At 46.2% G+C, this 46,536-nt stretch carries 35 protein-coding genes, 2 pseudogenes and 1 riboswitch; of the genes and pseudogenes, 20 read left to right on the forward strand and 17 right to left on the reverse strand.

From position 1 onward, the window contains the following. Nucleotides 1-141 (forward strand): annotated as a pseudogene (locus QUA25_RS22470) (photosystem II q(b) protein); the annotation flags it as partial. 336 nt (nucleotides 142-477) lie between these two features. Here the strand turns inward: QUA25_RS22470 and QUA25_RS22475 are convergent. Continuing rightward, nucleotides 478-759 (reverse strand): XisI protein, encoded by a 282-nt coding sequence (locus QUA25_RS22475; RefSeq protein ID WP_333041350.1) that lies wholly within the window; start codon nucleotides 757-759, stop codon nucleotides 478-480. 489 nt (nucleotides 760-1,248) lie between these two features. Here QUA25_RS22475 and QUA25_RS22480 point away from each other — a divergent pair, with 489 nt between their 5' ends. Next, nucleotides 1,249-1,851 carry a hypothetical protein gene (locus QUA25_RS22480; protein ID WP_333041351.1) on the forward strand — a complete coding sequence of 201 codons (603 nt, stop codon included), beginning with the start codon at nucleotides 1,249-1,251 and terminating at the stop codon, nucleotides 1,849-1,851. Nucleotides 1,852-2,053: 202 nt separating this feature from the next. Here QUA25_RS22480 and gltB read toward each other — a convergent pair whose 3' ends face one another. Continuing rightward, the gene (gltB, locus tag QUA25_RS22485; protein WP_333041352.1) at nucleotides 2,054-6,640 is read right to left on the reverse strand and encodes a glutamate synthase large subunit; all 4,587 of its coding nucleotides are present in this window, start codon (nucleotides 6,638-6,640) and stop codon (nucleotides 2,054-2,056) included. A 1,006-nt stretch (nucleotides 6,641-7,646) separates the two neighbouring features. Here gltB and QUA25_RS22490 point away from each other — a divergent pair. Further along, nucleotides 7,647-8,066 (forward strand): phosphomannose isomerase type II C-terminal cupin domain, encoded by a 420-nt coding sequence (locus QUA25_RS22490; RefSeq protein WP_190693399.1) that lies wholly within the window; start codon nucleotides 7,647-7,649, stop codon nucleotides 8,064-8,066. 139 nt (nucleotides 8,067-8,205) lie between these two features. After that, nucleotides 8,206-8,535, forward strand: coding sequence for an iron-sulfur cluster assembly accessory protein (locus QUA25_RS22495; protein ID WP_333041353.1), 330 nt, complete (start codon nucleotides 8,206-8,208; stop codon nucleotides 8,533-8,535). Nucleotides 8,536-9,067: 532 nt separating this feature from the next. Here the strand turns inward: QUA25_RS22495 and QUA25_RS22500 are convergent. From QUA25_RS22500 to atzF, 7 genes are all read right to left on the reverse strand, one after another. Next, nucleotides 9,068-10,054, reverse strand: coding sequence for a glycosyltransferase (locus QUA25_RS22500; RefSeq protein ID WP_333041354.1), 987 nt, complete (start codon nucleotides 10,052-10,054; stop codon nucleotides 9,068-9,070). Nucleotides 10,055-10,394: 340 nt separating this feature from the next. Next, on the reverse strand, nucleotides 10,395-11,609 hold the full coding sequence (locus QUA25_RS22505; protein WP_333041355.1) for a response regulator: 1,215 nt from the start codon (nucleotides 11,607-11,609) through the stop codon (nucleotides 10,395-10,397). Between the two features lie 216 nt (nucleotides 11,610-11,825). Further along, nucleotides 11,826-12,056 (reverse strand): membrane protein insertion efficiency factor YidD, encoded by a 231-nt coding sequence (gene yidD / locus QUA25_RS22510; protein ID WP_333041356.1) that lies wholly within the window; start codon nucleotides 12,054-12,056, stop codon nucleotides 11,826-11,828. Nucleotides 12,057-12,061: 5 nt separating this feature from the next. Beyond that, a complete protein-coding gene (locus QUA25_RS22515; protein ID WP_333041357.1) occupies nucleotides 12,062-12,190 on the reverse strand; it encodes a hypothetical protein in 129 nt (42 codons plus the stop codon). Nucleotides 12,191-12,205: 15 nt separating this feature from the next. Beyond that, complete coding sequence (gene truB / locus QUA25_RS22520; RefSeq protein WP_333041358.1) at nucleotides 12,206-13,147, reverse strand: tRNA pseudouridine(55) synthase TruB; 942 nt, start codon at nucleotides 13,145-13,147, stop codon at nucleotides 12,206-12,208. Between the two features lie 234 nt (nucleotides 13,148-13,381). Then, a complete protein-coding gene (locus QUA25_RS22525; protein WP_333041359.1) occupies nucleotides 13,382-14,128 on the reverse strand; it encodes a calcium-binding protein in 747 nt (248 codons plus the stop codon). A gap of 40 nt (nucleotides 14,129-14,168) precedes the next feature. Beyond that, nucleotides 14,169-15,983, reverse strand: a complete 1,815-nt coding sequence (gene atzF / locus QUA25_RS22530) for an allophanate hydrolase (protein WP_333041360.1) — start codon at nucleotides 15,981-15,983, stop codon at nucleotides 14,169-14,171. Between the two features lie 742 nt (nucleotides 15,984-16,725). After that, a riboswitch (guanidine-I (ykkC/yxkD leader) is annotated at nucleotides 16,726-16,880 on the forward strand. 144 nt (nucleotides 16,881-17,024) lie between these two features. Here atzF and QUA25_RS22535 point away from each other — a divergent pair. The 7 genes and pseudogenes from QUA25_RS22535 to QUA25_RS29565 all read left to right on the forward strand — a co-directional run. After that, nucleotides 17,025-18,092 (forward strand): ABC transporter substrate-binding protein, encoded by a 1,068-nt coding sequence (locus QUA25_RS22535; protein ID WP_333041361.1) that lies wholly within the window; start codon nucleotides 17,025-17,027, stop codon nucleotides 18,090-18,092. Between the two features lie 108 nt (nucleotides 18,093-18,200). Beyond that, nucleotides 18,201-19,052 (forward strand): ABC transporter permease, encoded by an 852-nt coding sequence (locus QUA25_RS22540; RefSeq protein ID WP_333041362.1) that lies wholly within the window; start codon nucleotides 18,201-18,203, stop codon nucleotides 19,050-19,052. A gap of 59 nt (nucleotides 19,053-19,111) precedes the next feature. Next, nucleotides 19,112-19,888, forward strand: a complete 777-nt coding sequence (locus QUA25_RS22545; protein ID WP_333041363.1) for an ABC transporter ATP-binding protein — start codon at nucleotides 19,112-19,114, stop codon at nucleotides 19,886-19,888. A gap of 293 nt (nucleotides 19,889-20,181) precedes the next feature. Next, nucleotides 20,182-20,913 (forward strand): urea amidolyase associated protein UAAP1, encoded by a 732-nt coding sequence (locus tag QUA25_RS22550; RefSeq protein ID WP_333041364.1) that lies wholly within the window; start codon nucleotides 20,182-20,184, stop codon nucleotides 20,911-20,913. Nucleotides 20,914-20,992: 79 nt separating this feature from the next. Next, nucleotides 20,993-21,634, forward strand: coding sequence for an urea amidolyase associated protein UAAP2 (locus tag QUA25_RS22555; RefSeq protein WP_333041365.1), 642 nt, complete (start codon nucleotides 20,993-20,995; stop codon nucleotides 21,632-21,634). Nucleotides 21,635-22,016: 382 nt separating this feature from the next. Beyond that, nucleotides 22,017-25,634 (forward strand): urea carboxylase, encoded by a 3,618-nt coding sequence (gene uca, locus QUA25_RS22560; protein ID WP_333041366.1) that lies wholly within the window; start codon nucleotides 22,017-22,019, stop codon nucleotides 25,632-25,634. A gap of 366 nt (nucleotides 25,635-26,000) precedes the next feature. Continuing rightward, nucleotides 26,001-26,102: pseudogene (locus tag QUA25_RS29565) on the forward strand (WG repeat-containing protein); the annotation flags it as partial. Nucleotides 26,103-26,146: 44 nt separating this feature from the next. Here the strand turns inward: QUA25_RS29565 and QUA25_RS22565 are convergent. Continuing rightward, entirely contained in the window at nucleotides 26,147-26,935 is a 789-nt protein-coding gene (locus QUA25_RS22565; RefSeq protein ID WP_333041367.1) for a class II glutamine amidotransferase, read from the reverse strand. Nucleotides 26,936-27,036: 101 nt separating this feature from the next. Here QUA25_RS22565 and QUA25_RS22570 point away from each other — a divergent pair, with 101 nt between their 5' ends. From QUA25_RS22570 to QUA25_RS22580, 3 genes are all read left to right on the forward strand, one after another. Then, nucleotides 27,037-27,312, forward strand: a complete 276-nt coding sequence (locus tag QUA25_RS22570; RefSeq protein WP_333041368.1) for a hypothetical protein — start codon at nucleotides 27,037-27,039, stop codon at nucleotides 27,310-27,312. Between the two features lie 198 nt (nucleotides 27,313-27,510). Beyond that, a complete protein-coding gene (locus QUA25_RS22575; protein WP_333041369.1) occupies nucleotides 27,511-27,666 on the forward strand; it encodes a hypothetical protein in 156 nt (51 codons plus the stop codon). A 79-nt stretch (nucleotides 27,667-27,745) separates the two neighbouring features. Further along, nucleotides 27,746-29,665 carry an iron uptake porin gene (locus QUA25_RS22580; protein WP_333041370.1) on the forward strand — a complete coding sequence of 640 codons (1,920 nt, stop codon included), beginning with the start codon at nucleotides 27,746-27,748 and terminating at the stop codon, nucleotides 29,663-29,665. A gap of 868 nt (nucleotides 29,666-30,533) precedes the next feature. On the opposite strand, the gene QUA25_RS22585 is transcribed toward QUA25_RS22580, so the two are convergent. The 3 genes from QUA25_RS22585 to acs all read right to left on the reverse strand — a co-directional run bounded on the left by QUA25_RS22585 (nucleotide 30,534) and on the right by acs (nucleotide 34,171). Next, nucleotides 30,534-31,424: a thermonuclease family protein gene (locus QUA25_RS22585; protein ID WP_333041371.1), complete on the reverse strand. Its 891-nt coding sequence runs from the start codon at nucleotides 31,422-31,424 to the stop codon at nucleotides 30,534-30,536. Between the two features lie 96 nt (nucleotides 31,425-31,520). After that, nucleotides 31,521-32,123: an ACP phosphodiesterase gene (locus tag QUA25_RS22590; RefSeq protein ID WP_333041372.1), complete on the reverse strand. Its 603-nt coding sequence runs from the start codon at nucleotides 32,121-32,123 to the stop codon at nucleotides 31,521-31,523. A gap of 77 nt (nucleotides 32,124-32,200) precedes the next feature. Beyond that, a complete protein-coding gene (gene acs / locus QUA25_RS22595) occupies nucleotides 32,201-34,171 on the reverse strand; it encodes an acetate--CoA ligase (protein WP_333041373.1) in 1,971 nt (656 codons plus the stop codon). A gap of 285 nt (nucleotides 34,172-34,456) precedes the next feature. On the opposite strand from acs, the gene QUA25_RS22600 reads away from it, so the two are divergent. Continuing rightward, complete coding sequence (locus QUA25_RS22600; RefSeq protein WP_333041374.1) at nucleotides 34,457-35,116, forward strand: restriction endonuclease subunit R; 660 nt, start codon at nucleotides 34,457-34,459, stop codon at nucleotides 35,114-35,116. Nucleotides 35,117-35,137: 21 nt separating this feature from the next. Here QUA25_RS22600 and QUA25_RS22605 read toward each other — a convergent pair whose 3' ends face one another. Then, nucleotides 35,138-35,359 carry a hypothetical protein gene (locus QUA25_RS22605; protein ID WP_333041375.1) on the reverse strand — a complete coding sequence of 74 codons (222 nt, stop codon included), beginning with the start codon at nucleotides 35,357-35,359 and terminating at the stop codon, nucleotides 35,138-35,140. Between the two features lie 262 nt (nucleotides 35,360-35,621). Here QUA25_RS22605 and QUA25_RS22610 point away from each other — a divergent pair, with 262 nt between their 5' ends. From QUA25_RS22610 to galT, 3 genes are all read left to right on the forward strand, one after another. Further along, the gene (locus QUA25_RS22610; RefSeq protein ID WP_333041376.1) at nucleotides 35,622-36,914 is read left to right on the forward strand and encodes an AAA-like domain-containing protein; all 1,293 of its coding nucleotides are present in this window, start codon (nucleotides 35,622-35,624) and stop codon (nucleotides 36,912-36,914) included. Next, a complete protein-coding gene (locus QUA25_RS22615; RefSeq protein ID WP_333041377.1) occupies nucleotides 36,911-40,480 on the forward strand; it encodes an AAA-like domain-containing protein in 3,570 nt (1,189 codons plus the stop codon). The genes QUA25_RS22610 and QUA25_RS22615 overlap by 4 nt, the downstream gene beginning before the upstream one ends. Nucleotides 40,481-40,726: 246 nt before the next feature. Continuing rightward, nucleotides 40,727-41,749, forward strand: coding sequence for a galactose-1-phosphate uridylyltransferase (gene galT / locus QUA25_RS22620; RefSeq protein WP_333041378.1), 1,023 nt, complete (start codon nucleotides 40,727-40,729; stop codon nucleotides 41,747-41,749). Between the two features lie 253 nt (nucleotides 41,750-42,002). Here galT and QUA25_RS22625 read toward each other — a convergent pair whose 3' ends face one another. Beyond that, complete coding sequence (locus QUA25_RS22625) at nucleotides 42,003-42,287, reverse strand: hypothetical protein (RefSeq protein WP_333041379.1); 285 nt, start codon at nucleotides 42,285-42,287, stop codon at nucleotides 42,003-42,005. Between the two features lie 50 nt (nucleotides 42,288-42,337). Between QUA25_RS22625 and QUA25_RS22630 the strand changes: the two genes are divergently transcribed. Beyond that, nucleotides 42,338-42,463, forward strand: a complete 126-nt coding sequence (locus QUA25_RS22630; RefSeq protein WP_333041380.1) for a hypothetical protein — start codon at nucleotides 42,338-42,340, stop codon at nucleotides 42,461-42,463. Here QUA25_RS22630 and QUA25_RS22635 read toward each other — a convergent pair. Beyond that, nucleotides 42,444-43,421 (reverse strand): acetamidase/formamidase family protein, encoded by a 978-nt coding sequence (locus QUA25_RS22635; RefSeq protein WP_333041381.1) that lies wholly within the window; start codon nucleotides 43,419-43,421, stop codon nucleotides 42,444-42,446. The two genes, QUA25_RS22630 and QUA25_RS22635, sit on opposite strands and share 20 nt — an antisense overlap. Nucleotides 43,422-43,731: 310 nt before the next feature. Here QUA25_RS22635 and QUA25_RS22640 point away from each other — a divergent pair, with 310 nt between their 5' ends. Further along, the gene (locus QUA25_RS22640; RefSeq protein ID WP_333041382.1) at nucleotides 43,732-45,525 is read left to right on the forward strand and encodes a metallophosphoesterase family protein; all 1,794 of its coding nucleotides are present in this window, start codon (nucleotides 43,732-43,734) and stop codon (nucleotides 45,523-45,525) included. 507 nt (nucleotides 45,526-46,032) lie between these two features. On the opposite strand, the gene QUA25_RS22645 is transcribed toward QUA25_RS22640, so the two are convergent. Beyond that, nucleotides 46,033-46,536 (reverse strand): hypothetical protein (locus QUA25_RS22645; RefSeq protein WP_333041383.1); only part of this gene is annotated, 504 nt, incomplete at its 5' end.

Consider the following 46,536-nt stretch of genomic DNA (forward strand, 5'->3'; position numbering starts at 1 on the left):
AATACTTGGGCTGATGTGATCAACCGCGCTAACTTGGGTATGGAAGTAATGCACGAGCGCAATGCTCACAACTTCCCGCTTGACTTGGCTGCTAGTGAAGTCACTCCTGTAGCTTTGGTTGCTCCTTCTATCAATGGCTAAGTTTTAGTCCTCGATTACAAAAAGCGCTCCTAGAAATAGGGGCGCTTTTTGTTTTGGGAAAAAAGATTTTTACTGCGGGGATGGGAAGTATCGCAGCCGTTAAGGCAGTTAGGACGCTTGACCTAAGACATCTTCAATTGCCAGAATGTAAACAATCAAACTGTTCCAGTTGTTGGCGGCTTCGACTCTTTAATCAAGACTCTTCTTGGCTCAATCTTCTTTAGGTAGAGGAGAATATGGTGGTAAGTAAACTAATGTTTCAAAAAAAATTTTGTTCAATAAATAACCATCAATAGCTGTGCGATCGAGCTTTTTAATTTTCCCATCCCTGAAGTGCTACGAAGCTACTGCAAAATCTGTGTACTGCCGCATCCCAGGCTCGTGAAATGCCAAAACAATATCTTCCTTGGGAACTCCAGCGCGCACCAAATCCGTTGCAATCCCATCTTCAGTCCAGTCTTCCTCAATCCAGAATTTGCGATCGCGAATCCGAACGTAAACAGTGATACCGATAATGCGATCGCCCTTTGGCCAGCCCAGGTTGATCCACATATAATGACCGTTTTGCTCGTCGGTAATTAAGAATGTCTCGATGTCTGGTTGAGGATGGCGGTACAATTATAGATACTCGGTTAAAATCCGCTTGATTAGTTTGGAGACTCGATTAGTTTATCTATTGTACAATTCCCTATAGTTATGCAGCAAAACTATTAACAAATCTAACTGTAGGTCTGTCTAACCGAGTTGGCGCTCGAAAAGAACTTTCAGGTAGCGTAGTATATACTAGAAAATCCTCAATATTTTTTGAGTAGGTATTGACAGAAAATAAAATATGCGGTAATTTACGGTAAAATAGGTGTTTGTCACGCAAATGTAAATCAATATGTAGTTAGCTTGCTGATTTGTTAGTGAGGGCCTGGCTGAAAAAAAATTTGCGAGACAGAAGTTCATGGCTGTTGTTTTCCGCTAGAGAATTGCTAAAAGTTATCTATAACAGTATGGTTATGGTGAAGCTCAGTATTTATTGCTATGCGTGTAGTTGCTGAACTGGTAAGCCAGTCCACTCGGTCATACACTACAAAAAGATGGGTGCTAGGTGAAGTCAGAATGAAATTAGGAGACATAACAGAGCCAATGTTAAAGCTTCTTGAAGATGCTGGAGAAGCAGAGGCTTTGCTTAATAAGGAGCCGAATACGCAATTTTTTCGGCGTGCATACATCCGCAGCATTTTTGCTTCTATAGAAGGAATAATTTGGCTGATTAAGCAAACTTGCCTTAAAGCAAAATCACGTAATGGAGTTCTGCAAATGACTATTGCAGAATATGCCATGCTTGCCGATGAAAGTTATGGTCTAAAAGGTAATGGCGAAACATCTATTCAAACAAAATTTCTGAGGCTTTCCGATAATCTTATTTTTACAGTGAAGGTTGTTAACCGTCTGTTGAAAATGCAGCTTGAACTTGGAATTGGAACAACTACATGGAAAAAATTTCAAACAGCTATTGCAATTCGGAACAGAATTACTCATCCTAAGAAGGTATCTGACATTGACATCTCAGATGATGAGATAGAAATTTGTAAGGAGGTTAGTGGTTGGTTCAATAATATTGTGGCTATATTTATTCAAAATTTAGTTAATCTATCAACTTCAGAAACCGGGGAAGTCAGAAACCGGGTTTCTCACCAAAATCTCGGTGAGAATGCTTAAATTATCGCAGAAACCTGGTTTCTTGGATTGGGGGTGATCGCGCCGCAGTCAGAAACCGGGTTTCTTCCTAAATCTTGGTGGGGATTCCAAGATTGTCGCAGAAACCCGGTTTCTTGGACTAGGCGCGGGGGTTCAGAAACCGGGTTTCTTCCTAAATCTCGGTGGTGATGCCAAGATTATCGCAGAAACCCGGTTTCTTAGACTAGCTGCCGCCAATCCGAGCGACATCGCGAGCATTTTCTTCAAATGCAGCCGTCAGCGCATCATCACCGCTTAAACCCGATGCGATCGCCCTTTCAATAGCCTGCAACACCCGCTTATAATCCCTCGGCATCACCTTCACAAACACCGGCACCATCTCATCCCACGCAGCCAGAACCTTCGATGCTTTCGCACTTCCAGTCAAATCAAAGTGAGTCTGAATTAACTGCCGCAAATCGCTAATCTCCTCAACATCCTCCAATTTTTCCAAATCCACCATCGACATATTGCAGCGAGTAGCAAAATCCCCCGCTTCATCCAAAATGTAAGCCACACCGCCACTCATACCTGCGGCAAAATTGCGCCCGGTTTCACCCAAAACTACAACTTTGCCGCCCGTCATGTACTCGCAACCGTGATCGCCCACACCTTCAACTACCGCGTTAACGCCGGAGTTACGCACCCCAAAACGTTCGCCCGCCATCCCTCGGATGAAAACCTCGCCGGATGTCGCGCCGTAAAGCACTACGTTACCGACAATCACGTTTTCCTCCGCGACAAAGGTAGAATCTGGCGACGGATACAAGATAATCTTGCCGCCGCTGAGCCCTTTGCCCAAATAGTCGTTAGCTTCGCCTTCGAGCTCCAGGGTGACACCCTTGGGCACGAATGCGCCAAAGCTTTGCCCAGCGCTGCCTTGGAAGTGCAGGTGTACCGTGTCATCCGGCAAACCTTCCCAGTTGCGTTTGGTGATTTCGTTGCCGAGAATTGTGCCGACAACGCGGTTGACATTGGTAATCGGCAGTTTGGCGTGTACTTTTTCGCCATTTTCGATCGCACCTTTGCACAAATCCAACAACACCGTCATGTCGATCGACTTTTCTAAACCGTGCTCCTGCGCCATCTGACAATAGCGGCCGACATCCGCCCCAACCTCCGGCTGATAAAGGATTTTCGAGAAATCCAAACCCTTAGCCTTCCAGTGTTCCACCGCTTGTTTCGCTTCCAAAACATCAGTCCGCCCCACCATTTCATTCAGCGTGCGGAAGCCCAACTGCGCCATAATTTCCCGGACTTCCTGCGCGACGAAGGTCATAAAGTTTACCGTGTGCTCTGGGTCGCCGGTAAAGTTTTTCCGCAGTAGCGGGTCTTGCGTTGCCACACCCACCGGGCAAGTGTTCAGGTGGCAAACGCGCATCATAATGCAGCCCAATGTCACCAGCGGCGCGGTCGCAAAACCGAATTCCTCAGCGCCAAGCAAGGCAGCAATTACTACATCGCGGCCGGTTTTCATTTGACCGTCAGTTTCTACGACAATCCGGCTGCGGAGATTGTTGAGTACCAAAGTTTGGTGAGTTTCAGCCAGTCCCAATTCCCAAGGTAATCCCGCGTGTTTGATCGAAGTTTGCGGCGAAGCGCCGGTTCCGCCGTCGTAGCCGGAAATCAACACGACATCGGCGTGGGCCTTAGCAACACCCGCCGCGATCGTCCCGACTCCAACTTCCGACACGAGTTTCACGCTAATCCGCGCTTCCCGGTTGGCATTTTTCAAGTCGTGAATCAATTCTGCCAAATCTTCGATCGAATAAATGTCGTGGTGAGGAGGAGGCGAAATCAAACCCACACCCGGAGTCGAGTTCCGCACCTTCGCAATCCACGGGTATACTTTTTTACCGGGCAACTGTCCGCCTTCACCTGGTTTCGCGCCTTGCGCCATCTTGATTTGCAGTTCCCGCGCTTGGGAAAGGTACAAGCTGGTAACGCCGAAACGCCCGGAAGCAACTTGTTTGATCGCGCTGTTTTTCGAGTCGCCGCGATCGTTCGTCCAAGTGTAGCGTTCCGGATCTTCGCCGCCTTCACCGGTGTTCGATTTGCCACCAATGCGGTTCATCGCTACTGCTAGCGATTCGTGGGCTTCCTTAGAAATCGAACCGTAACTCATCGCCCCAGTTTTAAAGCGTTTGAGAATAGATTCGATCGGCTCAACTTCCTCAATGGGTATCGATTCCCGCTGCTTGAATTGCAGCAAACCGCGCAGGGTAAAATGCTGCTGGTTTTGTTCGTTTACCAGCCCCGAATACTGTTTGAAAAGCGTATAACTGCCATCGCGCACCGACTTTTGCAGGGCGTGAATTGTCTGCGGACTAAACAAATGCGCTTCGCCTTCTTTCCGCCACTGATATTCGCCGCCAACATCGAGAGTATGTCCGCTGGAAGGGCGATCGGGGAAAGCGTGATTGTGGCGCAAAATTGCTTCTTGGGCGATGACTTCGAGGTCTACGCCTTCAATCCGCGAGGCTGTCCAAGCAAAGTATTTATCGACTACGGATTTATTTAAGCCGATCGCCTCAAAAATCTGCGCGCCGCGATAACTTTGAATTGTGGAAATCCCAATTTTCGAGGCAACTTTCGTCACCCCTTTAGTGGCGGCTTTGATGTAGTTTTTGCAAGCAGCTTTGTACTCGACATTTAGCAGCAGTCCTTCGCGGATCGAATCGGCGATCGTCTCAAAAGCCAAATACGGATTAATCGCGCCGCAACCATATCCAATAAGTGTCGCAAAGTGATGCACTTCCCTCGGTTCGCCGGATTCGAGCACGAGTCCCGCCCGCGTGCGCGTACCTTTGCGGATCAAGTGGTGGTGCAGGCCCGCAACTGCCAGCAGCGCCGGAATTGGGGCTTTGTCTGGACTGATACCCCGATCGCTCAAAATGATGATATTCACCCCGGAGGCGATCGCGCTGTCTGCTGCTGCAAAAACCTCTTCTAAAGCCTGTTCTAGACCTTTCAGGCCGCTTTTGGGGTCAAACAAAATCGGCACGGTGATGGACTTGAAATTGCCCTCATTTACGTGTTGGAGCTTAGCTAATTCTTCATTGCTGAGAATTGGCGTTTTCAGTTCAATCAAATGACAGCTTTCCGGTTCCGGTTTGAGCAAATTGCGTTCAGCGCCGATCGTAGTTTCGGCAGAAGTTACAATTTCTTCGCGGATAGAATCGATCGGCGGATTGGTAACTTGAGCAAACAACTGCTGGAAGTATTCGTAAAGCAGTTTTGGGCGGTTGGAAAGCACCGCCAGCGGCGTATCCGCACCCATCGCGCCGACAGCTTCCACGCCATCTTTCGCCATCGGCGCTAACAGCAACCGCAGTTCTTCAAAGGTGTAGCCAAAGGCCATTTGCCGCTGCAATAATGTTTCGGGATGAGATTCTGCTACTGCCGGCGCATCTTTGAGTTTGGCGATTTCGACCATGTGCTGGTCGATCCACTCGCGGTACGGGTGTTCTGTGGCGATTTTGGTTTTAATTTCCTCATCAGAGACGATGCGGCCTTCCTCGGTATTTACCAGAAACATCCGCCCCGGTTGCAAGCGGCCGTTGGATGCAATTCGTTCTGGGGCGATCGGCAAAACTCCCGCTTCCGATGCCATAATTACCAAGTCGTCTTTGGTAACGCAGTAGCGGGAAGGGCGCAAACCGTTGCGATCGAGTACGGCCCCGATCGAAGTACCATCGGTAAAGGCGATCGAAGCCGGGCCGTCCCAAGGTTCCATCAAGCAAGAATGGTATTCGTAGAAAGCTTTTTTCTCGTCACTCATGGACTCGTGGGCTGTCCAAGGTTCGGGAATCATCATCATTACAGCGTGCGGCAAAGAACGCCCGGCCAAATTCAGCAATTCCAAAGCATTGTCAAAAATCGTCGAGTCGCTGCCTTCGATATTGATTAAATTGGGGATTTTCTTTAAGTCATCGCCGAATAGTTCCGACTCGAACAGCGATTGCCGCGCGTGCATCCAGTTAATGTTGCCGCGCATCGTGTTAATTTCGCCGTTGTGAGCGATGTAGCGGTAAGGGTGCGATCGTTCCCAACTCGGAAAAGTATTCGTGCTGAAGCGCGAGTGAACCAGGGCTAGAGCGCTTTCCATGTCGGGGTCGTGCAGTTCAGGATAGTAATCGCCGACTTGCACCGGCATTAACATACCCTTGTAGACGATCGTCCGGCAGGAGAGTGTGGAATTATACCAGTATGGGTCTGTGTTAGTCCTGCGGATGGCATTGTGAGCCCGTTTGCGGATGACGTACAGTTTCCGCTCGAAAGCCGCCTCGTCAATACCTGCCGCCCGCCGGAGGAACACTTGTTGCATGAAGGGTTCGCTAGATTTGGCGGTGTCGCCGAGGGACGAGTTGTCCGTGGGAACATCGCGCCAGCCCAGCACTTCCTGGCCTTCTTCTGCCGCGATTTCCTCAAAAATGCGCTGGCCGTTTTCGCGTTCAGTTCGATTTGGCGACGAGTAAATCGCGCCAACGCCGTATTCGCCGGCTTCGGGAAGTTCGATGTTTAGGGCCGCCGTTACTTTCTTGAGAAACTTGTGGGGTAGCTGCATCAAAATCCCCGCCCCGTCTCCGGTGTTGGGTTCGCAGCCGCACGCGCCCCGGTGGTCGAGGTTCAAGAGGATTGTCAGTGCCTGCTCGACAATTTCGTGGGATTTGTTACCCTTCATGTGTACGATGAATCCGACTCCGCAAGCGTCGTGCTCGAACTGCGGATCGTACAGACCTTGCTTTTGTGGCAGTCCGTTGCTGTTCATTTATTTTGATGCTCCTGTCAAAGTGACGAAAAGATGTTGATCTAGAGTAGAGGATGGGATGCCGATCGCTCTAGTATCATGTATTATATGTGGATCTACTCAATTGGGTAGAGCTACCAAAAAATCCAAACTTATTCGATCCGAGTAAAAAAATAGTTAAAGCCGATAACTTAACTATGGAACCCGGAGGTTAAAGATTTATGCTTAAAGACTCTTCAATTAGGTGAATTATTAAACCGCAGAGGCCGCAGAGAGCGCAGAGGAAGAGCAGAGAGATGAGTAATTCCGATACTAACTCACATCTTGCATTCTTGTTAATAAGCTTTTTAAGGGCGGGCTTTCCGACCCAGCGCACAATATTTACTCTCTGTGGAACAGGCCGGAAAGCCTGTTGTTGAGAAATGAGTTTATAGCATTGTTAATGCGACTGTATCCTCAGCGTCTGGGTGACATTCTCCAGCAGCATTTTGCCTTCTCAACAGTAATGAGTATTTCTGAATAATTGCAAAAAGTCGATCGACTCAAAGCCTGGTTAGATAGCTTTGGGCCGCTTTGTCCCACCCTGGTTGCAGAATTGAAAAAACTCTACGACGTTCGGTTCACTTATCACTGCTTCACAGAACTTAGCCAAACTTATTCAAGTCTAACTATTCAACCAGGTTTCATCCCAGAGGGTCTCTAACCAGATGCTAGAAGTTTTGCAACAGCAGTCTCAAGAGCTGGATTAGGATTCACCTTTAATCAATATTCAAGAACCAGCGCCCTTTCTATGAAGATTTGATGTAGATTGGGGCGATCGAGCAAATATCAGGTGACAACAGCTATGTTGGTTTTGCTATGGTTGTTAAGGCAAGTCGATCGGGCTGAGCACAACTCTTGCAAAACTCTACAGTCGGCTAACCAGTCCCCGCAGGTGGGCTTCGGTTTTAACTATAGATTAGTTAATCTCAAAAAACAACGTCGTTTACCAAAGGATTCCGCAAGCAATCCTCAAGGAGTGAAAATCATGGTTCAGATTCAAGAAATTTCTCAAGTATCTACCCTGCACGCACCTGCAGCACCCAACGGAATAGCCGCTACAGAATTGCGGCCTTGGGGCTCCTTTACGACTTTAGAAGAAGGCCCAGGATATAAAATTAAGCGGATCGAAGTTAAGTCGGGACACCGCCTCAGCCTGCAAATGCACCACCACCGCAGCGAACACTGGATTGTGGTTTCTGGTACTGCAAAAGTTACTTGTGGCGAAACTGAACAAGTTCTGTTTACAAATCAGTCTACCTACGTTCCTCAGTGCACTTCTCATCGGCTGGAAAATCCGGGAGTTATCCCCCTGGTTTTAATTGAGGTGCAGAATGGCGAATATCTCGGAGAAGATGATATTATCCGCTTTCAAGACGATTATGCTCGTAATGAAAAGGCTAAGTAACTCAAGTTGCTAAAAATATAGGGGTAAGGTGCGCGGTTCGGCGCACTTTACATTCTCCGGATAAGTTACACGCCTAGGCACATTCTACATTTTCAAAACTCAACATTACTTCCCAATTACCAATTACCAATTACTCATAATGATTCATCTGAGCAAAACAGCAGCAACAGAAGTAACGCGCCTCAAGTCGAAGCATCCGAACCCCCATGCTTTATTTCGTCTGGGCGTGGAATCGAGCGGCTGCTCCGGTTTGTCTTATACAATGGCATTTGACGATGCGCCAGCCCCAGAAGACGCTGTATGCGAGTCGGAGGGAGTTCAAGTAGCGATCGACCCCCAGCACTTAAAATATCTCAATGAGCTCACCTTGGATTATTCAGAAGACTTGATGGGCGGAGGTTTCCGATTTCACAATCCCAATGCCGCCCAAAGCTGTAGCTGCGGCAACTCCTTTTCGGCTAAGGAATAATCAATAGGATGACACTCAAAGACTTAGAAAAAGGTCAAAAAACCTTCAAATAAGCCTGTCAAGACTACCGATATCGACGCCTGTTCAGGATTAGGAATTGACGGTAATATCGAACTCAGAACTCCCGCTCCTTACGCCATTCGGACTAAAGCCAACTGTCACAAATAGGGGTTGAAATTTAGGTATGTAGTTGCGCTTCAGCGCTCTTAACTTAGAGAAGAGCGCTGAAGCGCAACTACATACCTTTGTTTAATGTGCCAGTTGCGTAAGTCCTATATACCTAGGTTCCTAGAAAACCAGTAGGGTAAGGTGCGTCGCCCGAAACAATCTGCAAGTGTCATCGAAAATTTAACAGTTTCCCACCTACAGATTAGCACCACATAATATACCCTTGATGAGGACAATTAGGTGTATCTCACCTCCGTGAGAAGCGCTATAGATGGTTAGTAAAATCTGCTTTTACGATCGCGCAAGTTATACTATCACGAATCAACCAGAAATGACATACAAGCTCGATCGACTATCAACACAATCAAGCTGGCGTACCGAGAATAGTCCACTGCATTAACTGCTGCCACTCTGCAGATTGAGCTAATAAATCGGCATCGAATTCATTTCCCGCATCCTGCGAAAACTCGGCGAAAGCTTCCGCCCAATTAATTACTGTTTCCACAGGCAAATAAGGCGTATAATTCCAAGAACGCTGCAAAAACTCTACCATCTCAACAGAATGACCGGTGCGGTACAAATACCAAGCAATCCAAACTAAGGTACTGTACTTGATTTGCTTTTCCAACAAACGTATTTTATCCGGCAACTCGGGGCGGGCAAAAAAATTGTCCATCACTGCGGCGAGGGATTTAGCCTGGGGTAAACCTTTGTACATGGCGCTTTGTTCGTGCTGGCGGTAGCAAACAGTTACTTGCGGCAGCCAATCTGCTTCGCATCCCATTAAGGCTAAACGCAGCACTAAATCTGTATCTTCCGCCGGTGGAAATCGAGGATCAAATCCGCCGGCGCGCTCTAACCACTGACGGCGAAATACCATCGCGCTGGGTAATACTGGTTTCCACCGCAGCCACATTTCTAAGTCTAATTTAGGGACATTTTGCCAGAGTTTGACATCTTTTAACGGTTCGCCTATACTATTAACTAGACGCCAGCCGCTGTGGACTATTCCTAGATGTGGTTTCGCTGCAAATACAGCCATTTGTGCTGCTAATTTGTCGGGTAAAAAGTAGTCGTCAGCATCGAGAAAAGCGATGAATTCTCCTCGCGATAGCTCGATGCCGTGATTTCTGGCAATCGAAACTCCTTGATTTTGTTGGTAAATGTAGCGAATTCGATCGCCATATTTCTCTAAAACTAACTTGGTATCGTCTCGGGAGCCGTCGTCTACGACAATAATTTCCCAGTTAGTATAGGTTTGGTGCAGAACGCTATCTACGGCTTGGCCGACGTAAGCAGCACAGTTGTAAGCCGGAATTACTACGCTCACCTGCGGGGTGCGATCGCTCATAATTAATATCAAGTTTTATGGATTATACCATTTTAGATTTTAGATTTTAGATTTTAGATTTTAGATTTTAGATTAAAAAACTGGAAAGGACTGATGAGCCTCTGGCTGGAAACTTGCCTACAGTTGCATTCTTTTTGTTAACAGGTTGGAACAGATATTAGAATCAATACCCGCTGAGCAGGTTTAGGGAAATCTTGGCTTTGAAATCAAGAAAAACCATGCAACCGCCCCTACAAGATTTATTGGTAAAATTCGGTGGCGTCTTTATTTTACAATACTTATCGGGTGCCCCGGAGGCTCACGCGCCCGATAAGTGACGCTTGATCAGCATAATTTGGGTTCAAGAATTTGCCAGGGTAAGTTGTCGTGAATGGAGTATATCTTGGGGGCGAATGGCTGAAGGGTGGCCATCGCCTTTTACCTTCAAATACTTGTCAACTATTTGCAAAACCTGTTCGGGATTGGCTGGCTTCCTCAAAAAATCGGAAGCACCTGTCAATTTCGCTCGCGTGCGGTCAATTATACTGTCTTGACTGGTCAAAAACACAATCGGAGTTTCGCGAAAAGCAGGTGTTTTTCGCAAAAAATTGCACAAAGCAAAGCCACTTGTCTTCGGCATCACCACGTCCATAAAAATTAAAGCAGGCTTTTGTTTGGCGAGGAGGCCCACTCCCTGCATGGGGTCTTGAATTTTTAGGACTCGATACCCCTCCGGCAATAAAATTTGTTCTAAAAATTCGCAAACTGTCGGACTGTCATCGATACAGGCAATCAAAGGGCGACCCGCCCCGGCCATCGCTGCGGCAAGGCGCCACTGTTCTATAGGCGACGGTAAGTCTGGTACTGTTCGGAAATTTACTAAACCCTGTTTGATGTAATTAACTAAAGCGCGAGTTGCCACAGTCACGCACTGCTTTTTCTTAAATGCAATATCCCAAAGAGTATTCTCGCCGTTGAATACGTTACCCAAAGCGATCAAAGAATTAGAGCTAAATCGATTTTGCTGCAACTGGGCTGATGCTTTTAAAAGTGGTGCTTGTTCTGGATCTACCAGCCACAAACCCATTGCTTTCCACTTCTGCCAAATTTCTTCTGTACAACACAGAATTTTCTCTACTTCTGTTAAAGACAGCAGCAAAGAAGAGGTAATTGTAGAAAAATATTTCTGGGACGGACGCCACTCCCGGCGCAAACCCGATTGACCGATCACAGCAAATAACACTTCGGAAAGGCTGGTGTGGACGATCGCCCTAGCTTGTTCCAGGCTCATTTCGCTGGCTGCTATCCCTCGCTGAAGCAGTTGATATTCCCACAGTTCTCCAGCATCGAGGTCTCTGAGATCCACTTGAAAGTTTCGACAGTGTTGCCCAATCGCCCTGTACCAGCGTCTCGCTCTGTGCGCTCCTCCCGTGGCATACACCAAACTACCCTGAAAAAAGTAAAGTTGCCACTGTTGTTCCCCTTGCTCTAACACCAGTTTCCCTGTTGCTTGTTTCTGGCTGAGTACAGCCAGAGTATGGGACAACATTTTGTATCCGATTGCGGTAGCAGACATATCAACTCGCATCCCCTGTACTCTGTTTGTACCATTATATAGCTGCTGAGTTTTGAAAGATAACAGTAATATTACTGAATTTGGGTTAAGAAACACCACTACTTGTGCGAATTTAACCCTCTTAGGGAGTGATTCCCCTCGGTAGTTTTAGCCATGAGGATGCAACGCCTATTTGCACTATTAACTAATAACTAAAATCCGGCTTCTAACTAATAACTAATTCCCCTCGCTATCTTTAGGAGGTACTGGATCGAAACCCCCTGGATGAAAAGGATGACAGCGCAAAATTCGCTTAACCGCCATCGAGCTGCCACGGGCCGGCCCAAATCTTTCTATTGCTTCGATCGCGTATTGCGAACAAGTTGGCTGAAATCTACAGGCGTTAGGCAGGTAAGGAGAAATCCCCATTTTGTAGCCTCGGATTAATCCGATCAGCAATATCTTCACAATTTTTACCTCAGCGATTGATTAGATTTATAGGCCAATCTCGTCCCGTACCGCTGTAAGCTAGGTGCATCGAGAGCATTCCCAGCGGTTAGAGTTCCGCCAACTTTTCCTGTACCAATTATACCTATTTTCATTTTTATTTTAGATACTTAAAGCACAATTTGAGGAGATAATATGGTACTTGTCTCTGAGTTCGCTACTTGACCGATACCTAAAAAATTACCGTCTCGATCGTAAACCTGCAAGGGATAGGGATGTTCGGGTATTGGGTTGTGGGGGGGATGGTTGCTACTTTCCTCCTCTGGCCCGATCGGCGTTTCGGGAATCGGGAGGCGCTGTCCTTGAAACCAGCGTTTGGTATATTCAGGGGAAAGGACGATCGCCCCTAAATGTCCCAAAACCGCCGATGGCAAAATCGGGCAGAATTTATTCTCCTGCAATTGCAGTTCCAATTGTTCAAAAGTGAGACTTTCCTCGATCGAAAAACCGCTACTTTCGGTGCGAGTCAAACAAGCCAAAGTGCCGCCTGTATTCAACACCGCACCCAAATCCCGCGCGATCGCCCGAATGTAAGTACCCGCCCCGCAGGCGATCGACAAATCCAATTCAGGAAAATCCCCCGATCGCCAATCCAATATTTCCAGTCGAAAAACCTCGACCTTCCTAGCAGTAACTTCCACAGTTTCGCCTTTTCTAGCTAACTCATAAAGGCGTTTTCCTCCCACCTGAACCGCACTAAAACTCGGTGGAAACTGCTCAATTTTTCCTATAAATTTTGGCAGTGCAGCTTGCACTTTTTCCAAACTCAACTCTGGCACCGGTCGAGAATGGATAATTTCTCCTTCTAAATCGTCAGTAGCAGTAGTTAAGCCAAATCGAATCGTGCCTCGGTAAGCTTTATTGTGTTGGAGATATTGTAGCAGTCTGGTTGCTTTGCCCAGGGCGATCGGCAAAACACCAGTCACAGCAGGATCGAGGGTTCCTCCGTGTCCGACTCGCTTGAGTTTCAATAGCCGGCGCACTCGCCCCACGCAGTCGTGAGATGTCATGCCCGCAGGTTTGTTGAGATTGAGAAAACCGTCAGTAGTCATTAGGAAGTTCGGCAACGAGCAATGTACGGGATGTAACGGATATAACGGATGTCAGGAAGAGGGAAGAAGGAAGCAGGAAAAAAGAAAATGAAAAGTTTTGAGATTGCTTCCCTTCGCATCGCGAAAGCTAACGTTATTCGCAACGGGAAAGCGGTTTTGAGTTAAAAAGTTCAACATTCAAAACTTAAAACTACAAAGTATCCGCCAACCCAATTCCCAATTCCCTATTACCCATTAAAGAATAAAGTCTGCCTGACTGATAGAAGCGCGGGCAACTCCGAATAAAGTAGCGAGAGTTTCCTTGGTGTTTGTAAGCTGAATAATTGTACTCGGGGAAGTTCCGGTCCCAGCGGAAATGGTGAGTTCGCCAAAGGTGAGGCCGGCAGTCAAGCGAATTTGATCCGTACCATCAGTAAAATCTGTAATCACATCCCCGTCTGCCAAACGCCCGATCGCAAAAGTATCGTTTCCGGCGCCGCCAGTTAAAGTATCTAGGCCGCGATCGCCCGATAAACAGTCATTGCCGATGCCACCAAACAGCGAGTCATCGCCGGCACCCCCAAAAAGCGAGTCATCGCCCGCGCCTCCCAACAAAGTATCGGTGTCTTGGTTGCCAAACAGCAAATCATTACCCTCGTCGCCCAGCATTGAGTCAGAACCTTTGCCGCCGTAGAAAGTATCGCCGCCGGCGCCGCCCAAAACGCTGTCGCGGCCGGCACCGCCGAAGAGCAAATCATTGCCAACGTCGCCCAGCAGTGAGTCATCGCCGTCGCCGCCGTAGAGGGAATCGTCTGCGCCTAAGCCCAAAATGCTGTCAGGGCCACCCAAACCAAATATCAAGTTACCGCCTGCAGTACCTCTGAGGGAGTCGGGGCCGCTGGTGCCGCGAGTGCCGCCAGGTGCCCCTCCGGGACTGGTACCGCCGCCGGTGGGGGTTGGGGTGGTGACGGGAATTGGTCGAATTGGCACTGATGATGGCATGATTCTGAAGATGGGTATAAATTTGCCATTCTAACTTAGCCTAAAACCGGAAGTTATAAGCTCGCCAACCGCCCAGCTCAGAAATATCGATCGCATCCGCCACAGCATAAGGTTCGCACAAAAAGCCCTGCACCGTGGAGCCGTCCTCCAACACCAGCGTACCAATTCCCAGCGGCGGGGGAATTTTAGCGACAAATCCGCCGAAAGCCGCGATCGACAACTCCCAAACTTCCACCTCGATCGCGCTACCGCCATCTATCTGACGCACCAATCCCGGCTTGCCCAGAGCAGTACCCGTCAAAGCGTACAGCTTGTAAATCGGGCTGGTACGGCAGGCGCGAACCAAAACGCCTCCCCCCTCGATTAGTTGATAATTCAGCGGCTCACCGCTCAAATGAGCGCCAACCACGGCTATTTTGACTCGTTCTTCTGAGGAAGGTTTTGCTGCGATGACGGGTTCCGGGAGGGTGGGCAGCGGCAGGCCGGTTGCGCCCATAGTTCCACCCAAGCGATCGTGGAAAGCAGATCCCAGGCGACAGAGCGATAAATCGTGCCACGCAGGAGCCATCAGTGTCAATCCTGCGGGCAATCCGCTGCTTTGAAACCCGCTGGGAACTGCGATCGCGCACAAATCGAGCAAGTTCGCAAAGTTTGTGTAGCGCCCGAGATTGGTGCCCGGCGCGATCGGCTCGGCTGCAACTTCTGCGACAGTATAAATCGTACCTGTCGTGGGAACCGCCAACACATCCATTGACTGCCACTGAATTTCTGCAAGCTTGCGGAGCTCTGCCAACCGGTACGACGCGCGGTAAGCTGCGACGGCATCGTAGCGTTGGCCGCCGCTGATAATTTGGTAGACGATCGGATCTATATCCTCTGGGTGCGCGTCGAGGAAATCGCCGATCGCGGCCAACCTTTCTGCTACCCAAGGCCCGCCGTAGAGCAGTTCGGCAGCATCCGCAAAGGGTTTGAAGTCTATAGGTGCGATCGTGCAGCCCAATGATTGCAAGCGCGCGATCGCCTCCCGGTAGCGCTGTTCGGCTTCTGCATTCCCGAAAAATTCTAGTTCGCCGTCTCCGGGAACTCCCACCCGCAAGCGGGAGAAATCAGGCAAAACTTTCGTTTCAGGGCGGCGAGAAAACGCATCCTCAGCGTCAAAACCGCTGGCTGCTTGCAGCACAGAGGCTGCATCCGCACAGGTGAGAGCGAACACAGAAACGCAATCGAGCGATCGCACTGCAGGCAGCAGGCCGCGAGTGCCGATCGAGCCGCAACTTGGCTTCAGCCCGACAATGTTAGTAAAAGCAGCGGGAACGCGCCCCGATCCTGCGGTATCGGTACCCAGAGCAAAACTCACCAATCCGGCCGAGACTGCTGCTGCGGAGCCGGAACTCGATCCGCCCGGAATGTAGCGCGAATCGAAGGGATTGCGGCAAACTCCATAAGGCGTGCGGGTTCCCACTAATCCTGTGGCAAATTGATCCATGTTTGTTTTGCCGATTACGATCGCACCTGCCGCGCACAAACGCTCTACAACTGCGGACGATCGCGCTGGAGTGCGAGCAAACTGGGGACATCCCGCCGTAGTGGGAACGCCCGCCCAATCGAGATTATCTTTGATCGCAAAAGGTATTCCGTAGAGCGGCAATTGTTGCGGGTCTAGGTTTTCCAAGGCTTTGGCCCGTTCGAGGGTTTCCGCCTGCGGTGCTAAATAAATCCATACTGCCGGATCTGCATAGCGTTCGATACGATCGTACACGCTCGCGATTACATCTGCAGGCGCGATCGATCCGGTGCGGTAGCGATCGAGCAGCGTATGAATGTCGAGACTGTGACTGTAGTTAACTTTTTCCATAATGCACCGTCAGTCGATTTTAGATTTTAGATTTTAGATTTTCGATTGAAGAGTTGACTTCATATCATTTCCGGTTACACCGAAATGATGTTGACGGTTGACGGTTGACTGTTCACTGTCAACAGTCAACCGTCAACCGTCAACAGTGAACTCGAATTTACTATTCCGATGCTAACGGATTTGATATCACAGGCTGTGTTTGGCGAGCGTTATTACTCACCGAAGAGTACCATTCTCAAGAACAGGCAAGATGCCTGTTTCACAAAGAGTGTATTTCTTTCTTCTTGTGGGGTGGGCAGGAGAGCCCGCCCATAAAAGGCTTATTGAGAATTGTGGAACATCTCAGTTATTACAAATAGAAAATTAGTTTACCGCATTGTCGATCGTACTCGCATCCAGTTAGCGGGCGATCGAAGTATTTCTTAAGAAATCTTCAACCCTAGCCTTGCGGGTTTCGTCTTTTTGTGCAGGGAAACTTCGCCATTTCCAATCACCCCGTCTCATCGCCCGGTTTAATCTTCCAAAAATTTAAATTTTACAAATTCGAGAAAAACCGTTTTTTGTAACATCTTACACATTTTCGCATCAAGTTTGCTGTTAGGGTTTGAAACAGAGTAATCTAGTAGGATTGCACGCTACAGTATGCTTACCTTTCAAAAAGCTAAGTGCATTGCTGTTACCAACAGTCTCGAATAACTCCTTGGGTTGCAAACAGGACTTATACAGACAAAAACCGAAAAAATTTAACCGCTTCTAGGGTTCCGATTTGAATCAGTTTCTAAGTCAGCTTAGAAAGTTCAAGTGCTGGTCCGAGAGAAGCAGACTGGTCATCTCAATATTTTATTAATTTGAGGGAAACACTAGCCAGTTACACGGCGGGATAAAAGCCCGGGAGAAACGCGATCGGTCATCAAGACTCGGTTCGTTAGCTCTCGGGCTTTATCCTTGTATATCAAGGGGGTTTGCAGCAGCTAAGGAAGCCAAAGAAGGTGCAAAAGCTCGATCGACATATTCACCTCTAACCAGCAACGAGAATCTGCTATGAATATCCGATATTGCTTCCCAAAAATAACGCGATCGCCCTTATCCTACTGCGCCCTATTTTTCATCACCTTGTTTTTCGCTGTCGGCTGCGTCAACCCGGCAATTTATATCAAAACCACGACAGAAAGCGAAGCAGCTTCTTCAGTAAGTGCTGATGCAGTTAGCCTCGGATTCAGCGCGTGGCCAGGCTGGTTTCCGTGGCAAATTGCCAAAGAGCAAAAAATATTTGAAGCCAACAACGTTGCTGTAGACTTAAAATGGTTTGACGGCTACTTAGAATCGATCAGTACCCTCACAGCAGGACAGATAAATGCTAACAGCCAAACCCTCGGCGATACAGTAAACTCCATATCAGGCGGCGCCGACCAAGTAATTGTTTTAGTCAACGACAACTCGACGGGAAATGACAAAGTGATTGTCGCCGAAGGCATCAATTCCGTTGCCGATTTAAAAGGAAAAAAAGTTGCAGCCGAGGAAGGTACAGTCGATCACTTTTTATTGCTGTTAGGGCTGAGAAAAGCAGGTTTATCAGTGCGGGACATTCAATTTGTACCCCTGGAAACAGGCAAAGCTGCGGCGGCTTTCGTCGGAGGACAAGTCGATGCGGTGGCAGTATTTGCGCCGTTTACCACGCAAGCATTAAAACGAGCGAACAGCAAGGAACTTTTTAGTTCCAAAGATTTTCCAGGGGCGATTTCCGACCATTTGGTATTCACCCGAAAGTTTATCGGCGAACACCCCGATCGAGTGCAATCCCTAGTCAATTCATGGTTTGCAACATTGGAATACATGAAAGCAAATAAAGAGAAATCTTACGAGATTCTCGCCAACCGCGCCGGAGTTAGCGTTGAGGAATACAAAGAATATGAAAACGGTACTCAGATATTTACGATCGAGGAAAACTTGAAAGCCTTTCAACCGGGAAATGACATGACATCATTGCAGTTTGCGGCGGGAGAAATGACTAAATTTCTCGTAGATGTAAATTTAGCCAAAACCCAACCAGATATCAGCACATTATTTGACGATCGTTTTATAAAAGCTTATGCGGAAGGTAAAAGCTAAAAGGCAGAATTTACGATTTTGCAGACACAAAAAACTTTCAACAATATTCTTTTTTAAAATCCCAAAAACCTAATAAAATTACTCGCTCAACTGTTTTGCAATTAAATCATGCCACCAAATCCCGAACCCCGATCCATCCAATCCCACCTCAAGCAAAAAAGCCTAAATCCCACCGTTTTCTGGCGGATTGCGGAAGAGATACCACAACCCCTCAATATTGGGTTAACGGTAACATCGATCGCACTGCCGCTGCTGCTGTGGTGGCTAGTAACAACCTTCGCCAACGTAGACCCCAAATTTTTGCCTTCCCCCGGCAAAGTTTTAGAGGCATTTGGTCGGCTGTGGAACACTCGCGAACTTTTAAAAGACACGGTAGCGAGTTTGTGGCGGGTGGGAGTGGGCTTTCTGTTCGCCTTGGTTTTTTCCATACCAATTGGCGTGCTGATGGGCAGTTTTCCCAGTATTCGCGCCTTGCTGGAACCCATGTTCGGCTTGATGCGATATATGCCCGCACCAGCGTTCATTCCTCTATTAATTCTCTACTTGGGAATAGGCGAAGAACCCAAAATAACGCTGATATTTATCGGCGTCTTTTTCTTCAATTCGCTGATGGTGATGGATACGGTCAAGTTTGTTCCCAAAGACTTGATAGAAGCTACTTATATGTTGGGTGGGAATCGCTGGGAAATCCTAACTCAAGTTATTTTTCCCCACGTTTTGCCGGGAATTCTTGATGCAAGCCGCATCAACCTGGCTGCGGCTTGGCAATTGGTAATCGTGTCGGAATTGATTGCAGCAACCGAAGGCTTAGGCCGCCGGATCAGCGTCGCCGGTCGATTTCTCCGAACCGATGAAATATTTGTGGGGCTGATTGTCATTGGGGCGATAGGACTGGCTTTTGACTTGCTTTTTCAATATCTGCTGCGGGTTTCTTGTAAATGGTCAAGTCAGAAACAGTAAGCAGATGTTAAAAGGCAGAATGGTGTCGTTTTTTTACTTACAATACAGAGGATAAACTCATGTTTCTGCAAATCAACAACCTGCACAAAAATTTTGAAACGAAAAAGGGTAAATTAGTTGTCCTCAAGGACATCAATATGAGCATCAAGCAAGGCGAATTTATCTGCGCGGTAGGCGCATCCGGTTCGGGCAAATCTACTCTGTTGAGGCAGATTGCGGGATTGGACAAGCCGACAACAGGGGAAGTGAAAATTGACGGCAAGGAAGTTGTTTCGCCTGGGCCGGATCGAGGTATGGTATTTCAGCATTACACTCTTTATCCTTGGATGAACGTGCAGGAAAATGCCGAGTTTGGCCTCAAACTTCAAGGCGTGTCCAAGAAAAAGCGGCGCGAACAAGCGAGCTATTATTTGAATGTGGTAGGATTGACGCAGTTTGCTTCGTCGCTGCCGAAGGAATTGTCGGGCGGGATGAAACAGCGGGTGGCGATCGCCCGCGCCCTCGCTTCTGAACCTAAAGTGTTATTAATGGATGAACCTTTCGGCGCCTTGGATATCCACACTAAAGAATCGATGCACGAATTTATGCTCGATTTGTGGCGTCGCACTCAGATTACAATCTTTATGATTACCCACGATGTCGAAGAAGCGGTGTTTCTTTCAAATCGGATTTATGCTTTGGGCGCTCGTCCCGGTACAGTGAGAAAGGAAATGTCGATTAATTTGCCCGATCGCACTCCCAGCGTTAAACGCCACGCCAAATTCCACGATTACCGCGACGAACTCATGGATTTGATGCGGAAACACGGACAGGAAGCAGTTGCAATGGCTGCTTAAATAAAAATAGGTTAATAGTTGCACTTTTTGCACCCGTGCCAAGAGTTTAACTGCCAACCTCAGTAAGTGGAAACTTAACATCTTGCACCCTTGTCAATTACCTATTTAGGAACGGGCAAGATGCCCGTTCCACAACACTCAATTTTATTGTGGAACGGGCATCTTGCCCGTTCTTGAGAATGGTGCAAGATATCAGTGGAGATAAATATTACTTTGGGAGAGGGTGAGTTTTGCCACTACAAAATACTATTGTTTTGTTTCCCTGACCCCCCCAAATACATCAAGAGGAACTTATGGTGCAACTATCATCGATCGACACAAACTCAGAAATCGATTCAAGCCTCGTATTAATGCAAGAAACCGTACCGGGCGGCGCGTACTGGTCGGGAGTCATCAAGCGGGGAAACACCCTGCGAATCACCGATTTAGAAGGCTCTCGCGGCGTTTCCATGCTGTGCTACAACGCCGACAATGCGATCGAACGTTTCAACGCAGCAGACACCGCCAAAATTCAATTCAACGCCTTTCTCAAACAAGGCATGGTGCTTTACACAGACATGGGACGCATTCTATTTTCCATCACCCAAGACACCTCCGGCTGTCACGATTTGCTAGGAGGATGCAGCAACGCCATTAGCAATGCCAAAAAATACGGCGAAGGAGACTGGAAAAACTCCCGCGACAACTTCCTCAAAGCCCTAACTCGCTGGGGATTGAGCAAAAAAGATATCATGCCCAACCTCAACTTATTTACTCGCATTGCCGTCAAACCAGACGGCACGATGGAGTTTCGCGAAGGCTGCGAAAAACCGGGAAGTTTTATCGATTTGCGAGCCGAAATGAACGTATTGACCGTTATATCTAACTGCCCCCACATTCTGCATCCGGCTTCAATTTACGATCCAAAACCCATCCAAATTCAGATTGTGAAAACCCCCGCACCCGCACCCGATGACTTGTGCCGCACCGCCAACCCGGAAGCCGTGCGCGGGTTCATCAACACCGATGCTTTGTTCGTGCAATAAACCCCTGATTACACAACTCAATCTTGTCCGCATCAATCTGTCGTAAAAAATTCTGCACTTCCATCACAAAAAGTGAACCATGACTGCAACTACCCAACAACTTCTCGATCCAAAAACTGCAATTTATAACGAAGTTTTACCCGCCAGACATCCCTGGGCTCGCGTCATCAAAAAAGGACAGATTCTCCGCATTGTAGATTTAGGCGGAAATCAAGCAGTAGATTTTTTAGTTTACAATGCCGATGACCCTTCCGAACGCTACAGCGCCCCAGATACGATCGTCAATCAAGGCAACATCTTTGTCACTACAAACAGCCAACTCATTTCCAACGAAGGGCGAGCCATGATGACCATAATTGCTGACACCTGCGGCCGACACGATACCTCCGGCGGCGCCTGTAGCTGCGAGAGCAATTCGGTGCGGTTTGGACTAGATAAAAAATACCAGCACGCCTGCGTTGAAAATTTCCTTGCGGCAATTCTTCCCTACGGTTTGGGCAAGCGAGATTTAGTCAGCAATATCAACTTCTTTATGAATGTTCCGGTTAGCGAAGATGGCACGCTTGAAATTGTTGACGGCATCTCCGATCCGGGAAGTACAGTTGATTTGCGAGCCGAAATGAACGCGCTGGTTGCTATTTCTAACTGCCCGCAAATGAACAATCCTTGCAATGCTTACAATCCTACGCCGATTCAGTTGATTGTTTGGGATGCGGTGTGAAGTAGGGTGGGTACTGCCTCCGCAATTTTTTTAGGGGCGATATCTCGTGAATTGGTGTCAACAAAGACGTTAAGCGTAGTACCACTCTGCTGTGTGACGATTAGGGTTAGATCCCCCCTAGCCCCCCTTAATAAGGGGGGGACAAGAGCGCTCAAAGTCCCCCTTATTAAGGGGGATTTAGGGGGATCGAGACTGGGCTACCAGCAAGAGATACGGAGGGTTTCAGCCTGGTTATTGACACCAATGGCTATCGCGATCACTCCACAATAAAATTTAATGTTTGTGGAACAGGCAGGATGCGTGTTCTTCAGAATAGTGCCTGATGTAAGTAGACACCAATTACTAATTACTAATTCCCAATTACAAATTACAAATTACCTAAATGTTTAACAAAGTTTTGATTGCAAATCGCGGTGAAATTGCCTGCAGAATTATCCGCACGCTTGATCGCCTCGGAATTGCTTCGGTAGCAGTATATTCGGAAGCCGACGCCCGCGCCAAACACGTTTTCGCCGCCAGCGAAGCCGTTTGTATCGGTGCAGCCGCCGCAGCCGAGAGTTATTTGCGGTTCGATCGCATTCTCGAAGTTGCGCGCCAAACAAAAGCTCAAGCTATCCATCCGGGTTACGGCTTTTTGAGCGAAAATGCTGAATTTGCCGAAGCTTGTGCCAGCCAAAATATTGCATTTATCGGTCCGACTCCGAGTCAGTTGCGCTGCTTTGGATTGAAGCACACCGCGCGGGAAATAGCCGCTGCAAATCAAGTACCGCTAACTCCCGGAAGCGAACTTTTAGCAAGTTTAGAGGATGCGGAAAAAGCGGCTGGGGCGATCGGCTATCCGGTGATGCTCAAAAGTACCGCAGGTGGCGGCGGCATTGGTTTGCAGGCTTGTTTTAGCGATCGAGATTTGGCAGAAGCATTTGAAAAAGTACAGCGTTTGAGTCAAAGCAATTTTAAACAAAGCGGCGTTTTTTTAGAGAAATACATTCAAACAGCTAGGCACATTGAAGTCCAAATCTTTGGAGATGGCAAAGGAAATGTCATAGCCTTGGGCGAGCGAGATTGTTCGGTGCAGCGGCGCAATCAAAAAGTAATTGAAGAAACCCCCGCCCCTGGTATTAGCGACGAACAGCGAAATCAGTTGTTCCGTGCAGCCGTGCGGTTGGGAAAAGCGGTAAATTACCAGTCAGTCGGTACTGTTGAATTTGTCTTTGATGTCGATGCGAAACAGTTTTATTTTTTGGAAGTCAACACGCGCTTGCAAGTTGAACACGGCGTTACTGAAGCTGTCAACAACATCGACCTTGTTGAGTGGATGGTAAAACAGGCTTCGGGAGATTTGTTCCCCCTGGAAGAGTACCGCTATCAACCGCAAGGACACTCAATTGAGGTGCGAATTTATGCCGAAGATGCCGGCAAGAATTTTCAGCCGAGTTCCGGGTTGCTGAATCAAGTTGCGTTTCCCGAAAACGTCCGCTGCGACAGTTGGATAGAAACCGGCACGGAGGTTACTCCTTTTTACGATCCGCTGCTAGCCAAAGTAATCGTTTGCGGGGATAATCGAACCGAGGCGATCGCTCAACTCAAAGCTGCTTTAGATGCCAGTGAAATAGCGGGAATTGAAACTAATTTAGATTACCTCCGCCAGATTTTGGACGATTCCCGATTCAACCGGGGCGAACAGAACACGCGCTTTTTAAACTCTTTTGAATACGCACCTTTAACGATCGATGTATTGGATGGGGGAACCTACAGCAGCATTCAAGATTATCCGGGGCGGATTGGCTATTGGGATGTTGGCGTGCCGCCTTCGGGGCCGATGGATCATCTGGCATTTCGATCTGCAAATCGTTTAGTAGGAAATCCCGAATCGACAGCAGGATTGGAATTCACAGCGACAGGCCCAACTCTGCGTTTTAATGCCGATACAGTTATTAGTTTAACTGGTGCAACTATGAAGGGAACGCTAAACGGCGAACCGGTGCCGTTTTGGACAGCAGTTCCCGTAAAAGCTGGCAGCATTCTTAAGTTAAAAGGCATTCAAGGCGGCGGCTACCGCACTTATTTAGCAGTCAAACACGGCTTTAATGTCCCCGATTATTTGGGCAGCAAATCAACTTTTGTACTGGGCAAATTTGGCGGACACGGGGGCCGCACGCTGCGTCCGGGAGATGTGCTTAAACTGCTTCAAACTGCAACTCTGGAAGCGGAAATATCTTTGCCTCCGGAACTAATTCCCACCTACAGCAATAATTGGGAAATCGGCGTTTTGTACGGGCCTCACGGCGCGCCGGATTTCTTTACTGAGTCAGACATCGAAATGTTTTTCTCTACAGAATGGCAGGTGCATTACAACTCGACGCGGACGGGCATTCGGCTGATCGGCCCGAAGCCCGCCTGGGCGCGTCAAGACGGCGGAGAAGCGGGTTTGCACCCGTCTAACATTCACGATAATGCTTACGCGATCGGCACGATCGATTTTACGGGCGATATGCCTGTAATTCTCGGTCTTGACGGCCCGAGTTTGGGAGGTTTTGTGTGTCCTGCTACTATTGTGCAGTCAGAATTATGGAAAATCGGGCAACTAAAACCGGGGGACAGCATTCGCTTTCACTGTTTGAGTTTTGCTGAAGCTTTGCAGCGGGAATTAGCACAAAATAGGCAAATTGCTACTTTTAGTTTGCCTGTTTTTGGGAAAAATGCGGAGAAATTGCCCGCAGTTTCCGCTTCTCCAATTTTGCACGAAATTCCCGAATCTCTGGGACAGGTTGCTGTTACTTACCGTCAAGCTGGGGATAAATATATTCTAGTTGAATACGGCCCATTGGTGCTGGATTTAAATTTGCGTTTTCGGGCGCACGCATTGATGGAACATTTGAAAGCAAATCCATTGCCTGGTGTGATCGAATTAGTGCCGGGAATGCGATCGCTGCAAATTCATTTTGAGGGCCACCAGATTTCGCAACAGCAGCTAATGCAGGCGCTGATTGCTGCTGAGGCGGAACTTCCGGCGATCGAGGATTTGGAAGTGCCGGCGCGAATTGTACACTTGCCTTTATCTTGGGAAGATGAATCGACGCTGTTGGCCATTGAAAAATATATGCAGTCTGTGCGATCGGATGCACCTTGGTGTCCCAGCAATATTGAGTTTATTCGCCGCATAAACGGGCTTGACAGCATCGAACAAGTCAGAGAAATTGTATTTAATGCTAGCTATTTAGTAATGGGTTTGGGAGACGTTTATTTAGGTGCGCCCGTCGCAACTCCCCTCGATCCGCGCCACCGTTTAGTTACTACTAAATACAATCCCGCCCGCACTTGGACTCCTGAAAATGCAGTTGGCATTGGCGGCGCGTATTTGTGCGTTTACGGGATGGAAGGGCCGGGAGGTTATCAATTTGTCGGCCGCACGGTGCAAATGTGGAATCGGTTCAAACAAACGGCGGATTTCCAGTCTGGTAAACCTTGGCTTTTGCGCTTTTTTGACCAAATCCGATTTTATCCGGTTTCTCATGAGGAATTGCACCGCTGTCGGGAAGCATTTATCGAAGGGAAGTTTAAATTAAAGGTTGAGGAAATCACTTTTAATTTGAGAGAATACAATGAATTTTTGCATTCTATTGCTAACAGTGCGGCTGAATTTAAAGCCCAGCAGCAGGCCGCATTTAATGCAGAGCGCGATCGCTGGACCGCATCCGGGGAATTTGAAGCTGAATCAGCAGCAGAATCCTCGGCGGATGTGGGTTCTGAAACGGTGGCGGAGATTACTTTGCCGATCGGTTGTGAGGCAGTTGTCGCTCACGTTTCGGCTAATGTTTGGCAGGTGCTGGTTAATGTTGGAGATGCGGTTGCTGAGGGCGATCGCCTGTTAATTTTGGAAGCGATGAAAATGGAAATTGCTATTACTGCTGATGTTGCGGGCACTGTTGCCGAGTTGTTTTGTGAAAAGGGGCAAACGGTGACAGCCGGACAAATTCTAGCGGCTGTTCAACCGAATTAATCCCTCTGTTGTCAGTTCGGGGACAGTAGAAGCCGTTGCATAATTGCGGGATGATTTTGATTGTTTTGTGGGATGGGATATCCTAGTCAGGCTAATGTCTTTTCACCTGAGATGTTGCACCATTGTCAAGAACAGGCATCTTGCCTGTTCCACAAGAGATAAATTTTATTGTGGAACAGGCCGAAAAGCCTGTTTATAAAAAGCTTATTGACAATGGTGCCAGATGTCTTTTAACTGAAGGCGGGACACGCCACAAGAATCATCCTCTAATTGTGTAATTCCCGCTCATTTAATCAAGGTTTAGCAGCAGTTACCCCTCCAAAAGGGTGGGGATACATTAATCAAGCAGGCTAGTGGAAAAGCGCCCCCCAATTTTCGGCTGCTGCCAGTTTTTCAGAAGGCTTAGCCGCTGTCAAGCGCAATGGCAAATCTGGCTTTATCAATCAAGCTGGAAAGCTGGTCATTTAGCAGTTTCGATGCTCTGTTTAGGCTTTAAATTTGTTTAAGTCCCGTTAACTTAACTCCAGCAGCCCAGAATTGACCGGCCAACCATCCTGAAATACCAGTAATTCTCCCGGCTGAATTTGCGTCCAAACTTCGTTATCTGTCAGCGGAAAAGTGGCAATAACAGCCACCCGATCGTCTTCGTTGGTCAATTCCCGAAAATCGACGGTTACATCTTCGTCGATCGAGTGCGCGCTAGCAAAAGGTGCTTGTCGCACAATATAATGCAGATTAGTAGAACAGTGGGTAAACAAGTGTTCTCCATCGGAAAGTAAATAATTAAAAATTCCGTGTTGTGCCAAACTTTTAGTAATTTCCTCCAGTACCGGGTAAATTTCCGCTAAAGCAGGCTTACTTTGAGGAAAACTAGAGCGCAGCTTTTCTAATATCAAACAGAATGCTTTTTCGCTGTCAGTTTTGCCAACAGGTTTGTAAACTCCGACACATTCTGGATAAAAGTTTTCGAGATTTCCGTTGTGAGCAAATACCCAATAACGTCCCCAAAGTTCCCGAATAAAAGGGTGGCAGTTTTCCAGAGCAATTTCACCTTGCGTAGCTTTGCGGATGTGAGCAATGACGTTAGTTGAATGAATGGGATAGCGACGCACTACTTCTGCCACCGGAGAAGCAATCGCAGGTTTAGAGTCTATAAAAAGGCGACATCCCAAACCTTCAAAGAAAGCAATTCCCCAACCGTCTTGATGAACGTCCGTTTTGCCCCCCCTTGCAGAAAAACCCTCAAAAGAAAAGCAAATATCTGTCGGAACATTACAGTTCATTCCCAGTAATTGGCACATAGCTTTTAAGTCTCTGGAGTGTGGATCGATCGCGCAGCTATTGGCAGCTACAGATTTGCGGTGATAATATTATAGTATTAACGGGTTAAATACACTTAATATTGGGCTTAATCAACCTTAATAATACTGAAGTTAAACAGTTGGCGATCGGTAAAAAAATCGCTAGTGTTTCCCTGCGAACGATGTTAAGCGATAAATCGCTGTATACTTTTTCCCCTATAGACAGCGAGTATAAAATGTTAGCCGATATCCGGGATGGAATTGATAGGACTTTGATGGTTTGGCAGCACCGTTTGAAGGCCTATAACAATCAGCAGGCCATTCACATCATCAAAAATTATGGAAAGATTAGTTTGCTTAAATGCTGTTGGAACTGAATCTGGTGTTTATGAATGGTGCTGGAAAAGACGAGATATACTGTATAAAAAGCTAAGCAATGGTGTATTTTTGTCTCGATTATATCCGCCCCCACATCGTTAATATTACTACTTAACTATCCGAACGAAAGCGAGATGTTTTGATTAAAATTAAAGACAATGGCACAGAAATGTCGGAGGAAATAATATCTCAGATTTTTGTTTTTTCCTTCATTACAAAATCTGTTAAAAAAAACGGGAACCGGATTGTCAATCAGCCGTCACATAGTGGAAGAAAGCGAGGGTGGCAGTTTGACTTGTTCGTCGGTTTTGGGAGAAGGAATGCAATTTACGATCGCCCTTCATCTCGAATAGTGCGTCAAGCGTAGCTACTCCGTAAGAAATCACGCTTTTTCTCACTTTTTTAGCTTTTTGCTCACAAAGTATAACTAACATGAAAAATCATAAGTGCGATCGACCAATTTGGAAAATCCTTAGCAGCTTAATACTAGGATTCGGATTGCAGGCATTATTCAGCATTCCAGCCTTAGCAGAAACGAGTGATCCTGAAACAACAGCAAATAGTCCAAATTCGGAAGATCCAGTTAATGAATGGTATCAATTACCCGCACAGACAAATAATCTACCGGAGAATTTTGATCGTAATCTCGATCGCAAATTAGTCGAAAAAGCTGACAATGTAGATGAAACTTCACCGATAAACCCCACATCGGAGCCACCCGTACCTATCGCGAGTGAGATAGAAACTCACGTATCCGAAGCCAGCGAAACGCAGCCCGCCCCAATACCCGCATTAGTTGAAGAAAATAAATTAGAAAATCCCCCATTAGTTTACCCTGGTGACAACTCACTAGAACAAGTTACATCAGTTTCCCAACTCAGCGACGTACAGCCCACAGACTGGGCTTTTCAAGCACTGCAATCCTTAGTAGAAAGATACGGCTGCATAGCTGGATACCCCGACGGAACCTATCGCGGAAACCGCGCTATAACGCGCTATGAATTTGCAGCCGGAGTCAATGCTTGTTTAGATACAATCCGCGAGTCCATCGCCAAATCTACTGAAAGTCTAGCTAAGCGAGACGACTTAATAAAACTACAAAGATTGCAAGAAGAATTTGCAGCCGAAATTGCCACAATGCGAGGCAGAGTGGATGTGCTAGAAGCGCGAGCTACCGAACTAGAAGCCAATCAATTTTCAACAACAACTAAGCTATCAGGATTCACCATTTTTGGAATACAAGGGCGCACGCCCAACCGTGCAGATCGGGTTCCCAGAGACGGCAAAAGAGATACCAAAGACCCCGGTACAAATGTCAACACCATTAACCTCAATCAATTCTACTTAACCACTCAATTTAGTCCTCGCAGTAACTTATTAATCGGTTTTTACAACCAGAACGGAAGCAATTCACCACAATTAACCGAAGACGTAAACCTTGCTTATAATGTAGCCGAAACTTCTGGATTAACTGTCAGCGACCTCAACTACCGCTTTCTGGTCGGCGACAAATTGGCAGTGTTTGCAGGAACAGCAGGAGTTAACATGATTACCGCTTTTCGGGGGCCGAATCGGGCAGAAAGTGCAGCTTCGGGCCCCATTTCTGCCTTCGCCCAAAGAAACCCAATTTTGAACACTGGTTTGGGTTTAGGCGGCATCGGCATTGACTGGCAATTTGCGAATAGAGCCAGTTTGCAAGCAGTTTATTCAACTAACATTTCTGGATTTTTTGTCAGTTCTAACGGGTCTAGAGGACACAATACCTTGGGTGTACAACTAACTCTGACACCAGCCGACCCCGTTGATTTTACTATCTATTACGTTAACGATTATTCGCCTGACGGTAATCTGATTACTTTGGCAGGCGATAGCCAATTAACAGCTATCAATTCTAACACAAATAAGTCCGATTCTCTGCAAACCAATGCAGTTGGAGCAAGTTTAAATTGGCGCATTTCATCGCGAGTTGCTCTGGGAGGTTGGGCTGGTTATACTAATTCTCGGATTCCTGGTAAATCGGGTACGGTAGCCACTACAAATTATATGGTTTTTGTAAATTTCCCCGATTTGTTTAAAGCTGGAAATTTAGGAGGAATTTATATCGGGCAACCGCCTAAAATTGTCAGCAGCGATTTACCTACAGGTAATAACGTTCCTGATTTTTTAGATACGGGTTTAGGGCGATCGGGCGGGCAACCCGGAACGACTACTCATGTAGAGGTATTTTACCGTTGGCAGGTGAATGATAATATCAGCGTCACCCCTGGAGTTATCTTGATTTTTCAACCCGGTCACACTCCCGATAGCGACCCGATCTCAGTTGGTGTGTTGAGAACTTCATTCTCCTTTTAAGGGTTTAATCCTGTGGGGCCGGGTTTAGTAGATCGCGAATTGCAAACAATTTTGGTGCACTCGGCCCCGAGGAAAAGCCCACAAGAAAATTTTATTTTGTGGAACAGGCATCCTGCGTGTTAAGCGACAAAGGTGTTCTTCGGTCTGCAGACAGTGATTAAAACTCCAGCGGGATTTTCTAAGATTTTTTCTCAGTAAAAACCCGCTATCTTTACTGCAACTTTACATTTAGTAGTAATTTCCCCGTTTTTATCTTTTTTTTCTACATACAAATACCTAATTATTAAGTTTAAAAAAATACGCATAAACACGCTTGAAACATAAGTTTTCCTAACTTAATCTATTATTAGGAGCATTACTAATAGTTCTTTAAGTTTAGGTTTAGATAAATATGATTAAATCAACGGGCTATCTTGGGTTTCTGAGCTTCGCTGTAATTTCTGCTATGACTGCCTATCCGTCTCAGGCACAAACCACTGTCAAATCGCAGACAAATGTAAATGCAACACAGGAGATTACAATTACCGAGTCACCAAATCTTGATAACACTTCTGCCAGCCCTCTCGGGAAAAATCCTAACATTTCTAAATCTTTTACCGTCTCAGAATTGAATAGCACATCTCCTAACTCTAGTCCTCCTATAACAACTCCTCAAAATCAATCTGCACGCACAAATCCTTTAGGATGCAGATTTTTCACTACTCCTTCTATGCAGCAATAAATGTTCCTGCATCTCTTGATAAATAGAATATCATGGCTGAATAGAGGGCGATCGGTTTTTAGTATCGCCCTCTATTTGCGCGAGCTTACTTCCTAAGAAAATTATATGTAGTAAAAAGGATTGATAAAATTAACTCTAGTTTAAATATTATCGGGGAAAGTCTGAAAGTTGTTTGATATCCTTCAAAACTATTTGAGGCTTCCCTTTGTACTGTTTTACCTTCCCACTGACATACACATATCCCCGTCCCAGACCCGCATAACGCTTCTCGATTAGCCGCTTCAATGGAGCCATTTCATCAGTTTCCGCATCTGGTATCCACAAATCTAATCTATGATACACCGAACCAGCATAAATTAGAGCGCTGCCGCCGATCCATTTAGTAATTCCCGCTTGCAAATCGCAGAAAATAGTAATAGATTTAGCTCTCTCAGAAGCTGCTAATATTTTCGGGTAGTGCAACCTCAAAGAAAGCGCTCCTGCGGTTGCTTCCGACAACCGAAACTCTTCAACAATTGAGGCTCGCATCGACCACCAAGGCAGTAAATTAGCATAGTTGCGAGAGGGGATTTTGGCATTGATAATCGGATTCCAAATCATCAGATTGTAAGCTTTTGCTGCCGATTCTGCCTCAGTCATTTGGCGGTGATACAATCTGGAACGCCCGTATTTGACGAAGTAGGGACTCCAGCCTTCTTTAATCAGTTTAAGATTGTAATTTTCTCCGTCTTTATGTACGTAACAGAGGAGACGCCCGTAGTTGTCGCGGTGTTTTTGTAGAGCCACTTCAACCGAATCGTCTGTATCAAATTCTATGTCAATTTGAGCAAGTCCGCCATCTGTTGTGGCGAAGTATTTTTTAGCCATTTCCGAAGCTGCTTTCCCCGCCGCAGTTACAGGTTTGGAACCTCCCGAATGACTTTCTTCTGTATCGACGCAAATCAGGCGCAGAGCCTCGGTTTTGCCGTTGAGAAAAATTTTGATGCTGTCGCCGTCAACTACTTTAGTTATTTGCAGGTTCGGAATTCTGGTTGCCATATTTTGAACCCTGTTGCATTTGAGATTTCATGCAGGTATCGCTTGGATTATACACGAGTTCGTTATCACTAGCAACTGGAGTTTTTGTTGTTTGTATTAATATTTGTCAAGTGTGGCGTATTTTATCAAGTCGGGGAAAAAATCTCGAAAATCTGATTCTAATCGCTGATAGTTAGCTGTCAAATCTTCTATGCCACTTGCCAAGTTATTTGTGCGTTTGAGTCGCGCCGACATTCTTGTAAGAGTGATGCCGATTTCGGCAATTTCCTGATAAGATGAAAGCAAGTCGCGGGCAATTATTGTGGGCAACACCCGCTGGAGAGAGTCAGGTAATATATCGCGGTTGTCTTGCAGGATTTTATAGACATCCTGAGAAAAATCCCGGAGCGGAATTTCTGAATATTCCAGCCAATTTTTAGCTAAGAAGTGGTCGTAAAACACGTCAATCAAAACTCCAGCAAACCTTCGTCTGTGGGAAGAAACAAGGCTTTTACTCGATCGCACTATCGGGTGAGAGTCCGTGTAGCTATCTACTTTGCGGTGCAAATCGATGCCCTTTCTAATTTCCTCGGGATAAAGGTTGACTGCCGTTCCTTTGACAAAATCTCCTAAGAGGTTGCCGATCAGGGATTCTGGCGTGCCTTTTGATAAGAATAGATGAGCCAAATAATTCATTACTACAGTAAAAATATCTAACATAGCATAAGCAGAAAGAGTAAGGTGCACGACCGGGCGCACCTTACTGCTATTAAGAACCTGCCCTGAAAAAAATACCCCTACGCACCGCCGCGCAACTTATCCAAAACCGTCCGGTCTTCCAAAGTCGAAGTATCCCCAGAAACCTCTTCTCCCGCAGCTAAAGAACGCAGCAAACGCCGCATAATCTTCCCGCTTCGAGTCTTCGGCAAAGCATCAGTAAATCGAATTTCGCCGGGACGGGCGATCGCCCCAATTTCCTTAACAACGTGCTGCTTCAATTCCTTAGCCAATTCATCGCTAGGTTGCTGCGAGTTGTCCAGCGTGACAAAAGCCACAATGTCCTCACCTTTAATCTCATCAGGTTTACCAACAACCGCAGCTTCCGCCACCGCTGGATGCGATACCAAAGCTGACTCGACTTCCATTGTGCCGAGTCGGTGTCCGGCGACATTAATTACATCGTCAACGCGGCCCATTACCCAGAAATAACCGTCTTTGTCCTTGTGCGCGCCGTCCCCTGCAAAGTACACAAATTCGCCATCTTTCGGGTGCAAATATTCCCAATAAGTGCGGCGGAAGCGATCGGGATCGTTGTAAAGTGTACGCATCATTCCCGGCCAAGGATGTTTCACCACTAAATAACCGCCGCTTTCGTTAGTGACTGGTTCGCCATCTTGGTCAACAACATCGACCACAATTCCGGGGAACGGTAGGGTGGCAGAACCGGGTTTTGTAGGAATTGCACCGGGCAAAGCGGTAATCATAATTCCCCCGGTTTCTGTTTGCCACCAAGTATCGACGATCGGACAATTCGAGTTGCCAATTACGCGCTGATACCACATCCAAGCTTCGGGATTGATCGGTTCGCCGACGGTTCCTAACAATCGTAAAGATGACAAATTGCGCGCATTCGGCAAGTGTTCACCCATTTTCATGAATGTTCTGATCGCAGTGGGTGCAGTGTAGAAAACGGTGACGCCGTATTTTTCGATCACATCCCAAAAACAGCCAGGGTTGGACGCGCGGGGCGCACCTTCGTACATGATTGTGGTAGCGCCGTTGGAAAGCGGGCCGTAGACTATGTAACTGTGGCCTGTAATCCAGCCTACGTCTGCCGTACACCAGTAGACATCGGTATCTTGGATGTCGAAGATCCACTTGGTTGTCATGTGGGTGTAAAGGTTGTAGCCACCTGTGGTGTGGACGACTCCTTTTGGTTTTCCGGTACTTCCGCTGGTGTAGAGTACGAACAGCATATCTTCGCTGTCCATCGGTTCGGCGGGGCAGTCGGCGGAGGCGTCTTTTTGCAAGTCGTGCCACCAAAGATCGCGCCCGGGTTCCATGTGCACTTGCTGTTTGGTACGCTGGACGACGAGAACGTTGGTAACGCTGGGTGTGACGTTGTTGGCGAGGGCTTTGTCTACTTGTTCTTTGAGGCCAACTGCGGCATCTTTGCGGAAGCCACCGTCTGCGGTGATGACGAGTTTTGCTTGGCCGTCGTTAAGCCGATCGCGCAAAGCTTCTGCACTAAATCCGCCAAAAACAACGCTGTGTACTGCACCGATTCTGGCGCAGGCTAGCATGGCGATCGCAGCTTCGGGAATCATGGGCATATAAATGCCGACGCGATCGCCCTTTTGAACTCCCAATTGTTTGATGACGTTCGCCATTTGGCAGACTTCGCGGTGGAGTTGCGCGTAGGTGAGGGTGCGGGAGTCTCCGGGTTCGCCTTCCCAAATCAGGGCGGCTTTATTTTTGCGCCAAGTGGTTAAGTGGCGATCGAGACAATTGTAAGAAATGTTAATTTTGCCGTTGACAAACCATTTAGCAAAAGGCGGCTGCCAGTCGAGCACGGTATCCCAGTTTTGGAACCAGTGCAATTCTTGGGCGGCAAGTTCTGCCCAGAATGCTTGGGGGTCAGCTTTGGCTTTATCGTAGAGGGCTTGGTACTCTTCTAAGCTTTTGATGTGTGCTTTTTCTGAGAATTCAGCGGGCGGGTGAAATAGGCGTTTTTCATGAAGAATTGATTCGATGGTATCTTGTGACATTGCTTTTTCTGTAACTGCATCTACTTCTTTAAACTATTTTGTACGCAATTGACCGCAAAAATATCTTTAGTTTCGTTAAGAATTTTGGTTATTGTGTAAATTTTGGGGCTGGGGCTGTTTATTTAAAAATTATAATTGCCTCGAATTTGGAGGCTAAATAAAGTTCGCTCAAGCTTGGTTTTGGGCCAATGTTTTATATAAAATTTTGTAAAAATTTTAGTTTAATAATATAATGATGTGAAGCTGCTTGAAAAGAATTATTCAACCTGAATGATAGGGGAAAGCATGACCCAAAGTTTAGAAGCAAGCCAAGTTTCGCTAAATGACGTTCGCCGCCTTCTCAAACTGGAAGAGCGAGAAGGAGACGCCTTCACAGATTTTTTCTCTCTGGAACCGCTGTCAGAATTAGAACTGCAGGAAATATTAAAAATTAGAACTGACTTTCGACGCTACTTATCCGCCGGAAAAGTTTCAGAAGAACTGGTTAAAATTTTAGTGCTTTCACCCTTAATGAGATTAGCAGGATTTTTTGATATTCCGATCGTGCTGACAATGGAAGATAGCATCCCCATCGAGGTTGAGGATGGGAATACTTTAATTAAATGGCGGTTGGATGTCTTAGCCGTAAATCAGCCGGATGCAGAACTCGCGGCGGCACAGTTTGGGATTTTGGTAGTCGAGGCGCAAAATAGTGCGATCGATCCTTGGGCCGGTTTGCCGCAATTGCTGACTTATACTTATAAAAGTTTGCAGCAGCAATCGTCTGTTTGGGGATTGACAACGAATGGCGAAAGTTATCGGTTTGTGCGGGTGACGCGGGGAAATCCTTGTACTTATCAGATTTTACCGGAATTGAATTTGATTGACCCAGAGCGATCGCTCTTGTTGGCGCAAGTCTTGAAAGCTATTTGCAAGTTGCAGAATGTGCAGTTGCAGTTAGCTTAACAAGGGCGATCGCATCCGATGTTATGGTAACGGTGGAGTCGTGTGCTCGATCGCTGGATTTGGCGGTTGTTGGGTATTTTGAGGGGTGATGTACGTTGTTGCTAACGGAATTAGGGCGATCGCGATCGGTACTACAACTTTCTCGATCGACCACTTGATGTTGGAATTGTCAGATTTTTTCACTTGCTTTACCTTTTTAGCTGATGTAGTATTGTTCTGGTGCAGCCGTTTTAAAGTTTTCATTTAGTTAATTCCACTCTCTACAATTTCGATAATAAACTAACTTTATTACTATTATTGAGTTGACAAATAAATTCGACAAAGTTGTCAATTGCCGGGGAATTACCCCTTTTTTTGACAATTGAGTTGAAGGGTTTGTGAAAAAAACTTCACAAATTAGCTGGTGTTTGTCAATTTGTGAAATTAAACTGGCAATTGGGGCTGAAGCGGACAACTGTGGTAAATTAGTAAGAGTCGTAGGTAAAGCGCTAAGGCAGGTATGCGGATGATGGAACGAAAAGACTTTGAGGAAAAGTACGAAAAGCTAAATGATAAACAGGGTCAGGCGCTAAAGCTGTTTTTGCAAGGGAAGTCAGAGAAAGCGATAGCTAGCTCGCTAGGCATCGAAACATCAAGTGTCAGACATCGTATTTCAAAGATATGCAAGTTATTTGGTTTTAAAAATGAACCGGGCGAACACTTCCCACAGCGCCATCAATTAATCCCGCTATTTGCCAAGTATAAACCTAAATTAGTTAGCGAGGAATTAAAAGCAACTTGTGAAAGTTCCCCTGACAATCCAGAACAAGTTGAATTCTATGTAGAGCGCGATTGCGAGTATAAATGTTATGATAAAATTTTAGAAAACGGAGCGCTCATTCGGATTAAAGCTCCTCAAAAAATGGGCAAAACTTTACTGGTAAATAAAATTCTCGATCGCGCGTCGCAAGAAGGTTACAAAACTGCACTCATCAGTTTTGAGGAAGCTGACAGTGAAATTTTGGGGGATTACCGGAAATTATTGCAGTGGTTGTGTGTTACTCTGGGCGACTTACTGGAGTTGGAGAATAAATTAGTGGAACATTGGGCTGACTATTTAGGTATTCACAGTAACGTCACTCAATATTTAGAAGAGTATTTATTCAAAGATTTTTCTCAACCTTTTGTACTGGTATTAGAGAAAGTAGACTTGGTGTTTGAGCAAGCTACTTTTAATGTGGATTTTTGTCGCTTACTGCGTTCGTGGAATGAGACAGCTAAAAGGAGCGAGGACTGCAGTGCAATCTGGAAAAAAATCCGGTTAATTGTCGTTCACGCTACAGAAGTTTACGGTTCTCTTGATATCAACTCATCCCCTTTGGCGGGTGTTGGGTTGACTGTACCTTTGCCAGATTTTACCCTGGAAGAAGTGCAGCAGTTAGCGCGGCAGTATAGACACAATTGGCTGAGTACAGACGAGATTCAACAACTTATGGAAATGTTTGGTGGTTATCCTTATCTGGTGCAAACTGCATTTGCTTACCTGCAAACTCCTCAATCTTCTCTGACTAAGCTTTTGGAAATTTCACCTACTGAAGAAAGTCCCTTTATTAATCACTTGCGAGAACTTTTAGGCAAGCTCAAACTCTGTCCTGAACTCGCAAATATTTACCGAGTAATCGTAACTACAAATCAACCGATGATCCTGGCAAGTCATCAAACATTTAAGTTAGAAAGTATGGGATTGGTGCGAGTGAAACATAATGATTGTTTTCCCCGCTGCGATTTGTACCGTAAATATTTCTCGGTGCGTCTATGACTTATCAATATATAGCTGAATCATCTCTCCCAGAAGATAACCAAACCTATGTAACGCGAGAAGCTGATAGTCAGCTTTATCAAGCGTTGCTGGAAGGCAAAGTTTGTTATGTTTTCAATTCTCGCAAAATAGGTAAGTCTAGCTTAGCGCTTCAAACTATCAAGCAACTGCGAACCGCAGGCATTGTATCGGTTGTTATTGACTTGTCTGGCGACGAGACGAAATTAGAGCATCCCGAACAGTGGTATGCTAATATACTTCATACTTTGGCTAAAAAATTAAAGCTGGATGTTGATTTAAAAAACTGGTTGCAGCAACGAAGTTGGCTGTCTCCCTTGGGCCGATTTCGGGATTTTATTGAATCGGTGATGCTGTCGCAGGTTCCCGAAAAAATAGTCATTTTTATTGATGAAATAGATAGCGTTCTCAGTTTTAATTTTTCGGCAGACGATCTATTTGCTTTTATCAGAAGCTTATACAATCTTCGTACCCAAAATCCAGACTACAATCGCCTCACTTTTTGTCTGTTAGGCGTCGCCACACCTTCAGATTTGATTCAAGATAAAAAGCGCACGCCATTTAATATCGGTGAAGCCATTGAATTAAAAGGTTTTACTCAGGAACAAGCTGCACCTTTAGCGAAAGGCTTAGAAGGAAAAGTCGAGCGTCCGATTCAGGTTTTAAATGAGATTATAGACTGGACGGGCGGACAGCCTTTTTGGACTCAAAAACTTTGTAAAATTGTCCTAGAAAAAGCAGAAACCAGAAATCCTGACATTGCCGAACTGGTACAAGCTTACATTATTAACAATTGGGCAGAGAACGACAATCCCCAACACCTCGGAACAATTCGCGATCGCATCCTCAGCAACCAACAGCGTACCAGCCAACTCCTGGGCATCTATCAGCAAATTATTACCCCCCCTAACCCCCCCTTGCTAAGGGGGGGGAAAGATAGCACTAATTCTTCTTTAGAAAGGGGTGAGAAAGATAGCTCTAATCCTCGGTTAGCAGAGGAGGAAAAAGACAATCTTACTCCCCCCCTTAGCAAGGGGGGGCTGGGGGGGGTCGCCGCTGATAACAGTCCCGACCAAATGGAGTTACAGTTATCGGGGTTAGTTGTTAAAAAACACGGTCAACTGCAAGTTTACAACCCTATTTATCGAGAAATATTTGACCTCGATTGGGTACAGCAAGAATTAGCGAAACTCCGCCCCTACCAGGAAAACTTCGCCGTTTGGATCGCCTCAAATCGTCAAGATACTTCCCGACTGTTGCGCGGCAAAGCGTTGGATGATGCGTTGCAGTGGAAAGTGGGGAAACGTTTAAGCGATGAGGATAATGATTTTTTAGATGCCAGTCAAGCTGATGAACGGCAAGAACTGACGAGATATAATCAATTATTAAAAGCAACCCGCAGACAAGTTAGAGAAATTCTCACCATTGAAGAAGCTGGACACGATGCGTTAAATCTTTTTCAGTCAGACGGAAAACAAAGAGAAGCCTTGCGGGTAGCTATCAAAGCCGGAGAAGATTTAAAGAAGTGGATACCAGATAATCCTCCGCTTTCGGAATATCCCACTATCAGTCCTTTGTTAACCTTGCAGGTAATTATGGCTAAAATCCGCGAACGGCGTGTACTTGTCGGACATAACAGCTCAGTAACAAGCGTTAGTTTTAGCCCAATAGGAGACGCGATTGCCACTACCTCAGATGACGGCACGGCCAAATTGTGGGATTTCCAGGGCAACTGCTTGATGACTTTCGCCGGACATAATGACTGTGTATTGAGTGCCAGTTTTAGTCCGAATGGAGAAATGCTCGCTACTGCCTCAGATGAACGCACCGCCAAATTGTGGGACTTGCAGGGCAACTGCTTAAAAACATTCACCGGACATCGTGACTGGGTAACAAGTGTTAGTTTTAGCCCGATAGGAGATGCACTTGCCACTACTTCAAGAGATAACACCGCGAAATTATGGGATTTCCAGGGCAATTGCTTGGTGACTTTTATGGGACATTATGACTCGGTAACAAGTGTTAGTTTTAGCCCGATAGGAGATGCACTCGCCACTACATCAAGAGATAATACCGCGAAATTATGGGATTTGCAAGGCAACTGCTTGGTAACATTTACCGGACATAATCGTTTAGTAAATAGTGTCAGTTTTAGTCCGAATGGAAATGCGGTTGCCACTTCTTCATCTGATGGCACTGCGAAATTGTGGGACTTGCAGGGCAACTGCTTGGTAACATTCACCGGACATAATAACTCAGTAAATAGTGTCAGTTTTAGCCCAAACGGAGATGCGATCGCCACCGCCTCATCTGACGACACTGCCAAATTGTGGAACTTGCAGGGCAACTGCTTGGTAACATTCACCGGACATTATGACTCGGTAAGGAGTGTCAGTTTTAGCCCAAATGGGGATGCGATCGCTACTGCATCCAATGACAATAAAGCCAAATTATGGGATTTGCAGGGCAACTGCTGGATTACTTTCGCTGGATATAATTATTATAGGATGACTGGTGTTAATTTTAGTCGCAGTCAAGATACATTTGGCACCGCCTCAAGCGACAAGACCGCTAAATTGTCGGACTTGCAAGGCGAGCCTTTGGTGACTTTACTCGGAAATAATTACTCGGTAAATTGTGTCTGTTTTAGTCAAACTAAAGATTTACTGGCTACTGCCTCTAGAGACGGTACGACAAAATTGTGGGACTTGCAAGGCAACTGTTTGGCGAATTTTTCGGGAGATAATTACTCGGTAAATAGTGTATGTTTTAGCCCAATTGATAATGCGATTGCCATCGCCTCAGATGACAAAACAGCCAAATTGTGGAACTTGCATGGCAACTGCTGGGTAACATTCGACGGACATAATAAATCAGTAACAAGTGTTAGTTTTAGCCCGGAAGGAGATGCGATCGCCACTGCCTCAGATGACAAAACCGCTAAATTGTGGGACTTACAGGGCAACTGCTTGGTAACATTCACCGGACATCATGACTCGGTAACAAGTGTCAGCTTTAGCCCCACAGGAGATGAGATCGCTACTACCGCATATGACAAAACAGCCAAATTGTGGGACTTGCAGGGCAAATGTTTGATAACATTCATTGGACATAGTTACCGGGTAACAAGTGTTAGTTTTAGCCCTCAAGGAAATGCGATCACTACTGCCTCAGATGACAAAACCGCCAAATTATGGGACTTGCAGGGCAACTGCTTGGTAACATTCACCGGACATCATGACTCGGTAACAAGTGTCAGCTTTAGCCCCAAAGGAGATACGATCGCCACTGCATCACAAGACGGAACCGCCAAATTGTGGGACTTGAAGGGAAATTTACTAGCCGACTTTAGCGGCTATCAGGGAAATTTACTCAAAGGTGAGGCTGATTTTGTGGAATTGAAAAGTCCGATTAATGGTATTTGTTTTAGTCGGGACGGCAACTTTTTAATAACTGGTTCGGAGGATGGAAAGGTGCGGTTTTGGCCGGTGGAAAGTTTGGATGAGTTGTTGGCGAGGGGGAGGGAATGGCTCGGTGAGAAACTTTAACCGCTGATGCACGCGAATGATTGGGATTTAGCAACGCTTTTATGATTCTTTTTCACTTGTTCAAACTGCTATTAGCTTTACCCACTTTAGACACCAGAATTATTGAATAATTCGGGTATCTAGCAGACTACAAGCCGGAAAAATAAAAATCAAGATTTATTAAGATTTTACAAAAAAGCGATGACAAATCACAAATCATGTATCTAAAATAAGAGACAATTTGACCCGGAAACTGAAGGTAAGAAAATGTCTGAACTTAGACAAAATCTAATTACCAGAGATTGGGTAATCATCGCCACCGAACGGGCGACAAGACCGGATCAATTCGCAAACAAAAAAAAGTGGGCTGCCGTAGTGCCACCGCACCGTGCCGATTGCCCCTTTTGCGTGGGAAATGAGGAAGACGGAACCTTAGAAACTTGCCGTTTGGGCGATCGCACTGGCTGGAAAGTCAGGGCAATTTATAACAAATATCCCGCTCTCTCCCCGACAGCAGAATGGATGAGGATATCATCGGGCATTCACCGCACGATGGCGGGAATCGGCGTTCACGAAGTAATTGTCGAACACCCGCGACACGATTTGACGACAGCTTTGTTGAGCGTTGAAGAAGTTGAAAACATACTTTTAGTATACCGCCAGCGCTATGTAGAAATTAGAAAAAATCCTTACATTGAAACAATTATTATCTTCAAGAATCATGGGGAAACTGCCGGAACTTCTCTCGAACACCCCCACTCGCAGATAGCAGCGACGCCGGTTGTACCTAGCCAATTTCGCAGTCGCATCGACGAAGCTATTAGATATTTTGACGACACGGGAGAATGTCTGTTTTGCCGAACTTTGGAAGATGAATTAGCGGCGAAGGAAAGAGTGATTTGTGAGAGTGAACATTTTGTGGCTTTTATCCCTTACGCTGCACTTTCACCGTTTCACACTTGGATTTTTCCGCGCCGCCATTCATCTTCGTTTGATGAAATTACTGATGCGGAACTTACCGATCTTGCTGATACTTTGAAAACTGTACTGGCTAAGTTTTATTACGGATTGAACAATCCCGATTACAACTATAATATTCGATCGGTGCCGATCGCCCAACGGGCAACAAAATACTTTCACTGGTATATCGCAATTATTCCCAGAGTCACCAAGCAAGCTGGGTTTGAGTTGGGCAGCGGGATGTTTATCAATACTGCTTTGCCGGAAGAAAGTGCGGCGTTTTTGCGATCGATCGAATTTCCTAGCGACAGTAATTTCCCCCCCATCTAAAGTATCCTACATCACAATAGTCCAATTTACTTCAAATTGGGGTGGAAATGCACGCAGGCAGTCTGAATTGCGAGTCTGTCTTGGGGGATGAAAGTGATATTATTTGAGATTTGATATTTGAGATTAAAAAATTGGGGATAACGAATGATCTAAGGGTTTAGATCACCCGGCTACAGTTGCATTCTTTTGTGAAAGTGGTATCATTTACGAGCTCAACTTATGAAGGTACAAATACTTAGGGATTGTACCAAACTCACAATAAACTTTCGACATACTGCCAGCCGTCGTCGCTAAAAGTAGCTCTCAACATATCTCTAATTTTGGCATCGATCGATAATATCCCCTCGCCAGACTCACCATTCTCGCCGATTTCGCAACTGTCTTCAGACATATGTTCTTGGATGTGGGCCAGAGTATGGGCGAAATTAGCCAGAAAATAATGTTCGTGCACCCACGCTGTCGGATCTGGTATTTCTGCACTCCCAAAAGCTCGATCGACTAAATCTTTTTTGGCAACATCGTCAGTCTGGTTTTTCATGTTGAGTTCGATTTAGGTAGAACTGGTAACTTATCCTATTTTAAGCTTAATTGTCAACAGGATGGCGATCCCGATCGACCACAGCAGTGACAAATTTGTGCCGTTTGTGCGATCGCGATCCTAATTTTTTTGGCGATCGCGTGTTATCATTTTACCTCAAACTCGGTGGTCAATAATGTTCACATCGAGCAGAATACACTTGGGAATCATTCCGTGAACTCCTTTTTGGGGATTGTTGACAGCCTGCGTAATCCGAAAATTTACCGCGATGGAACACAAAACATAAGCCTCTTCTTCTTTGAAACCTGCAAACTTTTGCAACCAATAAACCGTCTGTTTGACCGCCACCTCAAACGCTTCATCTAATGTTCTACCGAATCCCATAATTACAATATGAGTGGGCGTTTCTGCAAACGGAAACATCAAAATAAAATCCTTGCGTAAGATGATTTTAATAGTCCCGTTCATCGAAGTTTCAAGGGCAGTCCCGTCAACTTCACCGTCTCCTTGTGCCGAATGTCCGTCGCCGATGGACAGTAAACCGCCTCGCAGAAAAACAGGTAAAAATAACCGTGTTCCTGCTTGGAGTTCCTGATTGTCCATATTGCCGCCGTAGCGCTCTGGAGGAATAGAAGAACGGTTGATTTCGGCATTGGCGACGCCGATAATTCCAAAAAAAGGATGCAGGGGAATCCCAAGGCGGCTACCTGGGGGAAATTCCGCAGTTTTTTGCTGTAAATCTAGCGGAATAAACCGCAATTTAGGTTCGGAAAAATAGTCAGGTAATGCTCCCCATCCGGCGCGAATTGCATTAAATCCTACTGGCAAACTTGGGTAAACATCCTCAATGTGAATTTCTAAAACGTCTCCCGGTTCGGCATTGTTAACATAAATCGGGCCTGTCAGCAAGTGGGGCCCGGGGCCAACTTTGCGGTGGGGAGGCAAATTCTGACAAATATCTAAAAATTCCGGCGTCAGAAATTCGGGCGGGGCCTTGTCAGCAACATAATATCCTGAATAGGTTTCGATATCTATGCGATCGCCCGAATCCACCCTTAAAGCAGGTTCGATACTCGGAGAAAAACCGCCCAAGTGTACGGTTTTGCAGTTAGCCTTGAGAAGGTGGCGAGTCATGGGGTTTTAGATTTTAGATTTTAGATTTTAGATTGAAGGAAGGGTGTTAAAAATGTTATATCGCAAGTCTCAGTCATTTTTGATTTTTTTTTATGAACCGCAGAGGGCGCAGAGAAAGAGAATGGAGAGATCAGAAGATGTGAAAAAATAGTTGAAGTTTGTTAGATGTGAGATATTTTACTAATTTGTTAACTTTTTGATAACGTTGGTAGTTTAAAATTTAAAGTTTGCGGAGCGGGTTTATATGTATTTGGGGCGGCAGTTCTGTTTGGCTGGTGAAACCCCCCCTACAACTAATGACTAATGACTTATGTTAACGCCTTTGCCCAATAAAGTAGAAGTTTCTCAAGGTTATTCTCGCAATCCCTGGTTTTTTGCTGTTTTGATTTTGATTGTCCTATTGCTAGGTTTCATGATGCAATCTTACCTTAACAAACCTCAGCTTTTAACCGATCCGTTTCTGCAACTCCCAACAGCAAACTCGGTGCGAGTTGTCTGGTTCACCGAGTTTGCTGGTACTCGCAACACTGTTGCTTACGGCGAAAATTTGAATCAAATTGTGACGGCCAATACTACTAAGCTAAGCCGCACTCGCGAAGACAAAGACTCGCGCATTTCCGATGAAATGAAACAAACCATCATTGGCAGCAATCCAATTGTCCGCGACATCTGGCGCCATGAAGCAGAACTCCCCAATTTAATGCCCGGTGTTCGCATTCCTTATCGAGTCACCAGCGAAAGGAAAAACGGCGCATCTGTCAGCAGCAAAGTTTTCACTCTTTCTCCGACACCAGCAGCCGGAATTCCGCTCAAAATTCTCCTCACTTCCGACCATCAATTGATGCCTATGACAGCAGCAAATCTCCAGAAAGTAGCCGAAACAATTGGGAGAGTTGACGCGGTTTTTATGGCAGGGGATTTAATTAATATACCCGATCGCGCTTCTGAATGGTTTGACGATTACCAAGGCCGCGCCTTCTTTCCCGCGCTGCAAGGTCGCGCATTTTCCGAACTCGACAAAAACGGCATCAAAACCGTTTACAGCGGCGGCGAGCTGATCCAACACGCGCCTTTATTCCCCGCCATTGGCAATCACGAAATCATGGGTCGCTTTGCAACCAACAGCAAACTCAATGACCAATTTAACGATCCTTTTCCCCGCGCGGCTGCCGAGAAAATATACGCTCAACGTGCTGCATCTTTGAATCCTAGTAATGACTCTTCTGTGCGGGAAATATGGCTAAAAAACAATAGTTTTAATAGCGATACCTATGACGAGATTTTTAATTTACCGGGAGGCAAAAATTACTATGCTGTGACTTTTGGGGACGTGCGGTTAGTGACTTTATACGTTGCGAATATTTGGCGAACTCCGAATTTAGATCCGGGTGCGAGAGGCAGGTATCGGGAACGAGACGAAGATTTTAATAATCCCGAAAAATGGGGATACGGACAGCATATTTTTGAGCCGATTGTCAAGGGCAGCGCTCAATATACTTGGCTGCAACAAGAGTTAAAGAGTGCGGAATTCCAGCAGGCAAAATATAAAATTGTGATGTTTCACTACCCGCCGCATTCTCTGGGTGACAATATTGTACCTGCTTATACTGACCCAGTGCAAATAGTCGATCGCGCTCTCGATGGCGAGATTAAAATGGTGCGTTACGAGTATCCGAAACAGCAAGATTATCTGATTCGGGATGTAGTGCCGCTACTAGAAACAGCGGGGGTGCAGTTGGTATTTTACGGACATTCGCACTTGTGGAATCGGTTTGTAAGTTCCAGCGGAATGCACTTTTTGGAGACTTCTAATGTGGGCAACAGTTACGGTGCTTTTGCGGGGGAAAAGCGCCGATTTGTGCCGCCGGGATATCGGGAAGATTACAGCGCAATTGGAGACCCGAACGGACTGGAACCTGTGGTGCCGACTGTTGCGCCTTTGTTGGGAGAAGACGGGCGGCCGCTGCCGTATATTGATAGCAACGATATTACGGCTTTTACTATTTTTGATACGGGGGAGGGTACGGTTAGCAGCTACTATTTTGATACGCGGAAACCGGAGTCGGAAGTGGTGAAGTTTGATGAGTTTAAGTGCGAAAGGTAAGGGCACGGCATTGCCGTACCCCTACAGATATCTGATTGAACTGAGATGTTGCACTATTCTCAATTAGCTGTTTAGGAACGGGCATCTTGCCCGTTCCACAATAACATTGAGTTGTGTGGAACAGGCATCTTGCCTGTTTTTGAGAATAATGCAAGATGTAATACCAAGTTGCATTCTGATGTAGAATCTAGTTGAGGGTGATAAATGTCAAATAATTTGAAATTTCCGAAAATATTCGGCTTTTGACTCAACCGTCTTATACCCCCGAATTAATGCCCGTTGAACATCTGTGGGAAGATTTACGAGAAAACTACTTTAATAACCGAATATTCAAGTCAATGTCTAAGGTAGTCGCTGAACTTTGTCCTGGACTTGTCAATCTAGCATCTAATCCGGAACGCTTGCGCTCCATGACTTATTTCCCACATTTTAGAATAAGCTCTTTGAACGCAACCTAGTATCAGCTTATACAACAGACCTACAATGTTCGCTGGAAAAAAAGTCGAGCTAATCGCTCACTGAAAACGTGTTAATACTTTGTTGAAACGAGGGCAAGCGCTGTTCAAATTCCTCAGCACTGGTAGAGAATGCAACAATCCAGATATTGCTCCCCTGCTTAATCGTGTACATTATCTGTTTGGCAGTTACACCCGAAATTGTTGCTTCTATCACGATCTGACCCGCCTGATAGCGGTCAAGCGACACCTGCTTCCGCTCCACTACGCGATATTCGCTGGGTAATTGTTTGGTAATCATATCCAAGTATGTATCTATTGTCACTGTAGATCCAACTGGCTCTGTAGCAATGGTGACATTACTCAGAACACCTGATTTACCAACCTTCGAGTCAAAAGCCCAGATGACGAATGCGGATGGATTCTGTTTGAGTGACTGAGCTACCTGCTGATAGTAGGGCCCCAAAGATTCCAGCTTTTGAACCACCACGTCCAGATATTGGCTGAGATCTCCGCCGCTATAACTCTCGGGTAACTGCAATTGTGCACCGCGTCC

The organism is Microcoleus sp. Pol17C6, assembly GCF_036701145.1.
Classification (GTDB): domain Bacteria; phylum Cyanobacteriota; class Cyanobacteriia; order Cyanobacteriales; family Microcoleaceae; genus Microcoleus.

Excerpts from the sequence above, each read along its gene's own strand:
- QUA25_RS22480 (WP_333041351.1), top strand. The coding sequence starts at position 1,249 with ATGAAATTAGGAGACATAACAGAGCCAATGTTAAAGCTTCTTGAAGAT.
- gltB (WP_333041352.1), bottom strand. The coding sequence starts at position 6,640 with ATGAACAGCAACGGACTGCCACAAAAGCAAGGTCTGTACGATCCGCAG.
- QUA25_RS22490 (WP_190693399.1), top strand. The coding sequence starts at position 7,647 with ATGGTTCAGATTCAAGAAATTTCTCAAGTATCTACCCTGCACGCACCT.
- QUA25_RS22495 (WP_333041353.1), top strand. The coding sequence starts at position 8,206 with ATGATTCATCTGAGCAAAACAGCAGCAACAGAAGTAACGCGCCTCAAG.
- QUA25_RS22500 (WP_333041354.1), bottom strand. The coding sequence starts at position 10,054 with ATGAGCGATCGCACCCCGCAGGTGAGCGTAGTAATTCCGGCTTACAAC.
- QUA25_RS22505 (WP_333041355.1), bottom strand. The coding sequence starts at position 11,609 with ATGTCTGCTACCGCAATCGGATACAAAATGTTGTCCCATACTCTGGCT.
- QUA25_RS22515 (WP_333041357.1), bottom strand. The coding sequence starts at position 12,190 with ATGAAAATAGGTATAATTGGTACAGGAAAAGTTGGCGGAACTCTAACC.
- truB (WP_333041358.1), bottom strand. The coding sequence starts at position 13,147 with ATGACTACTGACGGTTTTCTCAATCTCAACAAACCTGCGGGCATGACA.
- QUA25_RS22525 (WP_333041359.1), bottom strand. The coding sequence starts at position 14,128 with ATGCCATCATCAGTGCCAATTCGACCAATTCCCGTCACCACCCCAACC.
- atzF (WP_333041360.1), bottom strand. The coding sequence starts at position 15,983 with ATGGAAAAAGTTAACTACAGTCACAGTCTCGACATTCATACGCTGCTC.
- QUA25_RS22535 (WP_333041361.1), top strand. The coding sequence starts at position 17,025 with ATGAATATCCGATATTGCTTCCCAAAAATAACGCGATCGCCCTTATCC.
- QUA25_RS22540 (WP_333041362.1), top strand. The coding sequence starts at position 18,201 with ATGCCACCAAATCCCGAACCCCGATCCATCCAATCCCACCTCAAGCAA.
- QUA25_RS22545 (WP_333041363.1), top strand. The coding sequence starts at position 19,112 with ATGTTTCTGCAAATCAACAACCTGCACAAAAATTTTGAAACGAAAAAG.
- QUA25_RS22550 (WP_333041364.1), top strand. The coding sequence starts at position 20,182 with ATGGTGCAACTATCATCGATCGACACAAACTCAGAAATCGATTCAAGC.
- QUA25_RS22555 (WP_333041365.1), top strand. The coding sequence starts at position 20,993 with ATGACTGCAACTACCCAACAACTTCTCGATCCAAAAACTGCAATTTAT.
- uca (WP_333041366.1), top strand. The coding sequence starts at position 22,017 with ATGTTTAACAAAGTTTTGATTGCAAATCGCGGTGAAATTGCCTGCAGA.
- QUA25_RS22565 (WP_333041367.1), bottom strand. The coding sequence starts at position 26,935 with ATGTGCCAATTACTGGGAATGAACTGTAATGTTCCGACAGATATTTGC.
- QUA25_RS22580 (WP_333041370.1), top strand. The coding sequence starts at position 27,746 with ATGAAAAATCATAAGTGCGATCGACCAATTTGGAAAATCCTTAGCAGC.
- QUA25_RS22585 (WP_333041371.1), bottom strand. The coding sequence starts at position 31,424 with ATGGCAACCAGAATTCCGAACCTGCAAATAACTAAAGTAGTTGACGGC.
- QUA25_RS22590 (WP_333041372.1), bottom strand. The coding sequence starts at position 32,123 with ATGTTAGATATTTTTACTGTAGTAATGAATTATTTGGCTCATCTATTC.
- acs (WP_333041373.1), bottom strand. The coding sequence starts at position 34,171 with ATGTCACAAGATACCATCGAATCAATTCTTCATGAAAAACGCCTATTT.
- QUA25_RS22600 (WP_333041374.1), top strand. The coding sequence starts at position 34,457 with ATGACCCAAAGTTTAGAAGCAAGCCAAGTTTCGCTAAATGACGTTCGC.
- QUA25_RS22605 (WP_333041375.1), bottom strand. The coding sequence starts at position 35,359 with ATGAAAACTTTAAAACGGCTGCACCAGAACAATACTACATCAGCTAAA.
- QUA25_RS22610 (WP_333041376.1), top strand. The coding sequence starts at position 35,622 with ATGATGGAACGAAAAGACTTTGAGGAAAAGTACGAAAAGCTAAATGAT.
- QUA25_RS22615 (WP_333041377.1), top strand. The coding sequence starts at position 36,911 with ATGACTTATCAATATATAGCTGAATCATCTCTCCCAGAAGATAACCAA.
- galT (WP_333041378.1), top strand. The coding sequence starts at position 40,727 with ATGTCTGAACTTAGACAAAATCTAATTACCAGAGATTGGGTAATCATC.
- QUA25_RS22625 (WP_333041379.1), bottom strand. The coding sequence starts at position 42,287 with ATGAAAAACCAGACTGACGATGTTGCCAAAAAAGATTTAGTCGATCGA.
- QUA25_RS22635 (WP_333041381.1), bottom strand. The coding sequence starts at position 43,421 with ATGACTCGCCACCTTCTCAAGGCTAACTGCAAAACCGTACACTTGGGC.
- QUA25_RS22640 (WP_333041382.1), top strand. The coding sequence starts at position 43,732 with ATGTTAACGCCTTTGCCCAATAAAGTAGAAGTTTCTCAAGGTTATTCT.